The sequence below is a fragment of the Sediminibacillus massiliensis genome (assembly GCF_900156915.1).
In the GTDB taxonomy this organism is placed as follows: domain Bacteria; phylum Bacillota; class Bacilli; order Bacillales; family Amphibacillaceae; genus Sediminibacillus_A; species Sediminibacillus_A massiliensis.
The window spans coordinates 3341048-3398718 of the sequence record NZ_LT732535.1 but is presented as its reverse complement, the minus strand read 5'-3'; the positions used below and the strand labels follow the sequence as shown (position 1 = coordinate 3398718).

The 57671-nt window shown below is 41.0% G+C and carries 54 protein-coding genes, 1 pseudogene and 1 riboswitch (2 of these 56 running past the window's edge); of the genes and pseudogenes, 17 read left to right on the top strand and 38 right to left on the bottom strand.

Annotated elements, in window-relative coordinates:
* Positions 1 to 825 carry the 5' portion of a dimethylarginine dimethylaminohydrolase family protein gene (locus CZ434_RS17625; protein ID WP_095742933.1) on the bottom strand. It extends 48 nt beyond the left edge of the window, so 825 of the gene's 873 nt are visible here — the first part of the coding sequence; its start codon is at positions 823 to 825; the stop codon falls past the left edge of the window.
* A gap of 275 nt (positions 826 to 1100) precedes the next feature.
* Between CZ434_RS17625 and CZ434_RS22550 the strand changes: the two are divergent.
* A pseudogene (locus CZ434_RS22550) lies at positions 1101 to 1466 on the top strand (glucose starvation-inducible protein B); the annotation flags it as partial.
* Between the two features lie 268 nt (positions 1467 to 1734).
* On the opposite strand, the gene CZ434_RS17615 reads toward CZ434_RS22550, so the two are convergent.
* The 4 genes from CZ434_RS17615 to mbcS all read right to left on the bottom strand — a co-directional run bounded on the left by CZ434_RS17615 (position 1735) and on the right by mbcS (position 7365).
* Positions 1735 to 2610 carry a ComEC/Rec2 family competence protein gene (locus CZ434_RS17615; RefSeq protein ID WP_077624339.1) on the bottom strand — a complete coding sequence of 292 codons (876 nt, stop codon included), beginning with the start codon at positions 2608 to 2610 and terminating at the stop codon, positions 1735 to 1737.
* 132 nt (positions 2611 to 2742) lie between these two features.
* Positions 2743 to 4881, bottom strand: coding sequence for an ATP-dependent Clp protease ATP-binding subunit (locus CZ434_RS17610; protein WP_077624338.1), 2139 nt, complete (start codon positions 4879 to 4881; stop codon positions 2743 to 2745).
* A gap of 582 nt (positions 4882 to 5463) precedes the next feature.
* A complete protein-coding gene (locus CZ434_RS22295; protein ID WP_179107310.1) occupies positions 5464 to 5616 on the bottom strand; it encodes a hypothetical protein in 153 nt (50 codons plus the stop codon).
* 162 nt (positions 5617 to 5778) lie between these two features.
* Positions 5779 to 7365, bottom strand: a complete 1587-nt coding sequence (gene mbcS / locus CZ434_RS17605) for an acyl-CoA synthetase MbcS (protein WP_077624337.1) — start codon at positions 7363 to 7365, stop codon at positions 5779 to 5781.
* 319 nt (positions 7366 to 7684) lie between these two features.
* Between mbcS and CZ434_RS17600 the strand changes: the two genes are divergently transcribed.
* A complete protein-coding gene (locus tag CZ434_RS17600) occupies positions 7685 to 8092 on the top strand; it encodes a hypothetical protein (protein ID WP_077624336.1) in 408 nt (135 codons plus the stop codon).
* A 110-nt stretch (positions 8093 to 8202) separates the two neighbouring features.
* On the top strand, positions 8203 to 9591 hold the full coding sequence (locus tag CZ434_RS17595; RefSeq protein WP_077624335.1) for a tetratricopeptide repeat protein: 1389 nt from the start codon (positions 8203 to 8205) through the stop codon (positions 9589 to 9591).
* Here CZ434_RS17595 and CZ434_RS17590 read toward each other — a convergent pair whose 3' ends face one another.
* From CZ434_RS17590 to CZ434_RS17565, 7 genes are all read right to left on the bottom strand, one after another.
* Positions 9592 to 10458, bottom strand: a complete 867-nt coding sequence (locus tag CZ434_RS17590; RefSeq protein ID WP_077624334.1) for a DNA-3-methyladenine glycosylase family protein — start codon at positions 10456 to 10458, stop codon at positions 9592 to 9594.
* A gap of 105 nt (positions 10459 to 10563) precedes the next feature.
* A complete protein-coding gene (gene pdaA / locus CZ434_RS17585) occupies positions 10564 to 11355 on the bottom strand; it encodes a delta-lactam-biosynthetic de-N-acetylase (RefSeq protein ID WP_077624333.1) in 792 nt (263 codons plus the stop codon).
* A gap of 129 nt (positions 11356 to 11484) precedes the next feature.
* Positions 11485 to 12792: a Na+/H+ antiporter family protein gene (locus CZ434_RS17580; protein ID WP_077624332.1), complete on the bottom strand. Its 1308-nt coding sequence runs from the start codon at positions 12790 to 12792 to the stop codon at positions 11485 to 11487.
* A gap of 116 nt (positions 12793 to 12908) precedes the next feature.
* Complete coding sequence (locus tag CZ434_RS22290; protein ID WP_179107309.1) at positions 12909 to 13058, bottom strand: SE1561 family protein; 150 nt, start codon at positions 13056 to 13058, stop codon at positions 12909 to 12911.
* Between the two features lie 158 nt (positions 13059 to 13216).
* Positions 13217 to 14023, bottom strand: a complete 807-nt coding sequence (locus CZ434_RS17575) for a YfkD famly protein (protein WP_077624331.1) — start codon at positions 14021 to 14023, stop codon at positions 13217 to 13219.
* A gap of 84 nt (positions 14024 to 14107) precedes the next feature.
* On the bottom strand, positions 14108 to 14719 hold the full coding sequence (locus tag CZ434_RS17570) for a YczE/YyaS/YitT family protein (RefSeq protein ID WP_077624330.1): 612 nt from the start codon (positions 14717 to 14719) through the stop codon (positions 14108 to 14110).
* Between the two features lie 142 nt (positions 14720 to 14861).
* Positions 14862 to 15251 (bottom strand): OsmC family protein, encoded by a 390-nt coding sequence (locus CZ434_RS17565; protein ID WP_077624329.1) that lies wholly within the window; start codon positions 15249 to 15251, stop codon positions 14862 to 14864.
* 617 nt (positions 15252 to 15868) lie between these two features.
* Here CZ434_RS17565 and CZ434_RS17560 point away from each other — a divergent pair.
* Positions 15869 to 17035, top strand: a complete 1167-nt coding sequence (locus CZ434_RS17560; protein ID WP_077625241.1) for an MFS transporter — start codon at positions 15869 to 15871, stop codon at positions 17033 to 17035.
* A 160-nt stretch (positions 17036 to 17195) separates the two neighbouring features.
* On the opposite strand, the gene CZ434_RS17555 is transcribed toward CZ434_RS17560, so the two are convergent.
* The 5 genes from CZ434_RS17555 to CZ434_RS17535 all read right to left on the bottom strand — a co-directional run bounded on the left by CZ434_RS17555 (position 17196) and on the right by CZ434_RS17535 (position 20670).
* Positions 17196 to 17885: an amino acid ABC transporter permease gene (locus CZ434_RS17555; RefSeq protein WP_077624328.1), complete on the bottom strand. Its 690-nt coding sequence runs from the start codon at positions 17883 to 17885 to the stop codon at positions 17196 to 17198.
* 9 nt (positions 17886 to 17894) lie between these two features.
* Positions 17895 to 18779, bottom strand: coding sequence for a transporter substrate-binding domain-containing protein (locus CZ434_RS17550; protein ID WP_077624327.1), 885 nt, complete (start codon positions 18777 to 18779; stop codon positions 17895 to 17897).
* A 210-nt stretch (positions 18780 to 18989) separates the two neighbouring features.
* The gene (locus CZ434_RS17545) at positions 18990 to 19808 is read right to left on the bottom strand and encodes a YihY/virulence factor BrkB family protein (protein ID WP_077624326.1); all 819 of its coding nucleotides are present in this window, start codon (positions 19806 to 19808) and stop codon (positions 18990 to 18992) included.
* 83 nt (positions 19809 to 19891) lie between these two features.
* Positions 19892 to 20182: a hypothetical protein gene (locus CZ434_RS17540; RefSeq protein WP_077624325.1), complete on the bottom strand. Its 291-nt coding sequence runs from the start codon at positions 20180 to 20182 to the stop codon at positions 19892 to 19894.
* A gap of 17 nt (positions 20183 to 20199) precedes the next feature.
* Complete coding sequence (locus tag CZ434_RS17535; RefSeq protein WP_077624324.1) at positions 20200 to 20670, bottom strand: low molecular weight protein-tyrosine-phosphatase; 471 nt, start codon at positions 20668 to 20670, stop codon at positions 20200 to 20202.
* Between the two features lie 203 nt (positions 20671 to 20873).
* Here CZ434_RS17535 and CZ434_RS17530 point away from each other — a divergent pair, with 203 nt between their 5' ends.
* Complete coding sequence (locus tag CZ434_RS17530; protein ID WP_077624323.1) at positions 20874 to 22250, top strand: alanine/glycine:cation symporter family protein; 1377 nt, start codon at positions 20874 to 20876, stop codon at positions 22248 to 22250.
* A gap of 71 nt (positions 22251 to 22321) precedes the next feature.
* Here CZ434_RS17530 and CZ434_RS17525 read toward each other — a convergent pair whose 3' ends face one another.
* The 4 genes from CZ434_RS17525 to CZ434_RS17510 all read right to left on the bottom strand — a co-directional run bounded on the left by CZ434_RS17525 (position 22322) and on the right by CZ434_RS17510 (position 25984).
* Complete coding sequence (locus CZ434_RS17525) at positions 22322 to 22987, bottom strand: SOS response-associated peptidase (protein WP_077624322.1); 666 nt, start codon at positions 22985 to 22987, stop codon at positions 22322 to 22324.
* Between the two features lie 118 nt (positions 22988 to 23105).
* Complete coding sequence (locus tag CZ434_RS17520) at positions 23106 to 23480, bottom strand: DnaJ family domain-containing protein (protein ID WP_077624321.1); 375 nt, start codon at positions 23478 to 23480, stop codon at positions 23106 to 23108.
* A 786-nt stretch (positions 23481 to 24266) separates the two neighbouring features.
* Positions 24267 to 25013 (bottom strand): CAP domain-containing protein, encoded by a 747-nt coding sequence (locus CZ434_RS17515; protein ID WP_077624320.1) that lies wholly within the window; start codon positions 25011 to 25013, stop codon positions 24267 to 24269.
* A 341-nt stretch (positions 25014 to 25354) separates the two neighbouring features.
* Positions 25355 to 25984: an MOSC domain-containing protein gene (locus tag CZ434_RS17510; protein WP_245831080.1), complete on the bottom strand. Its 630-nt coding sequence runs from the start codon at positions 25982 to 25984 to the stop codon at positions 25355 to 25357.
* A gap of 309 nt (positions 25985 to 26293) precedes the next feature.
* On the opposite strand from CZ434_RS17510, the gene CZ434_RS17505 reads away from it, so the two are divergent.
* From CZ434_RS17505 to CZ434_RS17490, 4 genes are all read left to right on the top strand, one after another.
* A complete protein-coding gene (locus tag CZ434_RS17505) occupies positions 26294 to 26425 on the top strand; it encodes a YflJ family protein (protein ID WP_077624318.1) in 132 nt (43 codons plus the stop codon).
* Positions 26426 to 26623: 198 nt separating this feature from the next.
* Positions 26624 to 27631 (top strand): rod-share determining protein MreBH, encoded by a 1008-nt coding sequence (mreBH, locus tag CZ434_RS17500; RefSeq protein WP_077624317.1) that lies wholly within the window; start codon positions 26624 to 26626, stop codon positions 27629 to 27631.
* Between the two features lie 98 nt (positions 27632 to 27729).
* Entirely contained in the window at positions 27730 to 28092 is a 363-nt protein-coding gene (locus tag CZ434_RS17495) for a DUF1428 family protein (protein WP_084778746.1), read from the top strand.
* A gap of 223 nt (positions 28093 to 28315) precedes the next feature.
* Positions 28316 to 29785 (top strand): UDP-N-acetylmuramoyl-L-alanyl-D-glutamate--2,6-diaminopimelate ligase, encoded by a 1470-nt coding sequence (locus tag CZ434_RS17490; protein ID WP_077624315.1) that lies wholly within the window; start codon positions 28316 to 28318, stop codon positions 29783 to 29785.
* Between the two features lie 45 nt (positions 29786 to 29830).
* Here CZ434_RS17490 and CZ434_RS17485 read toward each other — a convergent pair whose 3' ends face one another.
* Positions 29831 to 30040 carry a YdbC family protein gene (locus CZ434_RS17485; protein WP_077624314.1) on the bottom strand — a complete coding sequence of 70 codons (210 nt, stop codon included), beginning with the start codon at positions 30038 to 30040 and terminating at the stop codon, positions 29831 to 29833.
* Between the two features lie 79 nt (positions 30041 to 30119).
* On the opposite strand from CZ434_RS17485, the gene CZ434_RS17480 reads away from it, so the two are divergent.
* Positions 30120 to 30347, top strand: coding sequence for a DUF2164 domain-containing protein (locus tag CZ434_RS17480; protein WP_077624313.1), 228 nt, complete (start codon positions 30120 to 30122; stop codon positions 30345 to 30347).
* On the opposite strand, the gene CZ434_RS17475 is transcribed toward CZ434_RS17480, so the two are convergent.
* Positions 30338 to 30853 (bottom strand): GNAT family N-acetyltransferase, encoded by a 516-nt coding sequence (locus tag CZ434_RS17475; protein ID WP_077624312.1) that lies wholly within the window; start codon positions 30851 to 30853, stop codon positions 30338 to 30340. The two genes, CZ434_RS17480 and CZ434_RS17475, sit on opposite strands and share 10 nt — an antisense overlap.
* 39 nt (positions 30854 to 30892) lie before the next feature.
* Positions 30893 to 31414 carry a hypothetical protein gene (locus tag CZ434_RS17470; protein ID WP_077624311.1) on the bottom strand — a complete coding sequence of 174 codons (522 nt, stop codon included), beginning with the start codon at positions 31412 to 31414 and terminating at the stop codon, positions 30893 to 30895.
* A gap of 598 nt (positions 31415 to 32012) precedes the next feature.
* Between CZ434_RS17470 and CZ434_RS22745 the strand changes: the two genes are divergently transcribed.
* Positions 32013 to 32216, top strand: a complete 204-nt coding sequence (locus CZ434_RS22745; RefSeq protein WP_077625240.1) for a DNA-binding anti-repressor SinI — start codon at positions 32013 to 32015, stop codon at positions 32214 to 32216.
* 93 nt (positions 32217 to 32309) lie between these two features.
* On the opposite strand, the gene CZ434_RS17460 is transcribed toward CZ434_RS22745, so the two are convergent.
* Together CZ434_RS17460 and sda are read right to left on the bottom strand one after the other, a co-directional pair.
* Positions 32310 to 33059, bottom strand: a complete 750-nt coding sequence (locus CZ434_RS17460; protein ID WP_425442070.1) for a Cof-type HAD-IIB family hydrolase — start codon at positions 33057 to 33059, stop codon at positions 32310 to 32312.
* Positions 33060 to 33673: 614 nt separating this feature from the next.
* Entirely contained in the window at positions 33674 to 33808 is a 135-nt protein-coding gene (gene sda, locus CZ434_RS17455; protein WP_143262143.1) for a sporulation histidine kinase inhibitor Sda, read from the bottom strand.
* A 231-nt stretch (positions 33809 to 34039) separates the two neighbouring features.
* Between sda and CZ434_RS17450 the strand changes: the two genes are divergently transcribed.
* The gene (locus CZ434_RS17450; RefSeq protein ID WP_077624308.1) at positions 34040 to 34399 is read left to right on the top strand and encodes a helix-turn-helix domain-containing protein; all 360 of its coding nucleotides are present in this window, start codon (positions 34040 to 34042) and stop codon (positions 34397 to 34399) included.
* 508 nt (positions 34400 to 34907) lie between these two features.
* Complete coding sequence (locus CZ434_RS17445; RefSeq protein WP_077624307.1) at positions 34908 to 37952, top strand: efflux RND transporter permease subunit; 3045 nt, start codon at positions 34908 to 34910, stop codon at positions 37950 to 37952.
* A 494-nt stretch (positions 37953 to 38446) separates the two neighbouring features.
* Here the strand turns inward: CZ434_RS17445 and ppc are convergent, their stop codons facing one another.
* From ppc to CZ434_RS17425, 3 genes are all read right to left on the bottom strand, one after another.
* Positions 38447 to 41173, bottom strand: coding sequence for a phosphoenolpyruvate carboxylase (gene ppc / locus CZ434_RS17435; RefSeq protein WP_425442099.1), 2727 nt, complete (start codon positions 41171 to 41173; stop codon positions 38447 to 38449).
* A gap of 221 nt (positions 41174 to 41394) precedes the next feature.
* A complete protein-coding gene (locus CZ434_RS17430) occupies positions 41395 to 42702 on the bottom strand; it encodes a nucleobase:cation symporter-2 family protein (protein WP_077624304.1) in 1308 nt (435 codons plus the stop codon).
* 31 nt (positions 42703 to 42733) lie between these two features.
* Positions 42734 to 43318, bottom strand: coding sequence for a xanthine phosphoribosyltransferase (locus CZ434_RS17425; RefSeq protein WP_077624303.1), 585 nt, complete (start codon positions 43316 to 43318; stop codon positions 42734 to 42736).
* A 125-nt stretch (positions 43319 to 43443) separates the two neighbouring features.
* A riboswitch (purine riboswitch) is annotated at positions 43444 to 43545 on the bottom strand.
* A gap of 293 nt (positions 43546 to 43838) precedes the next feature.
* On the opposite strand from CZ434_RS17425, the gene CZ434_RS17420 reads away from it, so the two are divergent.
* The 3 genes from CZ434_RS17420 (at position 43839) to CZ434_RS17410 (ending at position 47594) form a co-directional block, all read left to right on the top strand.
* Positions 43839 to 45530 (top strand): DUF6044 family protein, encoded by a 1692-nt coding sequence (locus CZ434_RS17420; RefSeq protein ID WP_245831015.1) that lies wholly within the window; start codon positions 43839 to 43841, stop codon positions 45528 to 45530.
* A 20-nt stretch (positions 45531 to 45550) separates the two neighbouring features.
* Entirely contained in the window at positions 45551 to 46585 is a 1035-nt protein-coding gene (locus CZ434_RS17415) for a glycosyltransferase family 2 protein (RefSeq protein WP_077624301.1), read from the top strand.
* A gap of 163 nt (positions 46586 to 46748) precedes the next feature.
* Positions 46749 to 47594, top strand: coding sequence for an STAS domain-containing protein (locus tag CZ434_RS17410; RefSeq protein WP_077624300.1), 846 nt, complete (start codon positions 46749 to 46751; stop codon positions 47592 to 47594).
* Between the two features lie 41 nt (positions 47595 to 47635).
* Here CZ434_RS17410 and CZ434_RS17405 read toward each other — a convergent pair whose 3' ends face one another.
* Together CZ434_RS17405 and CZ434_RS17400 are read right to left on the bottom strand one after the other, a co-directional pair.
* A complete protein-coding gene (locus CZ434_RS17405) occupies positions 47636 to 49123 on the bottom strand; it encodes a zf-HC2 domain-containing protein (RefSeq protein WP_179107307.1) in 1488 nt (495 codons plus the stop codon).
* A gap of 149 nt (positions 49124 to 49272) precedes the next feature.
* Positions 49273 to 50718, bottom strand: coding sequence for a carbon starvation CstA family protein (locus CZ434_RS17400; protein WP_077624298.1), 1446 nt, complete (start codon positions 50716 to 50718; stop codon positions 49273 to 49275).
* 244 nt (positions 50719 to 50962) lie between these two features.
* Here CZ434_RS17400 and CZ434_RS17395 point away from each other — a divergent pair, with 244 nt between their 5' ends.
* Positions 50963 to 51649, top strand: coding sequence for a serine/threonine protein kinase (locus tag CZ434_RS17395; protein WP_077624297.1), 687 nt, complete (start codon positions 50963 to 50965; stop codon positions 51647 to 51649).
* 46 nt (positions 51650 to 51695) lie between these two features.
* On the opposite strand, the gene galU is transcribed toward CZ434_RS17395, so the two are convergent.
* The 7 genes from galU to CZ434_RS17360 form a co-directional block, all read right to left on the bottom strand.
* On the bottom strand, positions 51696 to 52583 hold the full coding sequence (gene galU, locus CZ434_RS17390) for a UTP--glucose-1-phosphate uridylyltransferase GalU (RefSeq protein WP_077624296.1): 888 nt from the start codon (positions 52581 to 52583) through the stop codon (positions 51696 to 51698).
* Positions 52584 to 52698: 115 nt separating this feature from the next.
* On the bottom strand, positions 52699 to 54288 hold the full coding sequence (locus CZ434_RS17385; RefSeq protein WP_077624295.1) for an alpha,alpha-trehalose-phosphate synthase (UDP-forming): 1590 nt from the start codon (positions 54286 to 54288) through the stop codon (positions 52699 to 52701).
* 339 nt (positions 54289 to 54627) lie between these two features.
* The gene (locus tag CZ434_RS17380; RefSeq protein ID WP_077624294.1) at positions 54628 to 54858 is read right to left on the bottom strand and encodes an excisionase family DNA-binding protein; all 231 of its coding nucleotides are present in this window, start codon (positions 54856 to 54858) and stop codon (positions 54628 to 54630) included.
* Between the two features lie 27 nt (positions 54859 to 54885).
* Positions 54886 to 56157 (bottom strand): hypothetical protein, encoded by a 1272-nt coding sequence (locus CZ434_RS17375; RefSeq protein ID WP_245831014.1) that lies wholly within the window; start codon positions 56155 to 56157, stop codon positions 54886 to 54888.
* Between the two features lie 137 nt (positions 56158 to 56294).
* A complete protein-coding gene (locus tag CZ434_RS17370; protein ID WP_077624293.1) occupies positions 56295 to 56843 on the bottom strand; it encodes a cupin domain-containing protein in 549 nt (182 codons plus the stop codon).
* 124 nt (positions 56844 to 56967) lie between these two features.
* Positions 56968 to 57543 (bottom strand): hypothetical protein, encoded by a 576-nt coding sequence (locus CZ434_RS17365; RefSeq protein WP_077624292.1) that lies wholly within the window; start codon positions 57541 to 57543, stop codon positions 56968 to 56970.
* Between the two features lie 31 nt (positions 57544 to 57574).
* A protein-coding gene (locus tag CZ434_RS17360; RefSeq protein ID WP_077624291.1) for a hypothetical protein crosses the window boundary here: on the bottom strand, positions 57575 to 57671 show its final stretch. The gene runs 245 nt beyond the window's last position; only the last 97 of its 342 coding nucleotides appear in the window; its start codon lies beyond the right edge, outside the window — the gene reads right to left on this strand; it ends in the stop codon at positions 57575 to 57577.

Sequence of the window (57671 nt, the reverse complement as noted above, 5' to 3'; positions counted from 1 at the left end):
GAAAGATCCTCCAGATTTTATAATCTCAGAGAAATCGACTTCAATCACACTAAAGCCTCTTTCCCGCATTTTTTCATTGACTGTCTGGTTTTGTGGCAGACTTAACACTTTATTGCCGCCCACAGACAGCACATTTGTTCCAAGTGTGAATTGTTCTTTTTCGGATACTTCTATTACTTCGTATTGTTTTCTTAAAAACCGATAATCTTCTTTCGTAAATGCTTCTGGATATATAACAGCATTACTATTTCCGATAATATTAAGAGCGCAATCTAAATGTAGAATATCTGGCGACAGGGATAGAGGAATAACTTCATGCTCCGGAAACAATTCAGCCAATATTTCGATTGAATCCCTTGAGGTGCGTTCACTGACCCCTACGAAAATCCTGCCATTCTCCAAAATGACATCTCCGCCTTCTATCGGAGCTGTAAACGGATTTAAATAAGATATCCCCAATTGTTGCAGTTTGCTTTTCAAGACATCCAATTCTCCTTGTCGGATTTGGCTGCCCATGTGGGAAATCAAGAACTTGTCATCGATACAAAAACCGATATCCCGTGTGAAAACTTGTTCATTCAATCTGGGATCGACCGGAAGTGTGATCACTTCTATACCATTTTTCTGTAAAACTTCAACAAAGTTTTGATGCTGTTTCTTTGCTTTTTCCACATCAATGTTTTCATCAAGATAATGCCGCTGTGTTTCATTGATGATTTCTCTAATTTCCATATAGAGAGGTGGACAAACAATCACTTTTTCCAATTTGTTATATTCGTTTTGACTCCTGGTAGTTTCTACTTGTTGTGTCGGCTTCAAAACCATAAGGATTACCTCCATCTTTGGTTTTACATGCTTTTACAGTAGAGATATTCCCTTCTGATAATAACAAAAAACAAACAGAAAGAAGTCCGTGCCGTCATATTTTCTAACTAATATAAGTGAAATGAATGGATAAAACCCGACAAATCAGGTTTTCTGCTTTGTAATATATGTAAGAAACAGAATGGATATGAACAAAAAAATGAGAGGAGAAGTTTAAAGTATTGCGTATGTGGAATTTAAAGAAGTGTAAACAAACAACAAGGAGGAAAGATAACATGGCAAACAACAAAAAACGCAACAACAAAATGAGCTTAGAGGAAGCAGGTCAGAAAGGCGGGAACGCTGTAAGCAACAAATACGACAAAGAACATTTCCAGGAAATCGGTCAAAAAGGCGGTAACGCTGTAAGCGACAAATACGACAAAGACCACTTCCAAGAAATTGGTAAAAAAGGCGGTAACACTGTTAGCGACAAATACGACAAAGAACATTTCCAGGAAATCGGTCAAAAAGGCGGTAACACCGTAAGCGACAAATATGACAAAGAGCATTTCCAGGAAATCGGTCAAAAAGGCGGTAACGCTGTAAGCGACAAATACGACAAAGACCACTTCCAAGAAATTGGTAAAAAAGGCGGTAACACTGTTAGCGACAAATACGGCCAAGATCACTTCCAGGAAATCGGTCAAAAAGGCGGTAACACTGTTAGCGACAAATATGACAAAGAGCATTTCCAAGAAATTGGTAAAAAAGGCGGAAATACTACTAGCGACAAATATGACCAAGAATTCTATGAGGAAATCGGTCAAAAAGGCGGTAATAGTAGATCCAGAAACAATAATAACAAATAAGAACAGGATGTTTCAACCATTTGGCAAGAACTGGTCAAAATTTTTTGGCCAGTTCTTTTTATTTATGGGCTTTTCTCGTAATAACTCTGTCCATGCCGGAAACCTTCACATCATACTCTTCTCCATTTGTATAAATGGATATATCACCGGCTTTTGCAGTAGAGTATATGTTTGTGCCTAGCAATTGAAGATTTTCGACTACATTATCGACAGGGTGTCCATATGTGTTATTTATACTGTACGACAAGATAGCAGTCTCTGGATGAATTTCTCTCAGGAACTCAAAAGAAGTACTTGTTTCCGAGCCATGATGGCCTACTTTCAATATCTCTGCTTTCAGATTCCCCTTTTCGATAAAATCACTCTCCTGCTTCTTCTCCACATCAGCCATCAATAAAAAATCTACTTCTTTATAATGAAGAGAAAGGGCGAGCGACGAAGCATTGTTTGATTTAAAACCTGATGGTGAATTAAGAACCGTGATATCGAGCGATGGATCCAAGGGGATATTATCAGAGGGCTTCACTAGTTTTACAGGGATGTCATTTTTTCTTATTCTATCCAAGTATTCAAAATATGTAGCGGTCGTGTATATCTTCCCGCTGTCTATCAGTTCCTTCACTTTAAAGGTGTCTAGCACTTGGATTAAACCACCGATGTGATCAATATCCGGGTGAGTAGAGATCACCAGGTCCAGCTCTTTTATGCCTTTTTCCATCAAAAAGGTAACAACTTTATCGCCAGCAGACGGAGGCCCTCCGTCAATCAACACTTTTCTTCCGTTTGGCGTTTCGATGAAAATGCTGTCCCCTTGACCTACATTAATAAAGTGAACCTTTAGTTGCTGACCATCAAATTCCGCATTCAAAAAATAAGGGAAAGAAATAATTGAACAGAAAACAACCAGACTAATAACTAGACGCCTTCTCCTCATTAGACCTTCCCCCTTTTAATAATTGATAAGGGTATTTTTTGATCCATTGAACACTTTTATACCAACGGGGCAGCGAAATATCAGACAAAAAAATAAACACCTCCATGTTTTCCACGGAGGTGTTTATCTTTACTAAGCTTGCGTAACGATTATTTCATTGTTAGAGAGTTCTACTTTCAGGGAGGTAACGTTCTCCCCATCTAGAACAAGGTCAGTTATGCCATCTTCCACTTTTTCCTGAATGACCCGGCGTAGTGGACGAGCACCGAACCGTGGATCATAACCTTTATCAGCGAGATATCTTTTCGCTTCTTCGGTAACAGTGATGGTAAGACCTTCCTCTTTTAATGTTGCTTCCAGTTCACCGATCATCAAATCGACAATTTGAACAAGATGATCTTCGCTCAGTTCATTAAATGGAATAATCGCATCGAAACGATTCAAGAATTCCGGCTTGAAGTAAGCACTTAATGTTTCAAGGGTAGATACAGCTTCATTCTTGCCGTTATTGAAGCCTACAGTAATTTGCTTATCCCCAGTACCGGCATTGCTTGTCATAATAATGACTGTTTCTTTAAAGCTAACAGTCCGGCCATGGCTGTCTGTCAAGTGGCCATCTTCCATGATTTGCAGGAACATATTTTGTACATCAGGATGCGCTTTTTCGATTTCGTCCAGCAAAATCAAACTGTAAGGGTTACGGCGCACACGTTCTGTCAGTTGTCCTGCTTCTTCATGTCCAACATAGCCAGGAGGTGAACCAATAATTTTAGAAACAGAATGTTTCTCCATATATTCACTCATATCTAGACGGATGAGAGACTCTTTGGTTCCAAACAATTCTTCGGCAAGGGCTTTTGTCAGCTCTGTCTTACCAACACCTGTCGGCCCTACAAATAGGAAAGAACCGATTGGACGAGTTTTGGCTTTCAATCCCGCCCGACTGCGTCGCACGGCTTTGGCCACTTTTTCAACCGCCTTATCCTGACCTATCACTTTTTCAGATAAGTTGTCAGCAAGATGTTTCATTTTTGCCTGTTCGTCTGATTGTATTTTACGGACAGGAATACCTGTTTTTTCTTCAATGATCAATTGGATGTCTTCCACTGTTACCTCGGCCTTAGGCGCTTCGTTTGCTTCTTCCAATTGTTTTTCCAATTTTATTTCTTGATGTCTTAGGTTGGCAGCACGTTCATAGTCTTCTTTTTCAGCTGCCTCCTGCTTCTCTCTCCCAATTTCATCTAAACGAGTCTGGATGGCATCTTTGTCTGTTTCAGAGTGGATCAAGTTCAATCGGGATCCAGATTCATCCATCAAGTCAATTGCTTTGTCGGGTAAGAAGCGGTCTTGCAAGTATCTTTGAGACAAAGTAACAGCGGCACGGATCGCTTCTTCTGAGTAACTTACTTGGTGATATGCCTCATAGTTTTCTTTAAGACCTTGTAAGATTTGAATGGCTTCATCTATTGTCGGTTCTTTTACAATAATTGGCTGGAAACGTCTTTCAAGAGCTGCATCCTTCTCGATTTGACGATATTCCTTTAAAGTAGTAGCACCAACTAATTGCAGTTCACCCCTTGCAAGAGCAGGTTTAAGGATATTCCCAGCATCCATTTGTGAGCTTTCTGCAGTTCCTGCACCGACTAACTGATGAACTTCGTCTACAAACAGAATGACGTTCTTTCTATTCTGCAGTTCAGAGACTAATTTTTTCATTCGTTCTTCGAATTGGCCTCTTATACCTGTATTTGCCACTAAGGATGCGACATCCAACAGATATATTTCTTTATTCATTAATTTAGTCGGTACATTTCCCTCAGCAATTTTCAAAGCAAGTCCCTCTGCGATTGCTGTTTTACCGACACCTGGTTCCCCGATGAGTACCGGGTTGTTCTTGTTCCTTCTATTTAATGTCTCAATCACACGTTTTACTTCTTTTTCACGGCCGATGACCGGATCAATCAATCCAGCCTTGGCAGCATGCGATAGGTTTCTGCCAAGCTCGTCCAACAAACCGCCGCCTTTTCCGCCAGCTGATTGTTGTTGCTTAGTGTTACTTGATTGTTGGAATCCGGATTCAAACGGAGATCCGCCTCCAAAGAAGTTATTGAAATCCATTCCACCCTGGTTGAAGAATCCAGACGGGTTTTTGGCATTATTTTTTATTTCATTAAAACACTCATTACATAGGTTCATTTGTTGTGTTTGATCATTAAATCGAAGGTTAACGTTTATTTTCGCTTCACGAATTCCACAATTTTGACATTGCATATTCGTTTCCTCCTTCTATTTTAAAAGATAAGTAAGTTGGTCTTTGACTTTGACTTTGACTTTCTTTGACCTTAACTACATTATAGTTTGACTTTCTTTGACTTTCAACCCCTAAATTAGAATTTTTATCAATTAGTAAAAAAATATATGATGTTTTTAATTCGATAAATGTTCCTTACCATTTGTTTTTAAAGGTTAATCTGCATTTTATTCCACTAATGAGATTTTGTCTAAGATTTTGTTTTTCTCAATTATGAATTTGATCATATAAAAAAAACGCAACCTATTCAGGATATGCGCCATGCTCGTTAGTGGTATTCAAATAGTCAAAAATATATTGTATTTACACAATAACCATAAACTGCGACATAACTTCAGTGTGGCTTCCTATCATCCTTTTCGGATTGAGTGGTAGTCCAACGCTGCGGAAAGCGAAGTGTTCTGCCGCAGCGAGTACATAAGCTTAACTAAAATCAGAACAAGAATAAGCTTCAAAAAATAGAATTGTCACTTTGTCGAAGTTTATCTTATATATGCATAAAAAAAGGAACCATCCTGAAATGGTTCTTTTGGTAAAAACTATTAATCTATAGAATAATTACTGTCTTCGCTGCTATTTGTCTCAGCTTTTGGACTTTCTTCTTCCAGAAGGTCTGGTCCGATTACTTTAAACGGGATCAGTATGAGAACAGCAGCAACGATCAAGGCCCAGCCAAACTCTTTCAGCAGCTTCATTACTTCTCCCCCTGCCGTTTGTTTATTACATCCATAATAACACAAACTTATTAGAAGAAAAATACACTCTGAAAATCTTGAGACGATAACTTCCTATGACGGAATGGCTCAATGAAAAACTGCCGAGCACAAACCCGGCAGCTTGAATGTTAATTCAGTCTCTTACTGATTTTGGTATTTTGCTTTTTCTGCTTCTCTTAGTTCGATTCTGCGGATTTTGCCAGAAGATGTCTTTGGCAGTTCTTCTACAAATTCGATACGCCTTGGGTATTTATATGGTGCAGTCCACTGTTTCACATGGTTTTGAAGTTCTTTTACAAGCCCTTCTTCCTTCTCGTCCATGCCAGGCTGCAGAACGACAAATGCTTTAACCACATTTCCTCTGACTTCATCCGGGCTGGCCACGACTGCACATTCCTTAACCGCTTTGTGCTTGATAAGAGCATCTTCCACTTCGAACGGTCCTATCGTGTATCCTGAACTCACAATAATATCGTCGTTTCTGCCTTCGAACCAGAAATATCCTTCTTCATCCATGGAAGCCTGGTCTCCGGTAATAAAGTAGTTTCCACGTTGTGCTTTCTTTGTTCTTTCCGGGTCCTTATAATACTCTTTAAACAAAGCCGGAGTATCCAACGGTATCGCAATATCTCCAACCTGTCCAACTGCCACTTGCTCGGCATTTTCATTGATCAGCACCACTTCATTACCAGGTGTCGGTTTCCCCATTGAGCCTGCCTTCACTTTCATTCCTTTCAGAAAACCTAACAGAAGCGTACTCTCTGTTTGGCCATATCCGTCACGTACAGTAATATTGAAATAATTCTCAAAAGTATCTATCACTTCTCTGTTTAACGGTTCCCCCGCAGAGACTGCGCTATGAAGACTTGATAACGAATATTGATCCAAGTTATCAAGCTTGGCCATTAACCGATATTCGGTCGGTGTGCAGCAAAGTACATTTACTTTATGCTTATCAAGCAGCTGCAAGTATTTCTCAGCAGCAAACTTCCCATCATAAACTAATCCAGTAGCACCTGTTCCAAGTACAGAAAGCAACGGACTCCAAACCCATTTTTGCCAGCCAGGTGCTGCGGTAGCCCATACGACATCACCTTCATTGATAGCAAGCCAATTATCGGCAGCTGTTCTTAAGTGGGCAAATCCCCAGCCATGGGTATGGACAACCCCTTTCGGATTTCCTGTAGTGCCTGAGGTGTAAGGTAAAAATGCGACATCATCCTTGGAAGTCGGGGTCATATCCAGTTGCTCTGGGGCACTCTCTTTCAAAGAGTCGAGGTCTTTCCAACCGGCAACCTCCTTGCCAACCGAAAATTTCAGAAGATCGTCATATTCTTCGAGATTTTTGTATTGATCCACAAAAGGATAGTAACTGACCACACCTGAAACTTCGCCATGGGTCACACGATACTGTAGATCTTTGGTGCGGAGCATTTCAGAGCTCGGAATAATGATAATGCCCGTCTTCAAAGCGGCTATGTAGATTTCATACGCTTCAATCAACCTCGGCATCATGATTAAAATTTTGTCTCCTTTTTTCAAGCCATGTTTCCGGAAGACATTACCGATCTTATTAGCGTTCTGCATTAATTCTTTATACGTCATTTCTTTTTCGATGCCATCGTTGTTTTCCCATATCAATGCCCTCTTAGAAGGATCTTCCGCATATTTTTCTATTTCCATTGCGATATTATAGCTCTCCGGGGCAATCAAATCTTCTCTTTTCACGATATCATCCCTTAATTTCAATTATTTAGTATCAGATACTAATTTCTAGTCATTATATCAAAGTATTAAACGGAAAGAAAAGAAGAACAACTTCATTCCTACTAAATAGCTATAATCCCCTTTTCGCCTCAAAAAAATACAAATTTAAAAAGGAAGAGAACTCGGAGTTAAAATCCTTACAAAATTTTAGGTTTGAATGTCTAATACAGCGTGAATGTAGAAAGGAAAATTCAATTAAAAATAGGCCCAATTACCGATTCGCACGAAAGCGATTTCCTGTTAAAATTGGTCCAAATTCTGGAAGGATGTGGGATATAAAATGAAAAAACTTCTGCTGTCTGTCCTGCTGCTATTGCTCACTGTGTTCACAGCCGCCTGCTCCACGACTCAATCTGAAGAAAAAGAAGGAAACAGCTCGGATGGCTTGCACAACAAAGCCTTTCCAGATGCTTTAGCCGTTTTGGCCGAAGACGAGGATGCCGATATTCTCCAAGTAAATAAACGAGTTTACAAGGCAAATATCGGAAATCTTGAAAGCCTGGAATTAACAAAGGAAAATTTGATTGGGACAATAGAAGCGACGTTTCAGGAAGGGAAAGAATTTACAGATAATATGGCAACGAAACTCCCTATTGGCGCAGAAGTATATTCAACCACTGAAAATGGTGTATTGATTGCTGAATATGAAGGTGAGACGGTAAGATACCGTGCCCTCTTGGACGAATAAGAAGGAAGAGTCAGAGGCAGTTCGCTGGTGAACTGCCTCTTCTTATATCATTGACTACCATGCTGCCAAGCTTCTGTGATATGATAAATAAAAACTAGGAGGAATGAACAATGTCTGGTGAATCCTGTATTTTATCGCTCAATAACAAGAGAAGCGTCGTACTTATCCCCAGGAATATGGCTGTGTATCGCTCATTCAAAATCATTGAAACAACCGATGAAGAGGACAATACATACTACTTATACTTTTATAAACAGGAGTTTATAAATGGAGTTCATGCAAACCAAGTTAAACGTCATTCGTTCCTCCATAGCGCCTTTACTCAAGGGTTCACTTTTTCCGGCAGTCATCCGCTTACAACCAAAGTGTTTTCCCGGTCAGCACATTACCGGACTCAACGCTTTAATTCCTTACATAAAAACCTTTCATCCAAATATTCGCCCATTGAATCCACCTATATTTTAGTATCATTCGATTCTTTCATCCCCAAGGGCCAACTTTCCAAACTCCTTAAGAAGCAATATTATCAATACCGCCGGAACGGCCAGCTCCTGAATGCATTCAAAATTCTACACATTTATAAGGATTTTTCACCTGAAGACTCTTTTGTAAAAGATATGATCAACCATCTCGATTTTCAGAAATACCGTGATAAATACAGTCAACTGGAAAACCTCTACAAAATAGACAGCATACAATTTGAGAAAAAGTGCTTCTCCCACCTTCACGATTCCCATTCTCTTTCCACCCTTCTCGGTTTTCTAAAAAAAGAAGAACGGTGGATGGACGAACTTGCCTTAAGGACAGCTTTGCTTGCAGAGAATAAGTCCGCTTCCCATGAACAAGCAATCCGAAACTTAATCCGAGAACATACCGACTCTACAGAGCAATCCATCTTTCTCAGGTATTTGGCTGAGTACCGGACAACTTCCAATGAGCTTTGTGTAGAGATTTTAGATGAATTGCTGCATCACCGCCGTTATGAGGAGACTATCCAATTGCTGCTAAGCCGTGAGATAGTCCCAGAAGTCCGCCAATACGAACAAGTAACAGAGAGCTTTCTCCAAGCTGATTCAAACATTTATCCACCCCATTACCATACACTTAGTGCACGGTTGCTCGAACTATTTTCATCGGATAAAAAGTCCCTTGAAAGAATAGCCCTGCGCTGCATTTCCTCTTTCTTTGATAAAAAGAACCTGAATGAAATTGCGGAATGGCTCACTCCATTTAACAAAGCAGGCGTCTATCTCCCTATTCAACAAAAATTGAACAAAATGAAAATGTATCAGGAAGATCCTGATCAGCAATTTGCACTCGGGGAGCTGTACCTGTATTTTGATCAAACAGAGAGATCGATTGATTGCTTTAAATGGGAAATGGAACTTCATCCAGATGACCCGAAGCCAGTCCAAGTTTTGTCAAAGGTCTACCTAAAACTTGGAAATAAAGAGGAGGCAGCGGCTTACCAGCAATTATTATTACAGATGAAGAAATGATCACTCAATGGACCGCCATAGTGTCATGGAGGCATAACTTTGATACGGTGTCCATGTTTCAGACATTTCTTCAATCTCCTGGATGGATGGTTTTCTGCCAAGCTCAAAATAAAATTTCATGGCATTTTGAATGCCTATATCTGCTTTAGGAAGCAAATTGGATCGTCCAAGTCCAAACAACAGCCAATTTTCAGCAGTCCAGCGACCAATCCCCCGGAGTTTGATCAAGGTATCGATTACTTCCTGGTCAGAAGCTGTGGCAAGTTGTTCCAAATCCAGTTCACCATTGACTATTTTCCGGGATGTATCAATGACATATTCTGCTTTCCTTTGACTGAACTGCAGCTCTCTAAGATCTTCGTAAGATAGGCGGGCAACGGTTTCCGGCCGTGGATAAAACCAGACTTGTTCATGCTGCCCGCCGTATTTTTGCACAAAACGGGCATCAAGGGTGTGAGCGAACTTCATATTTAATTGCTGATGGATGATTCCTTTAATCAATGAAAAATATAATCCGTGGTCTTTGACAATGGGGGTTCCTGGATGGGCGAAGAACAGCTTTTCCAAATTGGTGCCGATAAAGTGTTCGTTTATTGAAGTAAAGTCGACATCCCACTGCAGGACATTACCGACTTCTGAAATCAATGCGTCCCTTGCAGCTATGCTGTCAGAGCTTATCGCAAACTTCGGTTCTTGAATTGATCCTTTCCCATGTACCTTTACGACATGTTTTTCATCCGCTATCTCTACAGGGATCCAGATTGTACGCTGTTCCATATCCAACCGTTTTAAAGGCTCCATTGTTGACCTGTTCAATATATAGTCAAAATCATAAATAGATGTGAGCTCTATTTTCTCTGTCCACATGGATTCATCCTCCTTTACTCTCTAATTTTCATCATACCAGACGATCATTGATTATACGAAGACATAAAAAAACGCAGCTAATTAGCTGCGCGGTCATTCAACATCTTAAAAACCGAGAATAGGACGCGGAATTTTATCTTTCATCACAAGTTCGTCTAAACTTTTGAAAGAATACCCTTGTTTCTTCAAATCTACAATTAGATGTTCTAATGCTTCTGCATTATCTTCTGACACTGTATGCAAAAGAATTACAGCACCTGGATGAATCTGATTGACCACTTGCTGATAGGCAGACTTCCAGCCTTTCTGATTGTCCGTATGCCAATCGACAAATGCAATCGACCAAAACATGTGGATATAGCCAAGTTCATTTGCCCAGTTGATGCTTTCTTTCGTAAAAGTTCCTCTCGGAGGCCGTACATATTGCATCGTCTTTTGCGGAGTAATTTCTGCAACGGCCTTTTCCAAGCTCTCCAATTCTTTTCTCATTCCCTGCTTCGATAATGTCGTAAAATCAGGGTGATAATAGGAATGGTTTCCGACAATATGCCCATCCTTTACCATGCGCTTGACCAATTCGGGACTGCTTTCCACATAATGACCGGTAACAAAGAAAGTCGCCGGCACATCCTCTTTTTTCAGTACATCAAGAATCTTTCCTGTATAGCCTTTTTCATAGCCGTTATCAAATGTTAAGTAAACGACTTTATCACCGGACTTATCAAGATAATATCCGCCGTTTTCTTCAAGGATTTGCCCGTACATTCCTACTTCCGGCGGTTGGTGCTCCGTACTCTTTTTAAATCCCCATCCATATCCTGCTGCAGAAGGTGTCCAAGAAGGGGCTGTTAGTAAAACAACTATAACTGACATACAGATAAACAATTGAGTCTTCATCTTTATCTCCTGACTTTTTTTGTTTATCTTTTGTCGGGCTGGGTGATTTATACCGCTCAAGCGCACGCTAAATAATGGTTCTCCTGTAAAAAAAATTGCCGGTACTGATCACATTACCGGCATTGGGTGCTATAAAATGATTGCTGCAATCCAGCCAAACAAGAATAGCGGAATATTATAGTGGATAAATGTCGGGACGCAAGTGTCCCAAATATGGTGGTGTCTGCCATCGGCGTTCAATCCCGAGGTGGGTCCAAGGGTACTGTCTGAAGCAGGAGAACCTGCGTCACCAAGTGCTCCGGCAGTACCTATCAAAGCCGCAATTGCCATTGGCGAAAATCCGGCAGCAACACAAATCGGTACATAAAGGGCTGCAAGAATGGGGATTGTTCCGAACGAAGAACCTATACCCATGGTGACAAGCAAACCGACTAACAGTAAGACAAAAGCAATTACCGCCTGGTTATCCCCCAACACGTCGGATGAAAATTCGACAAGACTGCTTACTGAACCAGTCTCTTGCAGGATATGGCCAAAACCAGATGCGACCAACATCACAAAAGCGATTGTTCCCATCATGGAAATACCCTCACTGACAACTCTGTCCCCTCTTTTGAACGGTACGACAAAGAACAAGAACATCAGAATCAAACCTGTCAATGCACCTATAATTAAGTTATCAGTAACAAGTTGGACAACAAGGGCTGCTACGATGGCAACCAACGTCAAAAAATGCTGCATAGTGAAAGATGTTGTTGTCTGTTCTGTTTCGGCAGTAACTTCTGTAGCCTCATCAAGCTGGATTGGCTCTCTGCCTTTCCGATAACTGAAGAATACTGCTACCAACAATCCGACAATCATACCGGAACCCGGAATAAGCATCGATAAAGCTACCTCGGAGACAGTGATGTCTGCCCCATTTTGTGTCATCCCGTTAACGATGGTCTGATGAAAGATCAGCCCGAACCCCAGCGGAATCATTAGATACGGGGCTTTTAAACCAAATGTCAATGCAGTTGCCACCCCACGCCGGTCAACCTTCATTTCATCAAACAACTTCAGCAATGGAGGGATGAGTATTGGAATAAAAGCAATATGCACAGGGATTGCGTTCTGGGATAGAGAAGCAATACCGGCGATTGCCAACAGCATGATTGTTTTCTTTCCAGTTAATACCTTGATAAGATAATTTACTAATAAGTTCGTTATACCCGTGTAACTGATTGATACCGCGAAGGCACCTAATAAAATATAACTTAATGCGGTACTGGATTGTCCACCCATCCCGGCTACAAGCATTTCGACTGTATCACTAAGGCTCATTCCGGACATGAGACCTGCGGTAATAGATGCAATGATAATCGCAATAATTACATTCACACGCAACAAGCTTAAAATGGTCATTACCAATACGGAAATAATAACAGCAAAAGCCATTTCGCACGCTCCTTCTTGATGATTGATCAATAATCTCTTTAACTCTCTACCACTTTACCATAGTAAAGTATGAATCAAAAAAAATCAACCGGCAAAATAGCCGGATGTCTATTTTGTTAACGCAATTTTTCTTCCATTGACTCCAGTATATGGATAAGCTGATCGATATCCTCCACCGATGTTTCTTCCGGATCCATGTTATCAAGTCTTGTCATGAAGCCTTCCAATTGCTGTTTCAGCTGTGCGATTCTCTCTTCATTTGCCATGTTTATAACCCCTTTTAAATTTAAATGCCATTACATACTAAAGGAAATGGGCAGGAATGTCCAACCGTGCTCTCTCCTGCTTATTGTTTACCGGGATATTTTTTTCATGTAGGAATACCAACAAAAAAGCATCCGTTTGGCCGAATGCTTTTTCTCTGTTATTTCAATTGGAAAGAGAAAGAAACATGATCTTGGATTGGGATCCAGGCTCCCACTCCTTGTTTGGTCACATTCTTCACTACAATCCGTTTGTTCGAGCCTTTAAGTTCCAGATAAACTTCCCCGAAAGTAACCTGGCCCTTTTCGTTTACAGCAGGTGCATATGCCGTTAAGTTGCCGATTTTCTTAACAGGTATACCATAAGAATTCTCTTTTTTGGTTCCTTCCCCGAATACAGTATGAAACGATAACGGCAGGTTCGTATGTTTCTTAGCTTTTAACAGCATCATTCTTTTTACTTGGTCGGCATTATTTATTTTTGCGGTAAGTGCCCCTTTGACATGCTTTTCTTCTTCTTGGTTGTAACTCATGTTCTTCTGGTTATTACCACCTAAATTGTTCAATTGATTTACATTTATCTTTTGAAACTCCCAATTCAAATTAGTTTCTTGCGATTCGTAATTAAGCGGCCAATGCCCCATATAAATCAGTCCACGGTAACCAATCGCAAGAGGAGACGGCTTTAAAGTAGTTTCATTCAAAAGCTTGATTAATTCCGGATTCTCAATGTTGATTTTCGACTCCTCGACAAGCTCCTTCACCAAATCACTCGGTTCTAGTACAGCTTCATCTCTTGAAGAATTAGGATAAGTGTTTTCTTTGGATATATTCAAGACATGGTTGGGAACTTCCACTTTATCTTTATCCGATTTATGTTCAGCTTCCTCTGCCTGTAGTGTTTGAAACGGCATGAACACCGCCAGGACGGCAAGGAAAACTATCCAGGCTATTTTTTTGTTATACATTGTGCCCCAATCCTTTCGGGTTTTTGCTTAGTATTTTCGGAGCACACGTTTGTTATTCAACAAAAAGGCGGAATTTCGGTCTGATTACATAAAAGAATTCATGAGCCGTTGTGCTTTTGGCTCGAAAAACTGAATGGAAGGACCTATAAACAGCAGAATCATAATAGTCCCTATTCCTATCGGGCCACCAAGCAAAAGCGCCAATAAAAGTGCAAGGCATTCTGTCAGTGTCTTTGCTGTTGCAATGGTGAAGCTCCAACGCTTCTGCAATGCAACCATCAAACCGTCGACTGGGTTCAAGGATAACTTTGGCTGCAGGTACATCGATACCCCAAAACCGATGATCAAAATCCCGCCGATCAGCATGGCTGCTTTAACCCAGAAAATATCACTGGTCCAGCCATCCATGATCATGATCAACCAAAAGTCGATCATAAGTCCAATAGTAAAAATGGTAACTAACGCCAGGTAATCAGGTCTCTCTCTTGCGATTAGCGCATTTATTGCAATCAAAAGAAGCCCGATGATAATGACCCAGTTCCCAACTGTAAGCCCGGTAAGAGAAGATAATGCGACATTGACGGCATCCCAGGCTCCGATTCCCAGATCAGCGGTTATTGTGAGACTGATACCGAACGATAATACAATCAAGCCTGCTAAAAAGAACAAGATTCTCACTTTTATCTGCTTATTCATGATTCTTCTCCTTTAATTCCCTTAAATATAAGTGCATAAAAAAGGACACTTATCCGTATCGAGATAAGGCCCTTTTTATTTTAACACTATCGTCTCTCGGCTGAAATCCCTTTCGTCGATATTCACACACATGCTTTACTATTCAGTCCAAATCAATATAATCGAGGCTCTCTTCGATATCGATACTATTTTCCACGGAGCGGATCATGGAACAGTTTTTTCTGGAGATTGCCAAATTCTTTTCCAGTTTAGCCCGATCCAGCTGTTTGCCTTTAACTATATAACGGAGGTGAATTCTGTCAATTCGGTTGGCTTCTTCTGGATTTCGTTCTACTTCTGCGGATATATGCCATTCTTCCACGTTTAACTTTTGCTTTTCCAGGATCTTGCGAAAGACAGAGGCACTACACCCTGCTATGGAGGCGACCATCAATTGGTACGGCCGGAATCCATAATCTTCATTCCCGGAAATATTCAATTGGCCATATGGAAACGAAGTACACACACCCTGTTCCTTCAAATAAAAATCCACAACACCCCTCCTCAAAATATAAATAAAACCTATTTCCATTATTTTTCCCTGTCTGGCAATATTTTAACTACATTTTTGTATAAAACTCCTCTTTCATTTCAGTTACCAATCCAACACACACCAGAATTTCAAATCCAGAGTAGAGAGGAACTAGGACATAGTAAAAGTTCATTCTCGGGAGACTTCCTCTCTTTCTGATTAAAATGAGTGGTATGCCACTCGCTGGTAAAGATTTCTCCATCTCTGTTAGAGAACATATTAGACACATTGCAGGATCACTTCTCACCTAATCAGAAAAACTATACCAAGCTGCGGAAAAATGCGAGACTCCAGTGGGAAAGGAACAGTCTGAAGACCCCGCAGGGCGCTTTTCCCGAGGAGGCTAAAGCGTTCCCCACGGAAAGCGAGTGTTTTTCCGCAGCGCTGGATTACCACTCAATACGAAAAGGATGGGAGGAAGTCCCGTTAAGTGAAGTTAGTTATGTCGTAGATTATATATTTTGTGCAATAACAGGGATTCGATGGTGCAAGTAATTGTATAAAGATTGACCTTTCCATGGAAGAAGATTACATTGAATAGATGTGAAGAAAAAATAGATGAAGAGGGGGATGGAATCTTGGCTAATCACAGAACTCGCTTTATTATATTAATTGCTCTCGTAACCATCTCGGGTTTCTCTCAAGGGATGCTACTTCCTCTTTTAGCAATTATATTGGAACAAAACGGCGTCCCCTCATCGGTGAACGGACTCCATGCAACTGGGTTGTACATAGGAGTACTCATAGCATCACCGTTCATGGAAAAACCGATGCAGAAACTGGGATACAAACCGATCATTCTCGCAGGAGGCATGCTTGTCTTTGTCAGCCTGTTCTTTTTCCCGCTATGGCAAACTTTATGGTTTTGGTTTATCCTTCGCATTCTTGTCGGCATTGGAGACCACATGCTTCATTTCGGGACGCAAACTTGGATAACCTCCACCTCTGCTCCTGAACGTCGCGGCAGGAACATTGCTTACTATGGGTTATTTTTCAGTCTTGGCTTTTCGTTCGGTCCGATGATGACCAGGTTGTTGGCGGTGAATGAGAGCTTGCCGTTTATCGTATCAGCCAGCCTTTGCTTCCTTGTCTGGATATCGATGTTTTTTGTGCGGAATGACTGGCCGCAGGCTGAAGAAGAGGGAGCATCTGTTGCAAGGTCTTCCTTTGGACGATTTATTCAAACATGGAAGTTGGCATGGGTAGCATTACTGCCTCCCTTTAGTTATGGCTTTCTGGAAGCCACGCTGAATGGAATATTCCCTGTCTATGGCTTGAGAATCGGCCATGAAATAGATACATTGTCTCTTATCATTCCTTGCTTTGCCGCTAGCAGTCTGATTACGCAAATACCTCTTGGCATACTAAGTGATAAAATCGGCCGCAAAAAACTTTTGATGGCGGTTATGTCGTTGGGTAGCATTACCTTTCTTATAGCAGCCCTTACCGAAAGGTCGACAGTATGGTTGTTTATCACATTTACTCTGGCCGGAATGCTCGTAGGTTCCGTCTATTCGCTTGGTATTTCTTATTTGACAGATATATTACCGAAAACCTTGCTGCCAGCAGGGAATATTATGTGCGGAATCGCTTTTAGTTTGGGAAGCATCTCCGGACCTTACTTAGGCGGGGTATTTATCGATTTATTCCCAGACACTTCTTTCTTTTATGTGATCATGGGCATGTTGTTCGTTGTCTTCATCGCGATTACTGCTAATAAAACCGCAAAAGGAGCAACTGCCTGAAAACAGGGAATGGTTAAGAACTTTTGCCAACTCTTAACCGTTTCCTGTTTCTTCTTTTCCTCTTTACCGAAATCCTTCCAAAGCGCCGTTACCAGACATCCCATAGCAAAAAAAGCTTGTACTGATCAGTAATCAATACAAGCTTTTTAGTAAGTGAAAACTATTTTATAAACTTGTTGTATCTTTTTTCCAAACGATCCTGCACAAAAGAGATAACGCCACAGAGCGGCCAGTAAATAAAGGCAACCAGTACGTACATGGTCATCGTATCAAAGGTTCTCCCTCCAGCTATCTGCGCTTTTTGAAACAGTTCCGGTACAGTAATTACTGCAGCAAGCGATGTCGCCTTGACAATATCAAGAAAAATATTAGTCAACGGTGGAATTGCAATTCTTGTAGCCTGGGGAAGAATAATTCTTCGCAGTGTCTGCCAGTAGCTGAACCCCAGCGCATGTGCGGACTCCCATTGACCTTTAGGGATACTATTGATCGCCGATCGGTTGACTTCGGCAATATAAGCAGCGCTGTTCAATCCAAAACCAAGCACCGCCGCTACATATGCCGTCATTTCTATGCCTACGACAGGCAGCCCAAAATAAAGAATGAATAAAAAAACCAAAATCGGGGTGCCTCTCATAAACGATATATAGACGCGAGAAGGCCATCTCAACAGCTTCTTATCCGATCCACGCCCTAAAGCCAAAAACAAACCCAAAACGAGACCTAAAGCCATGCCTGCAAAAGAGACTGCAACCGTCATCGGTAAACCGCCGAGAATAAATGGCAGATTTTCCAAAGCCAATTCTACATCAAACAGGCCGCCAAAGTTGAAGCCATTAAAATTGATCATATCAATCCCTTACAAATCCAAGCCTTCGATCTCTTGGATTTCTCCTTCAGGTTTTTTGGACGCGTCTTCGTTATAAAACTTCTCGGCCAATTCTGTCAGCGTTCCATCATCCCGCATTTCCTGCAACGTCTCATTGATTTTCTCTGTTAAGACATCAGCCCCGTCCGGCATGACGACTGCCTGTTCCGTTGGATGGAACTTTAAATCCGGATGAAGGTGAATGTCAAACTCAGGGAATGCTGCAACACCGAATTTAGAAAGGTAGTAATCATTGACAATAACATCTGTACGACCATTATGGACATCACGCAAATAAGCTTCATTTGGGGCATTTCCGTATGTCTTTGTTTCAGCACCAAAATGTTCTGCTATCTGGCTGTAAATTGTTGTCGCACCGCCACCGTTTACCTTGCCTTCTAAATCTTCCAGACTTTCAATTCCAGAGTTATCTTCTTTCCTTACAACCATTGTCGAGTAAGAATATTTATATGGCTCACTGAAATTGAATTTTTCTTTCCTTTTGTCAGTTGCTTCAATATCATTGACTGCAACATCGATCCTTCCGCTATTGATTGCCGGAAGCATACTGTCTATTCCCATGATTTCAAAAGAAATATCAAGATCAAGGCGCTTGGCAATTTCCCTCATGACTTCCACGTCATAACCAGTTAGAGCATCGGCATTTTCTTCTTCGCCTTCGTAATAAGAAGCGGCAACCAAAGTACCTGACGTCGCTGCTACAATTTCCCCTTCTTCTTGAATTTCGGCCCACTTAGAATCCGAAGTGTCCTCGCTGGCATTATCTTGCTCATTACCATTATCGGAATTGCTTCCGCATGCACTTAATGAAACTACTGCTATCAGTAATACTAATAAAAATCCTAGCTTTTTCAATTCATTCCCACCTTTGTGTATATTATATAAAATACTTAATAAAAGATAACAGCAAAAAACGATTAAATCAACATTTTAAGATACTGTTACTATATAATAAAAATACTGTATTAAAACTTCGCATTACGCAGTGGTCTTCCATTAAAAAACCGGCCCCTCCATACATGGATAGCCAGTTTTAGTTGAATTATACTTTCTTTTTTATCCACATTAACCTCGCCGTCTTTTTGCCACCAATGCGTTAATTTCTCCACCAGCAATGATGATGATCCCCGATAAGTAGAACCAGATCATCAAGATTATCACACCGCCAAGGCTTCCGTATGTAGCAGAATAATTTCCCATGGTATTCACATAAAAAGAAAAAGCGAGTGATACAAGCTGCCATCCGATTGTGGCTACAGCCGCCCCGATAGCCGCATCTTTAAAATATATCCGCTTATTTGGTGCAAGCCGGTAGAGTACAACGAGGACAATAAAAAAGACGATGAAAGATACTACCCAGCGAAGCGTATTCCAAAGTTCCAGAAAATCTTCAGAAAGATTTATAAAGGAGAAAAGATAAACACCTATTGCCTTACCGAAAATAGGCAGGAGAAAAGCGACAGAAATCACGATAATCATCGCAATGGTCAGGACAATGGCAATGAGCCTGGATACAATAAATGAGCGGTTCTCTTCTACATTGTAAGCCGCATTCAACGCCCTCATAATCGAGTTGATACCGTTTGATGCCGACCAAAGTGTTGCCAGGATGGTGATAGAAAGGATTCCGCCATTTCTCTCATTTGTAAGCTGGGTGACATTTTCTGTAATTAAATCCATTGTTTCTGCAGGCGCATAGGAAGTCACGAATCTTAGTATATCTTCCTCCGTTAAAGGTAAATATCCGATTAATGCCACAAAAAACAATAAAAAAGGGAACAACGACAAAAGAAAAAAATAAGCAAGTTGAGCTGCGAGGCCGAACACATCATCATCCAGCATTCGTACAATCAAGTCTTTTACAAAATAAAAGATGAAACGCAAAGCAGCCTCTCCTCCTTCATTTTGTTATAAAGCGGGAAACAAGTCTTCCGGAAGAAGCTGCTGCCAACACTTCCCTGAAGTTATCATTCCCTATGTTCATCAGTGCTGCTTACTTTTTCAATTGTTTGCTGAATGTCCGACAGCATTTCAACGACACTGTCAGCTCCGGTAAATAAATTGCTGGCTAACTGTTCATAGCATGACCGGACTCCTTGAATAACATCTGACGGGTTCTTCAAATAATAATTGGTTCTGTCACCAGCCTTTTTCAGATTTCTCGAAACCTCTACCCTGGTGCTTTTATCAGCTAGTGAAATAAGTCCACCCACTGTTGCTCCGATTATTATCCCTTTCAACAATTTCGATTCGCTCATCCTTACCACTCCTTATTTTATAATTGATGTGAGAGCTTTATTCGTTCCAAAAGACCCTTACAACCCTGCTCGATAAGTTGGAACACGTGATTAAAGTTGTTGGAAAAGTACGGGTCGGGAATGTTGGTTTCTTCTGCATCTTTTACGAAATCCATCATTTTGGCCACAACCATTTTATCATCGGCTTCACGGATTATACGGAGGTCCTCCATATTATTTTCATCCATCGCGATAATATAATTAAAGTTGTCCCAGTCCTCCTCCACTATCTTCCTAGCTGTTATCCCTTCGTAAGAAATGGAAACCTGATCAAGCTGTTTTCTAGTCCCTTCATGAGGAAGTTCACCAATATGCCAGTGGCCTATCCCGGCAGAATCGATGGCAATTTTGTTCTCCAGCCCCTGTTTCTTCACCATGTCCCGGAATATCGCTTCAGCCATCGGTGATCTGCACAAATTCCCCAAACATACAAAAAGCACTTTGATCATTTTGATCACCGCCATATTTAAGTATATTTCGCCCGGTTTCTCAAGCGTTTATTGTTTATGTTCCCTCTTATTATGAAATAAACTCGGTCATTTGAAAAGAATCAAGCAATATGATTGCGCTTACCGACAAGTTACACTTGACATTTTATTTAAATTTTCGGAAAATTTAATCATGGGGTTAGTATATATAAAGGGGGAATAACATGGGAGAAGAAAGTAAGTTAATGGATTTAATCGGAACAATCAGCGGGTATGTATGGGGCGCACCACTGCTTATCTTACTGGTGGGAACAGGTATTTACTTGACTATACGACTTGGTTTCCTGCAAATAAGGACATTGCCTTACGCCTTGAAACTAGCTTTTAGTCCGGAAAAACAGGATAAAAAATCCAAGGGAGATATCAGTCATTACCAGGCGCTGACTACTGCAATGGCGGCCACTATAGGGACCGGGAATATCGCCGGTGTAGCGACAGCTGTAGTACTGGGAGGTCCCGGAGCAGTATTCTGGATGTGGATCACGGCATTGTTTGGAATGGCTACGAAGTATGCAGAAGCGATATTGGCTGTCAAATACCGGGTCACCGACAGTAACGGCCAAATGTCAGGCGGTCCGATGTATTACCTTGAAAAAGGATTGAATGCAAAATGGCTCGGAATACTATTCGCCATATTCGGTTCCTTCGCAGCCTTCGGTATCGGTAACATGGTCCAATCCAACTCTGTTTCAGACGTTTTGGAAACTTCTTTCAATGTTCCGACATGGGTGACTGGGATTATACTTACTGTTTTGGTTGGAATGGTTATTATCGGCGGCATTAAAAGTATCGGTAAAGTCACTTCTTTCTTCGTCCCGATTATGGCTGCCTTTTATGTTCTAGGTGGACTTATCATCATTATTATGAATTTGGATCTTGTTCCTTCTGCTTTGGGCACAATCTTCAGTGATGCATTTACAGGGAGTGCAATCGGTGGAGGCATACTTGGTACCGTTATCCGTTATGGTGTAGCCCGCGGGGTCTTTTCAAACGAAGCAGGTCTCGGGTCTGCCCCAATTGCTGCAGCTGCAGCAAAGACGGATTATCCCGGAAGACAGGCACTGGTCTCCATGACCCAAGTATTTATCGATACGATAATCGTCTGTACAATCACCGGACTGACAATCGTTATGGCCGGACAGTATACAGGCGGGTTGGATGGAGCAGACCTCACTTCTGAATCATTCGGAATATTTCTTGGCAATACCGGCACATATATTGTGGCCATCGGCATTATTTTCTTTGCTTTCTCCACCCTTGTGGGCTGGTCTTACTATGGAGAAAAATGTTTCGGGTACTTATTCAGTGAAAAGGCGATTCCCTTTTACCGGATTGTTTTTGTTCTCTTCGTTTTCGTCGGTTCAGTAGCTGCATTGGATATCGTCTGGGGTGTAGCGGATATTATGAACGGCTTAATGGCATTCCCGAACCTGATCGGCCTACTCGGTTTATCAGGAGTCGTAGCTGCCGAAACGAAGCGTTTCTTAAATATTGCAAAAGAAGAAAAAAGACAAGAAAAACAAAAAACATACAGTGCATAACTTTTTAAATTTGCTGTCGAGAAACTCTCGACAGCTTTTTTTGGGGCGTGATGAAGCGGAATGATATCATGTTATGCAAGCGGCCTGATGCAATGATCTCCTTCGTTTTGGGCGGAGTTGACGTAGTCACTTACGTCATAGGCATCAAGCTGTTCGATTGGTACGTTACTGATAAAACCGTGCGCTTGTTCGGGATCCATTCTAACAGGTGCCAACCACTCATCTTCCGCCTCTTTCGGGAGAATGACCGGCATCCTGTCATGAATAGGCTGCATGAATTCATTAGCTTTTCTGGTTAGAATGGTGCACGTGTATAACTTCTTCCCATTATGTTCCCACTTGTCCCACAATCCTGCAAAAGCAAAAAGTTTCCTGTTTTGCAGGGAAATTCTTTTAGGTTGCTTGCCGTTTTCATTTCTTTGCCACTCATAAAAGCTATCAGCAACAATCAAACAACGTCTTCTTGAAAGCAAGGATTTAAAACTCGGCTTTTCATGAGCTGTTTCACTTCTGGCATTGATCATCTTATAACCTATTTTGGGATCCTTCGACCATGAAGGCACAAGCCCCCATTTCAGAAAACCCGCCCTTTTGGAATTACCGTCATGGATAACAGCAAGGATGTCCTGTCCCGGGGCGATATTGTATCGTGTTTCGTACCCTGGTATTTCCTGATCCAGTTCGTACTCTTGCAGGATTTCCAGTTCACTGGCATGAAGTGTAAAACGTCCGCACATACTAACTCCTCCTGTCCTTTCAGACTAATTTGTCGGTTAAAGTTATCCATATTATACAAATAGGAAGGTGGGACCACAAACAAAAAAAAACAGTCCTCACCTGTCTGGCCGGACTGTTTTAGATACCGAATCTTTTATGGATTTTACTGGAATATTTTTGATATGCGTTCGATTTCTTGAGATTTCTCTTTTCTAGCGCTATTCTCAGCTGAATTTCTTTTTCTGTCAGCTGTTTTTTATAACTTTCTTTTTGTTCCGGGTCTTTGCAGGATGCAATCATGTCTTCCAGTGTAATGAGTTCCTTCTTCAGTCGAACTTCTTCTGGAAGATAACCGGAATTTTTCATCATCAAATAACTCGTCCGCATATCTTCAGGAATTGCGGATAGATCCTCTAACTCCAATCGCTTCCCTTCCCCCGGAAGGTTATCAAACTCTCCATCTTTAATGGCCTGACGAATTCTCTCTTCGGCCATCCTGCTGGCAAAGTCCATATGAAATCACCTCTCCATTTGCTCACATTTTAGTGATAGTGTAATCAAAAGCTATATTTCAACTATATTACTGGTTCACAAAACCCATATTATGCGACATAACTTTAAAGTGACTTCCTCCCATCCTTTTCTGATTGAGTGGCAGTCCAGCGCTGCGGAAAAATACTCGCTTTCCGCGGGGAACGCTTCAGCCTCCTCGGGCAAAGCGCCCTGCGGGGTCTTCAGACTGTTCCTTTCCCACAGGACTTTGAAAAGGCCTCGATGAATTTACACCGCACGCAGAAAATCGAACTTTATTTTCAAGGAGTCTCGCATTTTTCCGCAGCTCGGTATAGTTTTTGATTAGTGAGAAAAAATCCTAAAATGTGTCTAACATGGGCACTCGAGTCGCATTCAATGCGGATTTTGCTAGAAATCATCCGCTTCTTAGGATTGTTTTTAGTTAATTGTTAGGGAATTGGAGAATGCGTATTCCTGACCTCAAATTTAAGAAAATTACTAACAGCGAAAGGTCTTCGGTGGGACGAGTAATCGCAGTCCCAAAGGCAGCAAGGATGTTAATTCAAGTAGTCCCCTGGCTGAGGCCGTGCCCAAGGAAAGCGAAGTGTTCTGGCGCAGCGAGGCCATACCAGCCATTTATAATCAGAACGAGAGGAAGTCTCTTTAGAGTGAATTTTCACTATGTCACAGTTTGCCTCAACTGAAAAGTTTCATCCAACAAAAATATAAAGAAAAAATTAATCAAAAAGAACAGCCCTTTTTATATAGGACTGTTCTTATTATAACTTATTTTCCGATGAATTGTTGTGTCCAAACGTTGCCTTGTTCAACATATCCTACTCCGATATGAGTGAAATCAGCGTTAAGGATGTTTTTGCGGTGGCCTTCACTGTTCATCCATGCTTCTACTACTTCTTCAGGGGAACGTTGGCCTTTGGCAATGTTCTCACCAGCTGTGTTGTAGCTGATACCGAACTGCTTCATCATATCAAAAGGAGAACCATAAGTCGGGCTGTTATGAGAAAAGTATCCATTTTCAGCCATGTCGGAAGATTTTTCTCGTGCTACCTTGCTTAGCTCATTATCTATTTTCAATGGAGAAAGCCCGTTCTTCGCTCTTTCTTCATTGGTTAGTTCGACTACTTCTTGTTCGAACTGATTTAGCTGTTGGTCTTGTCCATTATCTTCAGATGCTTGTTGATCCTTTTCTACCGTTTGCTGTTGCTCCGCTTGTTGTTGTGGTTGCTCTTCTGCTTGCTTTTGCGGTTGTTGTGTTGGTTGTTGCTCTGGCTTCTCTGCTTTATCTTGTTGTTGTGTTTCTTGAGTTTGTTGTTGTTTCCACTGAATCTTATAGTTACTGAAGTATTTATCTAGATAGTTTTGAATATCCTGTTGTGAAAAGTTCCCATTAGTAGAGTAGTAGACTTTCGTATTAACTTGATAGTTGCTTTGTGCATCCACATTGGTTGCGAAAGTTCCGCCGAATAATAGTGCAGCAGAAAATACTGTAGCAAATCCTATTTTTTTGAACATATTTTTGCACCTCTCCTGTTAAATTTTTTCTTGTGTTCTTGCTTGCACAATCATCATAGCATGGCTTTGCTGTAATATTTTTGTCTGGTTTTTCCATTTACAAGTGAATCCTTGTTTGTTCTAAAGAGGTATAACATAAATCAAAAGCTCAGCAGCCTTTATCTATTAACGTATCAAGCTATCCTTTTAATCTCATAAAAGCAATTAAAAAAAGCCACCTTTTTACTAAAGTGGCTGATAGCATATGGGACAATTGGATAATATTTCAATGTATTCAGGGTTGACATACCTCTGAAAGGCCAAAAAATATTACAATTTCTATTCAATGAGTAAAGGATTTGTTACTTCTGGGACATAATTTTCCGTCTTTTTTTGATGATTGATTGCGACAGCGAGTTGGCTAAAGCTTCCGCCTCAAGGATCCTGTCCATCCCTTCAATTCCATGTTTTCGGTGGTACAATACTTCATATATATAGGAAATGCTCACTTTGAACGAGTCCTGTTCGACTAGCTCCAATGTATCTGAATGATGGACATGTCCCTCTTCTAATACTCTGAAGTAATAACCGGAAAAGCCAGTCTCTGTTACTGCTGCGGGTATTTCTTTTATTTGGTGAACTTCCGCAATTTTGTAACAAGGTTTTCTCGGCTGGGAAACTTGAATAGTAGCACCACCAAGTTTATAAACGTCGCCTATGTAAGTTTCTTTCTCTGTCAATCCGTCCACCGTTATGTTTTCGCCAAATGAAGGAATGGCAAATTTTCTATTATATGTATTTTCCCAATAGGAATAGTGATTTAAAGCATATCCCAGGACGGCTTTATCTTCTCCCCCATGGTTTTTTAAATCTGCTTGTCCATCTCCCTCAAATCCTGTAGAACTTAAGTAAGAAGTTTCCTCAATGGGGGATTTTATAAATCCGCTATACAATTCTTTTCCATTAATGAGATGTTTGTCCGGTTTTCCCACATTCAAAGAAGCAATCTTGTATTCGATAAGACCTCCACCTTTCTTTTTATCAAAAAATCACAAGCAACATATTTATTAATCATTATATATAAAAGTCCTTAACAAATAAAAGATAAATATGGATGTAACTTCCAATATTAATTTTAAAAATTTTTTTGTGGTCCTTTTCTGCCACTTTTATAAATGTTACAATTGCCTCGAAAATTATCAAGGTTCCTATGCCTTGAAAAAAAACGGGCGTGGACTTTTTCTTTCTAGAAGAAAAAATTCACGTTTTTCTATGTAAAGAAAAGGGAAAGGATGATAGGGATGCACGTAGGAAGTAAAGGTTGGTATGTTGAAGAATTAAAAAATCTAGGTGTTCGCCGCTTGGAAGGACGCAAATTGGAGCGTTATAAAAAGCACATACTTGCAAACCTATTAGCTGAAAAGCAAAATTAAGCTTTTTATAAGCAGACTTAAGGTAAAAGCGGGAACAATGTTTCCTGCTTTTTTTACTATTGTCTCTTCTTGTCATGGTTATGTCTGCGGGGGCTATTAAGAGCCTTCCTGTATTTGCCATCCTATCACCCCCAGAAAACGTGTTACATTGGAGAAAGGCTATATAATGAAAAAAATGTCATCAATGGAGGAAAAAATATGTTTTCTAACGCAGAAATCGGAATTGATTTAGGAACTGCTAATATATTGGTATATACGAAGTCAAAAGGAATTGTATTGAATGAACCGTCTGTAGTCGCTATTGATATGGATTCCAAGAGTGTGGTAGCCGTTGGTGCGGAAGCAAAGGAAATGGTCGGTAAAACCCCACAAAACATCATCCCGATCCGCCCCTTGAAAGATGGAGTCATTGCTGATTATGATGTTACCGCTCAAATGCTGAAAGAAATACTGAAAAAGGTCAGTAAAAAAGCCGGGCTGTCGATGAGAAAACCAACAGTAGTCGTTTGTACTCCTTCCGGAAGCACATCAGTTGAACGAAGGGCGATTCATAATGCAGTAAAGAGCTATGGTGCAAAAGAGGTACATCTTATCGAAGAACCTGTCGCTGCTGCCATTGGTTCTGATTTACCTGTCGATGAACCAATAGCAAATGTTATTGTAGATATCGGCGGAGGAACGAGTGAAGTAGGCATCATCTCATTTGGCGGAATTGTTTCCTGTCGTTCAGTCCGAACAGGTGGAGACAAGATGGATGACGAAATCATCCAGTATATCCGCAAGCAATATAATATCCTGATCGGCGAGAGAACAGCTGAAAACATCAAAATGGAAATCGGTGTCGCTTTAATCGACCACGAAGAAATGACAATGGATATTCGTGGACGGGATATGGTAACAGGACTTCCGCGTACCATTAATGTTACTTCAACAGAAATTCAGGGTGCAATCAAAGAATCTCTAGAAGCCATATTGGAAACCATCCGCACAACTTTGGAAAACTGTCCTCCAGAATTAAGTGGCGATATTGTGGACCATGGTGTTACACTTACAGGCGGCGGCGCCCTGTTAAAAGGAATGCAGGAATGGCTTGCCAATGAAATTTCTGTCCCTGTCCACCTAGCGCCAAACCCACTTGAATCAGTGGCAATCGGAACAGGTCGTGCTCTAAAAATGATCAATAAATTGCAAAAAGCTGCAAAGTAATCCAGGGAGGGATTTGGTACTTCTTTCTAAGAAGGCCGCTCTCCCTCTTCACCTTCTTCTCTGTTTTACATATAGTGATTCAGAGGAGGGAGATTCTTTTGTTCACAGTTTTACAATTTTATCGAATAAAAAGGGTCCAAACTGCGAGGTTTCTGGAACTAAGTGATAAAATCGCTCAAGCTAATATGTCTCATGGAGCAATTGAGCACCGGATTTATCAACCATATCGATTAGAATCAGCTACGAAAAAAGAGCAGGAAAACAATATATTCTTCTTGGACTTGAAGCAGGATGAGGAAATTTTGTTTGGGCAGATGGTCTATCGGAACAAATCCCACCACGATGAAGTTCTTTTAAAAATGGACCAGGATGAAACCATTCAGCTCTTACTGGAGGAGACTGCAAAACTTGTTGATTCTTCCAACACCTACATTGCCACTTTCCAAAGTGCAGACATCTAAAAATAAAAACTACAGCCCATTCCCCATTGATTATTCGTGGAGAATTTTTCTTTTTCAGGAAAGATTCCAACTCATCTGGGAACAAGTGATGAGATTAGAGACGCTGACTCCAGGGTATAAAAAGGATACCGCAGCTACCACAGCCAACCTTTTTCTTTTTCGATTACAACTACATATATTGGACAAATTATTAAAGATATGAAGAAATGAGAGGTTGCAATAGATGAACACAGCTGAACTACTTTCCATCTTAAAAATAAAACAAATATACGGTGAGCTTCCACCTCAGGTCCAGGCTATCCACAATGATTCCCGTAAAGCGGAGAAAGATTGCCTATTCATATGTACTCGCGGGTTTACTGTCGATGGCCACGATTTTCATAAAGAGGCTGAAAAGAAAGGTGCAACTGTAATCGTTGCTGAAAAAAAGCTCGATGTAGACCTTACGAATACAGCTTTAGTCATTGTTCGTGATTCCATTAAGGCGATGGCATTGCTTGCCAATAAATTTTACGGTTTTCCATCCCAGCAAATGAATGTATTCGGTGTTACGGGGACCAACGGAAAAACAACGGTAACCACTCTTATTCACTCCATGCTTCGAAAGCAAGGGGAAAAGTCTGCTCTTTCCGGAACGATCGGCCTGGAATTGGAAGACGAACATTTCCCAAGCAATAACACGACATGTGACGCACTCACAAACCAAAAAATGATGAAGATGGCTTTGGACAAAGGAATCAACAATATGACAATGGAAGTTTCCTCCCACGGCCTTGTACAGGGACGATTATCAGGTGTGGAGTTTGATGTTGTCGCTTTTACGAACTTATCCCATGACCATCTAGACTTTCATGACACCATGGAACAGTATGGATTTGCAAAAGGACTGTTGTTCGCACAATTGGGACAAGATCTACGTAAAGAAAAATATGCAATCATCAACCAGGATGACCCCTGGTATTCAACCTATGTCTTTTCAACCGGTTTTGAAACGATATCTTACAGCCTTCATGCTGACTCAGCTTTTAAAGCAATCGATATTTCCTATCAGCCCGACCGGACAATATTCACCCTCTTATCGCCTGAAGGGACATATGAGGTGACCATGAATCTGCTTGGAGAATTCAATGTCTATAACGCTCTTGCAGCCATTGCTTCCTTATATGCTCATGGTTATCATATACCGGAATTGTTAGAGACTCTGCAAAGCCTTCCACCAGTGAATGGCCGCATGGAAAAGGTTGACATCAATGCCCCTGTTACCATGTATATCGATTATGCCCATACTCCGGATGCCATCGAAAAGGCAATCCTGTCAGTGTTGCCTTTTAAAGAGAACCGGCTGATTTTCTTAGTGGGGACAGGCGGTGACAGAGATGCACGCAAAAGGCCTGATATGGCTGAAAAGGCATCTGTCGCAGATTATGTGGTTTTGACTATTAACGATCCGAGATATGAGGATTCGCTATCCATCCTGCACGATATGGAAAAAGGGATGAAACATAACAACTATGCTGCAATAGCAGATAGAAAAGAGGCAATCAAACATGCCATAGAGATAAGCGAAGCTGGAGACATTATCATCTTTGCCGGCAAAGGCCAGGAAGATTATCAAATAATCGAAAACACAAAGCACCCACATAGCGACAAGCAAGTCGTTCAAGAACATTGTTTAATAAAGTTCGGAAATTAACATACCAAAAGGACAGCCTCAAACCACAAGGCTGTCCTTTCTTCATTAATCCAGCAATTTCTTCAGTTTTTCTACTTCCTCTTTTGACAATGTAACTCCTTTTCCCATCTTTTCATGGTCAGGTGCCCAGTCTCTTATGTCATACTTGGCTTCCCTGCCGTTCCAGCTCACCAAATTCAATTCTTTCGTCCATCCTTTTGGCGACTCGGACAAAACACCCAAATTTTCCACGATTTCATATTTCAAATCCGCCATCGAATTCTCACCTTCCCATGTATTATTATCCATATCTGTTATAATTAGCATAAGTCATTGAATGAAAAGGAGCAAGATTATGAAACCTGATTTTCAATTGAAACAAGAACGGAAAGAGGAAATGATCGGTAAGATAAAAGAGTACTTTGAAAAGGAAAGAGACGAAGAATTAGGTGAACTAGCGGCAGGACTTTTCCTCGATTTCATTACCGAAGAACTTGGCCCTGTTTTTTACAATATCGGGGTTGAAGATTCACATGCTTTTATCCATGCTAAGCTGGAAGATATCTTTGAAATTCAAAAGTGACGCTTATCTTCAATCTTGTATAAGGATAATTTTTTATCCCATTTTTCTATGACCCTGTCGAACGCCATGCCGACTCTGTTTGCCACTTTAATGGAGGCTTCATTTCCCGGATCGATAAGAGATATGATCTGATGGCATTTTACCTGCTTGAAGCCATAGTCCACACAGGCTTTAGCAGCTTCTGTTGCAAAGCCTTTCCCCCACGCCGTCCGTACAAACAAGTACCCAACCTCCAATTCCATTTTACCTTCGACCATTTGGGGGACAAGTCCGCACATCCCGACAAATGAGTTATCGGGGAGCTTCTCGACGACCCAAAGTCCTACACCATACTTCATATAATTTCCTCTTGTCCAATCGATCCACTCTTTGGTCTCCTCCGAGTCTTTGAGGGACGGATAATACCTCATCGCCTCTGGATCCGAGAAAATTTTTTGCAAATTATCCAAATCCTCCGGCTGCATTGTTCTGAGTCTCAATCGTTCTGTCTTGATGACTTCCTTCATAACTAATCCCCCTCGCATGGTGATCGTAAAAAAACAGAATCAGTGCCCGTTTAGCATAGAGTATGTATTGTTGGTCTCATCAGAATAATAATCGATATCGCTCACTTGGTAAAATGGAAAGCCATTTGCAAGTATTTCCTCTTTACTGTGTGTATGAACAGCTATTAATTCCTCATCTGTCAGAAGACCTTTTTCCTGAAGCAAGAGAATGAGCTTTTTATTGGTCAACTCCAGTTCAGATACCGATTGACGCAAGTTCTCTGTAGCTGGTATCGCATTCCTTTGTCCGGTGTAATCCTGTTCGATTAATGTCGCCCTTACTTTTACATAGTCGTCATGTTCTGAGTAAACGATCTTCCCAAATCTCATCACTTTGATAAAGCTATTCAGGATGACATCGAAATAACCTTTACTCTTGGCGATGTTCAGTCTTAAGTCTGTCAGCTGATGGTATTCTTCTTTCGTAAGTTTTGCATGGAAGGTAATTTGGCTTTGAGCGTGATTTTCGTGAAGACTATAAGGTTCCAAGCGGACGCCATTGATAATTAACTTTTCAGCCATGATACCTCTCCTTTCTCTGTCTATTCTCGCATCAAATCGTTCTTGATTTAAGTATAGTATAAGTCGCTAAATTTGTCGGCTCTCCCGATTGATGTAGGAATTATTGAAAAGCTCATGCCAGAGCAGCTTCGTCTTCGTTATATTCGTTTTGTAAACGAAACAGGGGCGCCTCTCTTCTCTCGATAAGCCGATTTCCATTTATTCGAAAGGTAATCATTGCCGGGAAGATCTCGCTGTTCATCCGGGTCGCGGGTTTTTTGCCACGTGAGATTCTGTTTACAAAACGGGCAAAACCAACACCCTTTCTTTCCACAGCTGTATGATGGCTGTCCGCAAGCAGTACAGGATTTTCTGTACATTTTAAGCCCCCATCCTTGTATTTTAATTATGTTCATTAAAACGAACGTTCGCCGTACAAGAAACGAATCAACTTATAAATAAAGATTCCAACAAAATATCTTTTATTCTATTTTAAACCTATTCTTTTTCCAATTTTGAAATTCGTCCGCTTTTTCTCAATTAAGAACGTTTTTCGTTTGTTTTCTCCTTCTCTCTCTAGATTGCTTTCAATTTTGTATTTTTTTAGAAACGATTTGTACTGTATAATGAACAAAATAACTCCTGGAATTTTTCATATCGGATATTTGAATGGGAGGCGAATACGATTTCTTATAAAGAGAAAGACATCATTGATCAAGAGTGGGCTGCCTTAATCCTTGAAGCAAAGAAATTAGGAATCAACCCAACCGAAATACGCCTGTTTCTCGAGAGAGGAAGAGCAGAACAAAATGACCCAAACTAAAAAAGAGCGCTTATGCGCTCTTTTATGGCTGTTATCTATAGGCAGGGCGTAACTCTGTTTCCACCCCCGCCAAAGGGAATATTTTCGTGGAGATTATTTGCCGAGAATCCAGTGGTTGATTGCTTTGGCAACTCCATCCTCTTCATTTGTGCTTGTCACCCATCTTGCTGCTTCTTTCACTTCTTCTTGTGCATTACCCATCGCTATTCCAAGCCCGGCTTCCTGAATCATTTTGATATCATTGAGACTGTCGCCGACTGTCATAACTTCATTTAAGGTGATATCCAAATAACCGCAGATTTTTTCCAGGGCTCTTGCTTTATTAATACCGACAGCGTTAATTTCGATGTTCATAGGATGTGAATTGCTCAATTCAAGAAGCTCATCCTCTTCAAGCTCTTTTAAAATCCGTTCTTTCACTTCGATATCGTCAATATCAATGCCAACTTTCAACCATTCATGTTCATCGAGCTTTTCAGGGAATTCACCTCTGAACACCTGCTCGGTCGAAGCCATCCAGGCCGAAGTGCCGTATCTTTCATTTAAATCGACCAACTTCTGTATGGTTTCTATATGCAGTGACTGACGGGTAACTAACTCTCCGGTAGATGTCCACACTTCGCTGCCATTCACCGTAATCAAATAAGAGTTTAGTCCGAGAGATTTCGCGTATTCCTGACAAGACAAACGATGTCTTCCAGTAGATAACACAACTTCTACGCCTTGTTCTCTTGCTTCTGTGATAGCAATCCGGTTAGCTTCTGAAATTTCTTCTTTTGAGTTTAACAGTGTACCATCCATATCTAGGGCTATTAGTTTTATATTCGCTTTATTCGTCACCAAAACAACTCCTTATAATGAAAAAATACCCTTTCTCATTATAATATAACTTATTTGGGCTGTCAGTTTTCCTTACTTGCTTCTTTTAAAGTTTATCCGTTCGAAGAAAAACCCCAGGTTTAAAAATATGGCGACAGGGAATTGTATGAATGTGATAATGATAAATCAAAACTAACACATAAGCTTGACAAACCATCTGGTATATAGTAGAATTAGTAATCGACTTCGCCTAAGAAGTGACTTGAATAGAATGGAAAAGTAAAAAATATTACTGGCATTCTACTGAGGTTTTGTAAAACTTATTCACACTGGATCGGCTTCGGAGCCGTAAGGATGTAAGAGAGGTAGGGCTTACATTGTTTAGGTTGGTAAAACGACCAGGTGGAACAGAAACCGCGGCAATATTAAAAAAAATAAATGTTTTTACTTGTTTAACACAAGTTGCTTATAGTGTTCAGTAAAGCGCCCTTGAAACAGGGCGCTTTTCCTTTGATATCAAATTAACGGCCGCATCGACTCTGATGATTTATGTAAGCAGATGGAGGAAAAAGTCTGAAGGTGTTATTTTTAGAAGAAGTTTTCTCAATAAGCAGAGTAAGCTTTCCAATCGATAGTGTCTAGTATTCCGGTATTTCCATACCACGGTAAACCATCGCATTTTCCAACAATGCAATAAAATCGTCTTCCAAATTCAATTCCAAAGCTTTTATGTAAGCATCTAGCAGCTTTTCATCCGATAAATTCTCAAACATATTCCTCACCCCTTCATTTAACATTCTGTATAGTTTCTAAAAGGAAGAACAAATATTGCACCGAGCAAGCAACCTTCTATTTTGTTGTGATTCCAACTTTATAATAATAATAAAACATAAGAATAATAGTACTATAATACTTTTAGTATTTCAATCTTCAACAAACGATATCGATAGTATCTTCGGTTATTCGTCAATAAACGATATGCTTTTTAACAGAGGTGAATAAAAATGTCCCCACATGGAATTTCCAAATCAGTAGGAGAGCGACTACGGACGATCAGAAAAAGCAACGGGCTGAGCCAGGAAAAACTCGCCCACTTATCTAATTTACATCCAACGTATATTGGCCAGCTTGAAAGAGGAGAAAAAAATCCTACGATTGATACCATAGAAAAAGTTTCAGATGCTTTAGGGATAACTCTCGGTGAATTATTCTGGTTCGATGGGGCAGTCAACAAACAGCAGTGGAACACTATTCTGACCTTTAAATATTATTTAGAGCAAGTTGATAAGGACGACTATGCTACGATCTTGTCCGTGATTAGAAAGTTAGTAGAATGGAAGTATAACAATAATCATTATTCATAAGGATTCGCACAGATCCTCCGTTTTGCTTGGGTCATATGACCATATATCCCATTTTCACGGAAGACTTACTATCAACTATTATACAAACCATATAGGGGCTAGTCCATTGCAAACTAGCCTCTTTCCTTTAATTTACTAATTTACGAAAAGACCTAAAATCACTTTATCAGAGCTAAACGTCTGGTGAGATCCCCGACTCGCAGTTTGGGTTATTACTGGTTGTTTTGGTAGAAAAGTAATTGTAGTAAATATCTAATATCTATGAAAAGGAAAAAATCAGCCTCAAGACCTATCCAAAATAAGCCTCCCGCTCATTATGATTCCTCCTTCCCAGGGATAAAATGAAAACGGTTAATCGAATAGGACCCTGGAAGCAATTCCGCCGAAAATACATAATGTATGAACTTTCAATTCAAAACATTTTTTCACTGGTCTTTTCTCCCTATATACAGATTATATTAATCTTTGGGCGGTCCTCGCTTTCAAATATTATCCCAGGAGGTTTTAAATGAAGCTTTTAAGATTTATTCTTAATCGAAAGATACTTGTAGGGCTTATTGCAGTATTAGTCGTAATGGTGGGTGGATATGCAGTCCTCAAACTTGATAAGGAATTGTTCCCGCCCATGGATTTGGGAGGTGCTTATACGGAAATAAATGCCGGTGACATGTCCGCCATCGAAGTCGAGCGTTCGATCACATCTCCCTTGGAGAGAACCCTGCTGGGCATGGACGGAATTGAGAGCGTGTCTTCTACTTCTACAATTGGCAGGAGTTCATTCTCTATGACATTTGAAGAGGGAACCGGAGATGACTTTTTTGAAAAAGTAGATGCAGCCATTAATTCAGCAACTGCTGAAATGCCAGAAGTAATCGATGTTGAATCAGGAGAAATAGGAACAAATCAGGCCTACGAATTTTTCATGGATGTTTCCGGTGGCAGTATGGAGGAAATGACCGACTTCGCCAAGGATGTATTACAACCTCGGCTGGAAGAGCTACCCGAAGTGCGGGATGTATCATTAGCCGGTACACAGGAAAACGAAGTCTCCATTAAACTTGACCGTGATAAGCTGGCCGAATCCGGTTTGGATATAAACCAAGTAGTCGGAGCGATCCAAGAGGCTAACAGCGAATCAACGCTTGGCCAGTTGACAGGCGAAGACTCTTCCCCTACTCTGCGTTGGAACTCTAAGTTGGAAAGTGTGGAAGAGGTAAAGAATATTGAAATTCCAACTGCTGAAGGATTACTTACCCTGGAGGACTTTTCTTCTGTTACTTTAGATTCGGTTGAAAGCTCCTCCTTTGTCTGGAAAAATGGAACAAAGGACTTCATCTTCGTTCAAGTTGGACGCATGGCTGATGTAACTCAACTTGAAATGGCTGCTGCTATACGTTCAGAAATAGAGAAAATTAGAAATGAAGGGTTAGTAGACGGCTTTAAACTTACAGAAATGGTCGCCCAAGCTGATTATGTCCAAGATTCAATCGATGGTGTCACTGGCAATATACTGATTGGTGCCGCAATTGCAATTGCCATTCTTCTTCTGTTCCTGCGAAGTGTCAGAGCCACTATCATTATTGGTGTGTCTATACCGACCTCGGTATTATTGACCTTTGCAGCTATGTGGTTGTTCGATTATAGTTTCAACATACTGACGTTGATCGGACTTGGACTGGGAATTGGAATGATGGTGGATTCCTCCATCGTCATATTAGAATCGATCTACCGGAAAAAGGAACAAGGACACGCCAATCTCGAAGCTGTCTTAACAGGAACACAGGAAGTCGCCACTGCTGTTTTCGCTTCCATGTTGACAACGATTGTCGTTTTCCTACCGATCGGTATGGTCGGAGGGGAATTAGGTCAATTTATGATCATTCTCTCCTTTGTGGTAACCTTCACACTTATAAGTTCAGTGGTTGTATCGTTCACCCTTATTCCTTCTCTGGCAGAAAAATTCCTGACCTTGAGAAAGCAGAAAAAGCGTGATAAAGAAGGACCAATCACTAAGTTATATACACCTGTCGTATCCTGGATTGTAAAGAAGAAGAGATACAGTTTAGCCGTAATTGCCATCTTTTTCGCCATGTTTGCCGGCTCCTTGTTCCTCGTTACAAAAATACCGATGACCATCATGCCTGATGTATTCAACCGTTATTCTGAATTAATGGTAGATGTCGAGACAGGTGTTTCACCAGAAGAAAAAGAGGTTGTAGAAAAAATCAACACAACCCTTCTTTCCATAAAAGACGTAGAAACGAACTACGTTATGGACAATGGCAGCATGTTTTATACCATTATCAATATGAACAAAGAGGAAGAAATCACTCGTGAACAGAAAGACATAAATGAAGAGATTATGAGTTCCCTAAGAGCCTTGGAAGATGACACACCTTTGTTGAATGTCCAGAGTGCCATGTCAGGCGGTGGCGGGTATCCAATCCAAGTCAACATTAAAGGAGAAGACTTCCAGGAGTTGGAAACACTAGCCAACGGTTTTAAAAAAGATTTAGGAAAAATCGAAGGAATTGTCGGGGTGACAAGTTCTATCGAAAGAACTTCGCCGGAAGAAGTTGTCGTCCTCAATGAACAGCAAATAGAAAAAGACGGATTATCGAAGTCACTAATAAAACAACAAATGGAGCAGGCTTTTGCCCAAATTCCTGCTGGTGAAATAACAGTAGATGATGAAACGGTTCCTCTTTCCGTGACCTGGGATGAACAAACGAATTCTAAAAGTGATTTGTTGGACCTTTCCATTTTTACTGCAGAAGGTAAGGAAAAAACACTAGCCGCCTTCGCCTCACTGAATACAATCGAAACACCTAATGAGATTACCCACGATGACGGCGAAAGATATCTATCTATTTCAGCAGACATAGAAGGAAGGGATTTAGGGACGATCAATCGGGAGGTTCAGCGATTGATCGAGAACTATGAGACGCCGGACGGCTATAGTCTTTCAACTGCAGGAGACTTGGAGCAACAGCAAGAATTGATTATGGATATGGTTGTGGTTTTCGGGATAGCCATTTTCCTTGTTTACCTGGTTATGGCAGTACAATTCAATCACCTCGGCCATCCATTCATCGTCATGTCCGTTATCCCCATGACAATTGTAGGGGTAATCATAGGACTATTTCTTACACAGCGTGAACTGAGCGCGCTGTCTGCGATGGGCGTGGTAATGCTGATCGGAATCGTCCTTAATAACGCCATTCTTCTCATCGATCGCACAAAACAGATGAGAAGCCAAGGACTACCGGTTGACATTGCTTTAATCAAAGCAGGAAAGGACCGAATCAGACCAATCTTCATGACTACGTTAACAACGGTGGGAGGAATGCTCCCATTGGCACTTGCATCGGGAACGTCCGGAAACTACCAGGCTCCAATGGCAACGGTCATCATTTCCGGGTTACTGTTTGCAACCTTTATTACACTCTTGTTGATACCAGCTGTGTACTGTTTGTTTACTAGGAGGAAAAACCATTCCACTAGTAGAACACGGAATAAGCTGTCAGAAGATCAAGAAGAAGCCGCTATCTAAAAAAACCCCTTATCGGCTGCATAATGCAGTCGGTAAGGGGTTTCTTAGATGTAAGCTGTTTTCTAAAAGATCGTTGTTGCTGGATGTCTATAAAATGCCACATAACTGGCACATGGTTTTCTTCCATTCTGATTAAGTCGAGTGCTATACAACCGCTACGGCAGAACACTTCGCTTTCCGCGGGCACGGCCTCAGCTTCCTCAGAAGCAAAGTTCTCGCTTCTTCCGGGATCTTCGGACTCGCGCTGTTCCCACATGAGTCTGCGTGTTCTAGCAGCGAAACATCGCACGCAGAAAATCGAATTGTATTTTCAAGGAGGCTGAGGTGCCGCCCCCGGAAAGGGAGTGTTTTTCTGCAGCGCCGGGTTAGCATTCAACTTAAATCAGAACGAGAGGAAGTCTCACTGAAGTGAATTTTCACTAGTTCGTATTTCCCCTCAAATATGACATTAAAATGCAACAATTCTTATGAAATGAGCCTAGATTTGTTATCAATCAACCAGTATTACGGAGACCAGCCGCAATTCCACTGATAGTCAACAATGCTTCGGTTAACAATTCTTCATCAGGCTCTTCCTGTTGACGTAATTCTTTGATTAAATTTACCTGAAGAACGTTCAATGGATCAACATAAGGATTCCTTCTGTGGACAGATTCCTGGATGTTCGGTGTGTTATCAAGCAATTTTTTATTGCCTGTTATTTTCAACAGAATATTTTTGGTCAACTCATATTCTTCCATAATATCCCCGAATATACGTGTAGCAATTTCCTGGTCATTGACAAGTGCAGCATACTCTTTAGCAGTATGAATATCCGCCTTCATCAATGCCATTTGCAAATTATCAATTGTCGAATGGAAGAATGGCCAGTTTTCATACATATCCTGCAATTGTCTTACATTCTCTTCACTCTTTGAAGCATAATCGTTCAAGCCCGAGCCGGCGGCATACCAGGCAGGAAGGAGCTGGCGGCTTTGCGTCCAGGCAAATACCCAAGGAATGGCGCGAAGATCTTCGAAACGGTTTCTATTTTTACGGCTCATAGGTCTGGAGCCGATATTAAGAGCTCCCAATTCGTTCAATGGTGTTGCCTCTTTAAAGTAAGTCAGGAAATCTTCATCGCCAAACACGAGGGATTGATACTTTTTCAAAGAGACATCCGAAATTTTTTCCATTGCTTCTCCCCAGGCTTCCTCTCTTGAGTAATGAGGACTGTTCCCAAGCTTGTTGTCGACCGTGGCTTCAAACAATGTCGAAGTTGCCTGCTCCAAGCTTCGATAAGCAATATCTTCTAGTAAGTAACGGGAAGACAAAACTTCTCCCTGTTCGGTGATTTTCACACCGTCACCTAACGTCTCAGGTGGCTGGGACATAATGCTTCTGTTTAGCGGTCCTCCTCCTCTACCGAGTGAGCCGCCACGGCCATGGAAAAATTTCAAACGGAGATTGTATTTTTTGGCAACTGAATGTATCTCCTGCTGGGCTTTGTACAGCTTCCAGTTGGCTGTCAAAGTACCACCGTCTTTACTGCCATCTGAGTAACCAAGCATAATTTCCTGCCTGTCACCATGCTGACTTAAATGACTCCTGTATTCTTCCATCTCGAACAAGGTTTCCATGATTTTAGGCCCTGCAATCAAATCATCAACCGTTTCCAATAGTGGTGCAACGTTTAAATTCGAATCTACCGTGCCATCTGCATGCAGGCGGTAAATCCCTGCTTCTTTCGCAAGAACCAATACTTCCAGCAGATCACTGGCTGACCGAGTCATGCTGATAAGATAAACGGTTATCGATTCTTTTCCGAATTCTTCATGTGCATTCTTGATCATCTGGAACACATTCAGCATTTCCTGTGTTTCTTTCGAATAATCTTCATTCAACAATAATAACGGACGCGGATCTTTTAATACTTGACCTAAAATCTCCATTTTCTCTTCTTCAGAAAGGGAAGAGTAGTCTTCCGCAATATTCACTTTCCGAAGCACCTCTGTAATCGCTGCTTCATGTTCCCCGCTGTGGTTTCTGATATCGAGCGTCGCTAAATGGAATCCGAATAACTTCACTTGGCGGATAAGCTTGGTCAAGCCTTTCCATTCTTTATCGGCAGGACTATGACCTTGTACGCTTCGATGGATCAATCGTAGATCTTCCAGTAATTCCTCTGCCGCTTGATAGCCGATTTCCGACTTACCAACTTGCTCAAGACGCGCCAGAATAACAGCGAATTTGCGTCTGTACACTTCTGTTTCGACTGCCCATTTCTGATTCTTATTCAGATACTTCGTTTCATCCTCTTCCACGGATTTAATTAATTCATCGCTGATTGATACCCTATTCGCGGAATGGCTGAACCGTTTCATCAACTTCACAACAACTTCCTTGTATTTCTTCAATGCAAGTCCACGCTGTCTGTGCAATGTTTCCCACGTTACATCAGGAGTAACATTCGGGTTTCCGTCACGGTCGCCACCGATCCAGGAACCAAAATGGAGAAAATTCGGAACTTTTATATTATCAGCAAACTTTTCTTTCAGTTGTTCTTCCAATTCCTGATGAATTTCCGGCAGTACATCAAAGAAAGTCTGTTCAAAGTAATATAAACCATTCTTCACTTCATCCATTACTGTCGGCTTGCGGTGTCTCAATTCATCCGTCTGCCATAAGATAGTAATTTCATTGGCAAGTCCCTCTTCCAGCTCCTTCCTTTCCTTTTTCGTAAGGATTGGCTGATCCAATTGCTTGAGGATATTTGCTATTTGCTTTTGAATTTCTAAAACTGAATGCTTAGTCGATTCTGTGGGATGTGCAGTAATAATTAATTCCAACGACAAAGCATCTAAGACCTTTTGTATGGATTCTTCATTTACATGTTTGTCTTTAAGTGAACTAACCGCACTTTCTATGGATCCAGGCTGTGAAACTTCTTCTTCTTGAAGCTGGTACTCACGGCGTCTGCGGATTCTGTGATTTTGTTCTGCGGCATTAATTAAGTGGAAGTAAACAGAGAACGCACGAATTACCTGTTGGCGAACCGGTTGTTCAAGATTAGCGATTTCTTCTTTTAACTCTTTATATTTTTGCTCATCGAATTCTTTGCGAAGAGCTTTTGTTGTTACACGTATTTTTTCTACCGTGTTTAATAATTCAGGCCCTCCATGATGCAAGAGAATTTCTCCCAATATATTCCCCAATAACTTTACATCACGGCGTAATGGCATGCTGCTGTCCTGTAACTTTTCTAATGTTTGCAAAGTGTCACCTTCCCCGTATTTCAAGTTAGTTAAAATGTCTGATATTTCTATTCTATAATGAAACCAAGAAAATATCATGGAAAAAGTGGTGACCTATCGATAAATGATATCAATACTCCAGCATATATTCTCAATATGATATTTAAAAAAGCAGGCACCCTTATAAGATGCCTGCTTTTGAATTTTTTTTAAGAAGCCTTTCTTTCTTTCCAAATCTGCTTGGTGGATTGACTTTCTGGAATGACATTAAATAGGATGTTCAACAGGATGGCTGTAAAACTTCCGGCTACAATGCCGCTTTCCGTCAAAATCCTTATACTTTCAGGTAGTTGTGCAAAAATCTCCGGCACAACAGTAACTCCTAGTCCCATCCCGACTGAACAAGCGATGATCAAGAGGTTTCCCTGTTGTTCGAAATCTACCCTGCTCAACATTTTGATTCCATAAGCGACTACCATACCGAACATAGCTACTGATGCACCACCCAATACAGCAGTCGGCACCAGGGTAGTGATCGCGGCGATTTTAGGGAGAAACCCTAATACGACCAAAATAAATCCTGCTGCATAAATAGCTTTTTTCGTTTTCACACCCGTCAACTGAACAAGTCCTACATTCTGAGAGTACGCTGTATATGGGAATGCATTAAAAACGCCTCCAAGGACAATTGCTAATCCCTCAGCACGGTAACCTTTCGAAAGTTGCTGTTCATCAATTTTGCGATTCGTGATATCGCCGAGGGCAAGGTACACCCCTGTTGATTCAATCAAACTCACAATCGCCACAAGGATCATCGTCAAAATTGCCGAAATCTCAAAAGTCGGCATTCCGAAATAAAATGGCTGAATGCTGTGGAACCAAGAAGCTTCAGCTACTTCCGAGAAGTCGACCATACCCAATAATGATGCAGCAACTGTACCTGCAACCAAACCAAGCAGGACAGAAACAGCCCTAATGAAACCTTTGGTGAATTTATTCAATAATAATATAAAGACAAGAACTCCAAATGAAAGAAGAAGATTGCTTGGGTTTCCGAAGTCTGCATTGCCTTCTCCGCCGGCCATATCCTTGATGGCAACCGGAATCAAAGTTAATCCAATAATGGTGATAACCGACCCAGTCACAACAGGAGGGAAAAACTTCACTAACTTACTGAAGTACTTTGCTATGATTACCACAAAAATACCTGAAACCAGGATTGATCCATAAATGGCTGACACACCGTGCTGACTGCCGATTGCAATCATTGGACCTACGGCTGTAAAAGTACACCCGAGCACTACCGGTAGACCGATTCCGAAAAATCTGTTCTGCCAGACTTGCAGCAATGTAGCAATCCCGCAGGCAAGTAGATCAATCGAGACCAAGTAAGTAAGCTGTTCAAAACTCAAATTCAGCGCGCCTCCGACGATTAACGGCACTAGTACGGCCCCAGCATACATCGCCAAGACATGTTGGAAGCCAATGGATAATGTTTTCATTGCATCTTGTTTCATTTCTCTTCCTCCCCGAAGTATTTTCTAGTTGTTAAACTGTCTGCTCTTCCAGAAATTCCACCTTTTTTTCCTGCAGGGATTTCACCCTTGCCAAAGATTCAAGGTGGTAACCTTTTGAACGGATTTTATCTGCACCCGGCTGGAAAGACTTTTCGATCAAAATACCAATTCCACTCACATTCGCACCGGCCAACTCCACAATTTCGGCAAGCCCTATTGCTGCCTGTCCATTCGCAAGAAAGTCATCGATGATCAAAACATTGTCTCCCTCATGCAAATATTTCTTGGAAACGGTGATTTCATTTGTCTCTTTCTTTGTAAAAGAATAAACTTCGGCGGTATATAAATCATTGGTCAAAGTAAGGGACTTTCGTTTTCTCGCAAAAATGGACGGTACTCCTAGCTCTAGAGCTGTCATGATTGCAGGGGCGATACCTGAAGACTCTATTGTCAGTACTTTTGTTATATTTTTCGATTGAAACAGTCTAGCAAATTCTTCTCCTATTTCTTTCATTAATACCGGATCCATTTGATGATTGATGAATGAATCTACTTTAAGTACGTTGTCGTTTAAGACAATTCCTTCCTGCCTGATTTTCTCCTGTAATAATTCCATGATGGCCCTCGCTCCTTCTATAAAAATGTCCAATAAAAAATGCCCAAGAAAAAAAGCTATACTACGAGAGTAAGCTTTTCTTCTTGAGCACGAAATAAATACCCCAAAAGGGCACAATATACTCAATAAGCTGTATGCTTACTCGTAGTCAGATCATTTACGGTAATCTGGTAGAAACTCGCAGGCCATATCCCTGCTATTATACGAGTCATTTATTCGTTCAATATATTGCATTATAACCGATACTTCGACAATTGAAAATGGCAAATGGCAAAAAAGTCATTTCTTTTTTATCTTTTCTGAAAGATAGAAAAAGTCTCTCTAAGGTGAATTTTCGCTAGTTCGCAGTTTCTCTCAACTCTGAAACGCATCACTTGCTAAGCAATCATATTTCGATAACTTTAAGGATATTTTAATAGTGAATAAAAGTAAGTTGAATACTTTCCTCCCCAGCCTCGCATAATAACGTGGTCCTCATTTTTTTATTCTTTCAAAACAATTAATGGATGTGTTTATACATATGAGTAATTTGCCTGATAAGAAGAAAGAAAGATTTTATCTCGTTATCGCGGCCTGCTTGATGGCTGTTTATTTGGCGCCTTTGTATGTTTTGGGACAAGATGCACACATCCGCGTTCACGATAACCTTGATTCTAATATCGCCTGGTATCAAGTATTGCGGAACAGCGGGGAATTGTTCGGCGAAATCGGCTCAGTTATCCCACAGGTAATTAACGGACTGCCACGTAACGCGTTCGGGACCGAATACAGTCTGATTGTACTGCTCCATGCAGTATTTCCATCTATGACTGCATACGCTTTGAGTCAGACGATAACAAGAATAGCAGCCTTTGTAGGCATGTACTTACTTTTAAAAACACATTTCATTAAGTCCAAAGAAACCGCCCTGATAAGGATTGGAGTATCTCTCGCTTTTGCCTTTACACCTTTTTGGCCGTCAGGGATGTTGAGCACGCTTGGTCATCCGCTGGCACTCTGGGCCTTTTTGAACATTCGGGCTAAAGGTGCTTCTTGGAAAGAATGGCTTACGCTTGCATTGATACCCCTTTACGCAAGTATTGTTCTAGGCTTTTTCTTCTTCCTTGCAGCTGTCGGTTGTTTATGGCTGTATGACTTGATCGTGAAAAAAAGGTGGAACTGGACGTTTTTGGCAAGTATCGCTTTTATGGCCGGAGTATTCTTTCTTGTAGACTACCGGCTTGTCTTCTCTTTACTAGCTGAACAGGAGCCAAGTCACCGTGTGGAATTCATCTCTTCCCGCCACGACTTAGCTCACTCCTTCCGCCTTTCTTTAAAAAATTTTCTGTTTGGTCATACACATGTAATGACTGTTCACACTGTCGTTATTCTACCTGTTTTGTTTCTGACCTTAGCTGTGGTTCTCTTCAAAAAGAAGGACAAGCTGGATAAGACTTTTTTGTTCTTGCTTGTACTTAACTATGGCTTGTCTCTCTGGTATGCGCTTTGGTTCAACAAGCTGTGGATTCCTTTGAAGGAAAACATCGAATTACTTAACACCTTTAACTTTGCCCGGTTTCATTTTCTGAGACCGCTTGTGATTTATCTGAACTTTGCCACAGCCTGTATGATTCTATGGCAAACAGGCAGGAAAAAATGGAAGATATTCGTCCGGATTGCAGTTATTGCCCAATTACTCGTACTGGTTCCATTTAATGAGGAAATCCATTATGGTGTACATCATAAAACGCCCTCTTTTCGGGAATTTTACGCTGTGGAACAATTTGAGCAAATCCAGGATTATATCGGCCTTCCAAAGGATCAGTACAGAGTAGCCAGCATCGGCCTCCATCCAGCAATAGCTCAATATAATGGGTTCTATACTTTAGATACTTACAATAATCTTTATCCTATTACATATAAATATGAATTTAGAAAAATAATAGCTAAAGAATTGGAGAAAAACAAATCGCTCAAGAGGTACTTCGACGAATGGGGCAGCCGTTGCTACCTGTTTGTTGATGAGCTCGGCAAGAAGTACGATTATGAGAAAACAACCAATAAAAAGATAAAAAATCTTGAACTTAACATCGAAGCTTTCAAAAACTTAGGGGGACGGTATATTTTTTCATCTGTCCCGATTTTGAACGCAGCTGAAACCGATTTAAAACTGCTGAAAGTATTCGAGCATTCCGAATCAGCTTGGAAAATTCATTTATATCAAGCAATTTAAGCATTATAGGAGGACCAAGATTGAGTAAACTTCATCCCGTACTGACTATCGTAGTCCCATGTTTTAATGAACAGGAAGTCCTCGGAGAGACAACCAGGCAATTGACCGAAACACTTCAACAACTAATGACCGATCATTTGATTTCTTCAAAAAGCTCCATTCTATTAGTCGACGATGGCAGTAAGGATCAGACTTGGAATATGATTGTCAAAGCCACGATTAACCATCGTTCGGTGGCTGGACTGAAACTTGCCCGTAATGTCGGACACCAATCTGCCTTATATGCAGGGCTTGAGAAAGCTAAAGACAGATCGGACTGTGTGATTTCCATTGATGCAGATCTTCAAGATGATGTCTCTGCCATCCGTACATTTGTGGCAAAATACCTGGATGGATATGATATCGTTTATGGCGTTCGGTCTGACCGACAAACCGACACTGCATTCAAACGGACAACAGCACAAGCTTTCTATCGTTCCATGCAGAAAATCGGAATCAACCTCGTGTATAACCATGCTGATTTCAGGCTGATGAGTAAGCGTGCGCTTGAGGAGTTATGCAAATATAAGGAAACGAACTTATTTTTGAGAGGGATCGTGCCGCTTTTAGGATTTAAATCGACTGAAGTAGCCTATACCCGAAAAGAACGGCATGCGGGCAATACCAAATATCCATTGAAGAGGATGCTGTCTTTTGCCTTTGACGGGGTAACTTCTTTCAGCATTGCACCAATTCGTTTCATCAGTTTTTTAGGAATGCTGTTATTCATGTGCGGGGTCGTAACTGGCGGGTATGCGTTAATGCAAAAACTTACCGGGAATGCAAACGCCGGCTGGACATCCCTGATGGTATCCATTTGGTTTATCGGCGGACTGCAATTAATCGGCATCGGCATTATCGGAGAGTATATCGGCAGAGTCTTCCTCGAAGTGAAAGGCCGACCTAAATATGCTGTCGACATCGATTTATATACGAATAACGATTTACTGGAAAAACATTCCTCCCAGCGTGATTTCCAGCCAATTAAGGAACAAAAGCGATTGCAAAGGGAATGATAGAAGCCGGATTCTCAACTGGAACGGGACTTTATCTGGATCGGTCCCTGCAAATATTTCCAATGAAATTTATAGTATATGACTTGGCTGAAAGGAAAAAATGACATATCCTATAACTAGCAATTCATATAGGAATTTATCATTATCTCAAGGAGTATCATTTATGAAGGATGAATTAGAATACATAGGCAAAAAAATAGTAGAAAATAGTATGAAACTGGCCAAGAACCTGGAAGAGTCCTTTGAGGAGAGTTATACAAAGAAATTGCAAGAGTCAGGAATGCCGTTAACTAAACGGGAGCACAGCCGAACCGAACTTCTTAGTTACTTTGGTGAAGCACTCTATTCGGATCATGAAGAAATGTTGGAAAAGGTTGCCGATTGGAGTGAAAAGACTGCCAAGCTTACGATTGATTACGAAATCCCATTAAGTGATGCATTAAGGGCCTTATCGTTTTACAGGGCTGTAATTTGGGATGTATTCACAGAAGAGTTGGAACAAAGGCAGTTTGCACCGATCACCATGCTTGATGTATCGAAAATTATCGACCCGCTTATCGACAAAGCAATCGGTGTCTTTGGAGAAATGTATGAGAATGATAATATTCAAAAGATGAAAATCGCCTATACTGCCTTGGAAGAACTTTCTGTCCCCGTTGTACCTATCGCAGAAGGGATTGCTGTCCTCCCAATTGTCGGGGAGATTGATACCCATCGGGCTAAATTAATTATGGATAATGCCCTTCATGCCGGTAATAACTTCGACTTGGACCATTTAATTTTGGATGTCTCCGGAGTTCCAATTATCGACACAATGGTTTCTGATCAAATATTCCAAATACTGAATGCCTTGAACCTTACTGGTATAGAAGCAATTATAACTGGTATTCGTCCAGAACTTGCTCAAACGATCGGCAATCTAGGCCTTAATTATAAGGATGTTAAAACAAGAGCTAACATGCACCAGGCATTAATCGAACTGGGTTTTAAAAAAGTAGATAGGAATTAACCAAAAGAGGATGGCCTGTCGCCATCCTCTTTTGGTGTCCGTTAAAATTCCAAGTTGATTGTCTCGTTTGGAAATACAGATTTTTGATAACTGTATATCTTTATCGCTATTGGCCTGATCTCCCCATTTGTACCTCGCGATTCCAAAGTGGCTTTTGCCTCAGTCTGATAATAATGGGCATTTTCCACACCGGAGGGATATTCATTGTAGTTATCCATTTCATACACTTCGCCGTTCGGTTTGACGAATACTCCTTTTTCCTCCAACATCATTCCCGTGTTCTCCGGCTCACTGATCACTTCAAAATGAAGCCGGTCAAATTCCCTGTGCCTATTCCATTCGGTTTTAATGGTGAGCTGTGTCTTTTCATTAATTTCATTGATTTCCACTTCAAAATCGCTATCCAAAAAAGTAAATGTTTGCGGCAGCCCTCTATCCGGATCAAGTGGGTACTCTTTATCTGATACTATATGAGTCTCGATGCGCTCTACTTTAACATCCAAAGAATCGGGAGGGTCATAATACATCGATTGAAACGGGGAATTCTGAATCATCCAGTTTGATTGTCTGTTCGGAAAATTGCCAGGATACATCGATGTATAGTCAGGTTTGTATGTCATCTCATTGCTTGCAAGCGCCCCAAAACTAACATAGGAGACCTGACTGTCCATATCATCCATTCGAAGACCATACTGCAGGAGGGTCATCGTTGGAGCTATCCTTATTTTGCTGATTTTCACTTCGTGGCCGTCCAGCTCCGTCTCCATATTTATTTCTTTATCGATAATCTCTTGTTTTTCGATTGGAATCTCAAAAGACCAATTACCCTCCACCCGTTTCCTGTCTTCCATAGGAGCCATTAACATTTGTTCTTCCATATTAGCCGGTTCAATCTCTGTAAGTCTATTGATCTCTAATTCTATCGTCGCTTTCTCTTCTTTTATTGGAAGCAGTCCAATTCTTCCTCTGAACCTGCTTTCCGGCTGCTCATCAGCAGGAACAAGGCCGGTAATCTGTTCCCCATAGCCCTGCGTAATATCGAAAGTACCCGTCTCGGCAGTTATGGTCGGGCGATGAGAATCTTCCACAGATAATAAACGGTCTCCCTCCAAATCTTCTACTTCATAATATACATATGTTTGGATATCGTCTGCCACTACGTGAGTAATTGTCACTTTTATCCCATTGTCTTCTTTTTCCAAGTTTAAGGCATTACCAATTCCGAACCTTTTTATCTCTTTCAGATTTTCATTGTCCGCAACGCTCACGCCATTCCACCATGTCAAAGCTCTATCTGTTAAACCGCTTAAGTAAGCCGCTCCGATGAGCAGTATTAACACAATGACGACAGAAGCCCATCCCCTTAATGATAAACCCTTTAATATAGAAGCCGGCCTCCGTCTTGAAGAATACATTTGACTGCATTCCGGGCATCCAAGCAGGTGCTGCTCAAGACGTTGTTCCTCCTCTTCCGTAAGGTTCCCTTTTATATAGTCTGGCATTTTGTCTTTACATTGCTGACAGTTCATCATCCACCTCATGTCTCACTTTATACTTCTTTATTAATCGATTCGACAACAATACCTAAATTCCTTTTCCCCCTTCCAAATATTTACTAATTTTTCATGGAAAAGCTGGAGAACCTTATCGATTCCCCAGCTTGTATATGTGTATGAGGTCACCCAGCCTTCGTGGACAATGCTTGATCTCGTCTGACCGAATAACGTCTAACCAATTTCCCACAGAACCAGGCAGCAACGACAAGCCAAATCACTGATCCGATAATCATCGAAGTGGAGTAGGGAAGATTAAATCCTTCTGGTGCGTAAAAGATATACGTGCTTACCACTGCTGTCATAAATAACGCCGGGATACTGCAGATCCAATGGAATTTCCCGGATTGCAGCAAATACATCGCACCCGTCCATAACATAACAGTAGCCACTACTTGATTGGACCATCCAACATATCGCCAAAGAAAACTATAGTCCATTTGAGTCAACAAAAAGGTGGGAAGAGCAACCGGAATAACCAACAACGCCGGAGACCATTTACCCTTAAAGTCCTTTTTACGTACTTGGCCAATCAGATCCGCAAGCATCATCCTGGATGAGCGAAGAGCTGTATCACCAGTAGTTACAGGGAGAATAATAACCCCTAATACGGCAAGAATTCCACCTAATGTGCCAAGGGTTGTTTGACTGATTTCATTGACAACCCCTGCAGGTCCACCTGCGTTCAGGGCTTCCTGCAAGGCACCTGTACTTCCAAAGAAAGCCATACCGGCCGCCGCCCAGATCAATGTGATGACACCTTCTGCAACCATCGCACCGTAAAAGACCTTCCGTCCTTCGCTCTCTTTTTTCAGGGTTCTTGCCAGTATCGGACTCTGCGTACTGTGAAATCCGGAAATGGCTCCACATGAAATGGTAACCATCAATAATGGCCATAAAGGCAGGTTGTCTGGGTGAAGATTGCCAAATGTTAAGTTAGGTACAGGGTGTTCAAAAGAAAACATCCCTATCCCGATTGCCACCGCCATAAATATCAATATTCCACCAAATACCGGATAGACCTTCCCGATCACTTTGTTCACGGGCAGTACAGCCGCTATTAGAAAGTATGCGAAAATAATCAATAAACAAGCCATAAAGCTCAACGGCGTAACTTCTGCCATCAGCTGTGCGGGACCGGCTGTGAATGCCGCCGCCACCAAAATCATTAAGGCAATTGATAGTAAGTTGATCAAGGACTGGGCGGGCTTGCCCAAATATCTACCTACGATTGAAGGGTATTGTGCTCCATTGTGGCGAAGCGACAACATTCCCGAAAAATAATCATGCACAGCACCTGCGAAAATAGTACCGACTACTATCCAGATGAAAGCCACCGGACCATAAAGAGCTCCCATAATGGCACCAAAAATCGGACCTAGCCCAGCGATATTCAACAGTTGAATTAAGCTCGCTTTCCACCAGCTCATCGGCATATAATCAAAGCCATCTTTCCTGGCATATGCTGGTGTCTTGTTCTGATCGTCTATGCCAAAAATTCGTTCAACCACCTTCGCATATATAAAGTATCCTGATAATAACAACATGATGGATGCAACAAATGTAACCATCGCTGAGCCTCCTTTCAAAATTGAGTGTAAAATGTATTTTATAACGGTTTTTGTCAAAAAACAACATATTTTCTGAAAGTTTTTATTTTTCATTTTAATTAATCGTTTTCAATAAATATAATTTTACTATTGGGAAAGTATCTTATACTATTTAATTAAGCAGTAGTCATAAGCGAATTTGTCATTGATGTGAACAGCTGTTTTCTTGTCTAATGTCTACAATACCAGCCAAAGGATGTTGAGGATGGATAAAAGTCGGAATTGGGAAGCTGCGATAGAAGGTATGAGTCAAATCGTGATTCATGCCAACCCACACAATGAGCCTGTAACTATTGAAGGGTCTTCAGACGGTTGGATATGTATCGGAGTGGGGACAGATGCAGCTGTCTTTCGAAGTATAGATTTTCCGGATTTAGCGTTTAAATTATATGCAGAAGAGAAAATAGCCAAGAAAGAAATAGAACAGAATGTGTACAAGCAGTTAGGTGAGAATCGATTTTTCCCGAAATTTCATGGTGCTGGAGACAGATTTCTTGTACTGAACTACGAAGAAGGGACGACACTGTATGACTGTCTGTTACAGGGAATTCCGATTCCACCCCAAGTTATAGAGGATGTCGAGGCAGCCAGGGACTTTATCAAATCAAGAGATTTAAATCCGCGGGATATTCATTTAAAAAACATTCTTCTACAAGGCGGTCATGCCAAAATATTGGATGTATCGGAATATGTCAATCCGGGCAATGATTTTAGATGGGAATATCTTAAACGCGGGTATGAAGAGTACTATCAATATATCGAGGGAAGGCCGATTCCTTTTTGGCTGATGAATATGACCAGGAAATGGTACAACCAAACGAGCGAGCAGCAATTCGTGTTCGAAGACTTTATGAGAAAGATCACCAAACTTACGATATTCTGGCGCTCTTGAGATAATGAAAAAGCAGAGATACGGAATCTCTGCTTTTGTAACGTTATTATAAAGTTTCTTTCGCGTTTTCTTCATCCAGCGCTTTTTTCAAGAATTCGATTAATTGATCTTTCATGTCTGGATCCTGTAACGCCATTTCGATGGTGCTTTGAATAAAGCCATATTTTTCCCCAACGTCAAATCTTTTCCCTTCAAAGTTATAAGCGTACACTTTTTGGATTTGATTTAGATGTTGGATAGCATCGGTCAATTGGATTTCTCCACCTGCACCCTTTTCCTGGTTTTCAAGGTAATCAAAGATTTCCGGTGTAAGAATATATCTTCCCATGATAGCAAGATTAGACGGCGCAGTACCTTTTTCAGGCTTCTCTACAAAGCTGGAAACTTCATACATACGGCCATCTTCCTTGGATGGATCAATAATACCATATCGGTGGGTTTGATCTTCTGGTACAGACTGTACACCAATTACGGACGAAGATGTACGGTCATACGTATCCATTAACTGGCGGAGACAAGGTGTTTCGGATTGGACAATATCATCACCTAGCAAGACAGCAAACGGTTCATTGCCGATGAACTTTCTTGCACTCCATACAGCATGTCCAAGCCCTTGAGGCTCTTTCTGTCTGATATAGTGAATATCGACATCACCAGTTTCCTTAACCTTTTCAAGCAGATCATATTTTTCTTTTCTGCGAAGGTTTTCTTCCAATTCAAAAGCATGATCAAAGTGGTCTTCGATTGCTCTTTTACCTTTACCTGTAACGATGATAATGTCTTCTATTCCAGAAGCGATTGCTTCCTCCACAATGTATTGAATAGTCGGTTTATCAACGATTGGCAGCATTTCTTTCGGCATTGCTTTCGTAGCCGGTAAAAACCTTGTACCCAAACCGGCAGCTGGAATGATTGCTTTTTTGATTTTACTCAACTTTCTCTCTCCCTTGCATATTTTTTTCTAACCATCTATTCCCCATTATCCGAAGGGAAAAACACCCCCTGCTCTTTTGGCAGGGAGCTCTCTTTTAATTTAGCATATTTATTGATCAGTCTATACCTAAAGCTGACAAAATGTCGGTTGCCCAGCGGTCCACGTCATATGTCATGACCCGCTCACGCATTGCTTTCATACGCTTATTTTGTTCTTCCTGAGAAGCATTCCATGCATTCATCACGACCTCTTTCATGCCATCGATATCATGCGGGTTGCATAACCATGCTTCTTTCAATTCCTGAGCAGCGCCTGCAAATTCACTTAATACAAGATTACCATCCGAATGAATTCTGGAAGCTACATACTCTTTACAAACGAGGTTCATCCCGTCCCGGATCGGAGTGACCATCATTAAGTCGGCCATCCGGAACAAGGCAGCCAATTCTTCACGGTTCAGAGAACGGGGGATATAATCCACGGCAGGTCGTCCGAATCGACCGAACTCCCCATTGATTCCACCGACTTCTCTCTCCACTTCTTCCCGCAGCCTGGCGTAACTTTCGACCCTTTCCCTTGATGGCGGAGCCACTTGAACTAATAATACCTCTTCAGGGTCAATCATGCCATCGGCAAGTAATTCTCGATACACTTTCAGCCTCCGGTCGATCCCTTTTGTATAATCAAGTCTGTCTACCCCCAATAGGATCCGGCGGTTGCCGCCTATTTCGGATAAATACTTGTGCATCCGCTTCTCAACTTTGGAAGAACGGGCAATCTCGTCGTATTCTTTACTATTTATAGAAATAGGATAATCATCAACTAAGACTTTACGCCCGTCTTCCGCTTTAACCATGTTGTCTTCTGTCGAAAGTCCTAAAAAGGCTTCTGTTAAATCCAGAAAGTTGCGGGCAGCGCCTTGGACTTGGAAACCAACCAGGTCTGCACCCAGCAGACCTTCAAGAATGCTTTGGCGCCATGGCAATTGAGCAAATAGCTCTTTAGGAGGGAATGGGATATGAAGGAAAAACCCTATCCTTAAATCCGGGCGAAGTTCCCGAAGCATCTTCGGAACAAGTTGCAGTTGATAATCCTGAACGAACACTGTACCACCTTCTGCCGCCTCGGCTGCAGCAGCATCGGCAAATCGTTGGTTCACTTCTACATAGCGGTCCCACCATTTGCGGTCATAAGTAGGTGTCACAATGGCATCATGATAAAGCGGCCATAAGGTAGAATTGGAGAATCCCTCATAATAGTCCTCCACATCTTCTGCTGTCAATTCTACAGGAACAATATTCATTCCGTCTTCTTTAAACGGTGCGGGCGGTTTCTCCGTTCCACCGGCCCAACCGATCCAGGCACCTTCCCGTTTTTGCAGCATAGGCTGTAATGCTGTTACAAGCCCACCCGGTGAGCGTCTCCAAGTAACAGTCCCATCCGCTTCCACCTTGCTGTCTACCGGTAGACGGTTAGCTAGTACAATAAAGGTTGAACCTTTTTTTTCTTGTTTTTTATTTTCTTTTTTAGTAAATTGGACATTCAATTGTTTTTTGCTGTGTTTATTGACGCTTTCTTTCTCTAGAAAAGCAGTACTATTATAAGTATCTGTATCATATATGGTATTATCGGAACTATATGACTGCTTTTTTATCGCGGATGAACCGTCAAATAACTCACCTGTCTCCTTCTCTCTCTTATTCATCTGTCCATCCTCCTCATTATTTCAAAATTAAATCATATCAATAACTGATAATAGGCATATACCCTAGTGAATTTGCTGGTAAACTAATTTCATGGTCATTTCATGCAAATGGTAATATTTAACTACGGTGTTAAAAAACAATGGGGTTTTGGAGAGAAATTGGAGTATTTCTGGCGGGATTATTATTAATAACTCAAGCATCTTATTGTAGGAATTTAACAGTTAACAATCAGTATAAATCAAAAAACTGAATAGTTGAATATTTGTGACAGATTTTCTTACAATCGAGTTTGGAAGTCCATATAAAATGAAGGGGATCGATACCCCCTTCATTTTATATTAGTCCTCATCCTTTACATCAATGTCCTCAGGGATCGGCTGATTATAATATTCTGCCTGGGCACTTTTATAATTTTCCAACTGTTCAAAATGTGTCTGGAACTGTTCCTTGTAAATAAGATACTGAGCTCCATCATGGATAAACCTTATGCGTCTTTGAAGAATCAATGTTTCTATTTTATTGACTGGGAGATCCAAATATTCTGCGGTCTCATCAATGGTCATATACATCTTGTCTCCTCCTTTCCAGTCAGTGCTTCACAGATCGTTCAGAGCAATTACTTCACCAGTAGATGCATCTACACTATAGTGGCAATCTAACAACCCACATAAGACATACTTTTTCTGCTCCTGATCATATACGTAATAGGGCTCCAATTCGAGTAAACCTTTTAATTTTCCATATGCCTGCTCTTTGCTTATTTCGATTTTATCAGGTAATTCAAATCCCTCATATATCTTGAACATCTCCCGGTTATCCATATAATTGATCGCCTGGAAGTTTCTATCAATCATGATGAGGAGCTTCGATTTAAATACAAGGCAATCATCCCCATCCTTTGTTAAAATGGCTTGTATGTACCCTCTTTCGCGGTGAAGAGTTTCTACAAACCATCTACCGGACTCATTCGGATATTCCTGACTCATCATCTTTTTCACAGCTTCCATACATTGCTCCTGTTCCTGTTCAGTAATCGGAAAGGAATCTGGTGATGGCTCGGAAGAAAATGCCTGCGCTGTTGAGATGCTTTCAAGCCAATTGATTTCCTTTCTAATAAACGGCTGTCTGACTGGGTTGTCCCAATATAAAACTTCATCTATTTTCACATAAGCACTCACGTCCGCTAAAACATCAAAAAGGATGAGAGCCATAGTGTGATTGGTAATAAACACCTCATCCATTGCATACACAGCGAACAGTTTCTTTCGTTCATGGGAAGGAAACCGAACCAACTTAAACTGATTATGTGCAAGATGCATCAATTCATTACGAGTCAGTGTAAATGTTTCTTTTCTTACCAGTTCCACAGAAGGGAAATAACCATGCACAGCAAAAAAGGTGAGTTTTCCTTCCTTATTGAATTTTATTTCGATTATTCCTCCAGGGTATACCTTAATTCCATTTATGCTTCCCTTAAAGATTAATTCCCCTTCTTCTTCTTTATCTAAATGGAACTGTTCCCCATATACAAGCCCTGTTTCTTGTTCTACCCAGCCGATTACTTCCTCCTTGTATTGACCGGAGATATGGATCCCCTCGCTGGCATAAGTTTTTCCCATGACAAAAATAACACTTGTTACTTTCCTGGTATGTATTTCTATTTCAATGACTGCTGTTCCCGGTGGGTTGGTTCCGTCCTCTCCTAGTTCCACAACATGATCAGGAAACCATTCCATATCAAGTGTATAAATTGTTTCATTCAGGTAATTAACACGGCGACAGAGCTGGCGCCTCTTTAGATAGTAATTTTTTAAACCAAACTTCTTCCGGGTAAAATCGATTAATTCCGCAATCCTTCTATCTTCCACCAACTTACCACCTCGATATCGTGTTCTTAAATCAATTATAGTGTAACAAACTTTCTCCAACGTTTTTTGAAACCCGCTAAAAAGAAAGAGACTGCCCCTCATTAAGTATATAACGTTTAGGACAGCCCTTCCCTGTGTCATTCAGCTTCCATCGCTTCCATCTTCGTTACATGCACAGTGCCTCGAGGATGTTCGGGCGGAGCATAAATGGAATAAAGCTTTAATGGTATGTTTCCAGTGTTAGTAAGGTTATGCCATGTACCGGCCGGTATCATAATAGCAAAATCATCAACGACATGCCGTTGGAAGTCCAGATTATCTCTTCTTTTTCCCATTTGCACTATACCTTGGCCTTGTTCTACTCGCAAGAACTGGTCGACATCTGGATGAATTTCCAACCCGATATCTTCTCCGGGCTGCAGACTCATCAGCGTCACTTGTAAATGTTTCCCCGTCCAGATAGCTGTACGGTAGTTGTTATTCTGCTTAGTAACCTTATTGATATCAACTACGTATGGTGCTGGCCCATAATCCTGTAACCAATGATGATTCCCATCCCATGAAGAGTAATGACTTTGCCCGGCATGATAAGGGTATGCCGGCGTCCGCGGATAATCTGTGGTTGGTCCCCCCATTGGGTGACCACAGCTCCAGAAATGCGGATGAACATAAGGAACGTAATGCATTTACCTCAGCTCCTTCTCATTCGAATAATGTATCCTATGCACAGTGGAAGCCGGGTGTCATTTTTCATTATAAGGTTTCACAAATGGTTTGTTATGTCCCTGCAAACTCCAAAACACTCTCTATTTATATGTGCGAAATAATATAGGAAAGGGTGATAACAATCATTAAGAAGGCAAACACAATCCCGATAGCAATTGCTATCACATTTGATTTCCAAGTATAGCCTTTCATGTCTAACTCCGAGGTGGAGCGATCCACCTTTCTAAAATGAAAAATAAGGCCGATATTTATCATTATTAAAAGAATGAAGGTCATGACAGATGTAAACAGCAAATCTAGATGAAAAACATTATCTGCTAAACCACGATTCCAATAAGATTGCAAAAACATTAATGCACTTAAAATCAAGTTCCAAACACACCCTGTTTTTCGGTGCTTGTACCACTCACTGCCCACTTTTTGTTTTTCGTAGATTGCTACTTTTTCATAAATAGGGAAAATTGATTTAGTAGAATCCCCCTTTATAAGTCCGATAACAGCTTGAATGAACAACAGCACCCCCAAAAAGAAGAAAAAATGAGCAAATGTTATTGTTAAAATATTTATGATTGTAAAAAAAGCTACCATTGCAATAAGCATCAGACCATTCGTAACGCCGGTTTGTTTCAATCTCATCTCATTTAACTCTTTTGGATTCAATTACATCCCTCTTTTCAAATAAATTAAGAAATCAAGATTTTTTCGCATAAAACCGAGCACTTGTAGAGGGGATGAATCTTATTTGATAATCTTCTCCAACTTCTCGCTTTAGCCTGCTTGCTAAAGCG

Bases quoted from the DNA above. Each gene is read 5' to 3' on its own strand.
- CZ434_RS17400 (WP_077624298.1), bottom strand. From the start codon at position 50,718: ATGGTTACATTTGTTGCATCCATCATGTTGTTATTATCAGGATACTTT.
- CZ434_RS17425 (WP_077624303.1), bottom strand. From the start codon at position 43,318: ATGGAATTATTACAGGAGAAAATCAGGCAGGAAGGAATTGTCTTAAAC.
- CZ434_RS17470 (WP_077624311.1), bottom strand. From the start codon at position 31,414: ATGGCTGAAAAGTTAATTATCAATGGCGTCCGCTTGGAACCTTATAGT.
- CZ434_RS17575 (WP_077624331.1), bottom strand. From the start codon at position 14,023: ATGTATAACAAAAAAATAGCCTGGATAGTTTTCCTTGCCGTCCTGGCG.
- CZ434_RS17480 (WP_077624313.1), top strand. From the start codon at position 30,120: ATGAAACCTGATTTTCAATTGAAACAAGAACGGAAAGAGGAAATGATC.
- ppc (WP_425442099.1), bottom strand. From the start codon at position 41,173: ATGCCATTACGCCGTGATGTAAAGTTATTGGGGAATATATTGGGAGAA.
- CZ434_RS17580 (WP_077624332.1), bottom strand. From the start codon at position 12,792: ATGGCTTTTGCTGTTATTATTTCCGTATTGGTAATGACCATTTTAAGC.
- CZ434_RS17410 (WP_077624300.1), top strand. From the start codon at position 46,749: ATGAAGGATGAATTAGAATACATAGGCAAAAAAATAGTAGAAAATAGT.
- CZ434_RS17615 (WP_077624339.1), bottom strand. From the start codon at position 2,610: ATGAGGAGAAGGCGTCTAGTTATTAGTCTGGTTGTTTTCTGTTCAATT.
- CZ434_RS17490 (WP_077624315.1), top strand. From the start codon at position 28,316: ATGAACACAGCTGAACTACTTTCCATCTTAAAAATAAAACAAATATAC.
- CZ434_RS17395 (WP_077624297.1), top strand. From the start codon at position 50,963: ATGGATAAAAGTCGGAATTGGGAAGCTGCGATAGAAGGTATGAGTCAA.
- CZ434_RS17595 (WP_077624335.1), top strand. From the start codon at position 8,203: ATGTCTGGTGAATCCTGTATTTTATCGCTCAATAACAAGAGAAGCGTC.
- CZ434_RS17515 (WP_077624320.1), bottom strand. From the start codon at position 25,013: ATGTTCAAAAAAATAGGATTTGCTACAGTATTTTCTGCTGCACTATTA.
- CZ434_RS17450 (WP_077624308.1), top strand. From the start codon at position 34,040: ATGTCCCCACATGGAATTTCCAAATCAGTAGGAGAGCGACTACGGACG.
- CZ434_RS17475 (WP_077624312.1), bottom strand. From the start codon at position 30,853: ATGAAGGAAGTCATCAAGACAGAACGATTGAGACTCAGAACAATGCAG.
- CZ434_RS17555 (WP_077624328.1), bottom strand. From the start codon at position 17,885: ATGATCAATTTTAATGGCTTCAACTTTGGCGGCCTGTTTGATGTAGAA.
- CZ434_RS17600 (WP_077624336.1), top strand. From the start codon at position 7,685: ATGAAAAAACTTCTGCTGTCTGTCCTGCTGCTATTGCTCACTGTGTTC.
- CZ434_RS17485 (WP_077624314.1), bottom strand. From the start codon at position 30,040: ATGGCGGATTTGAAATATGAAATCGTGGAAAATTTGGGTGTTTTGTCC.
- CZ434_RS17520 (WP_077624321.1), bottom strand. From the start codon at position 23,480: ATGGACTTTGCCAGCAGGATGGCCGAAGAGAGAATTCGTCAGGCCATT.
- CZ434_RS17430 (WP_077624304.1), bottom strand. From the start codon at position 42,702: ATGAAACAAGATGCAATGAAAACATTATCCATTGGCTTCCAACATGTC.
- CZ434_RS17610 (WP_077624338.1), bottom strand. From the start codon at position 4,881: ATGCAATGTCAAAATTGTGGAATTCGTGAAGCGAAAATAAACGTTAAC.
- CZ434_RS17540 (WP_077624325.1), bottom strand. From the start codon at position 20,182: ATGAGCGAATCGAAATTGTTGAAAGGGATAATAATCGGAGCAACAGTG.
- CZ434_RS17405 (WP_179107307.1), bottom strand. From the start codon at position 49,123: ATGAACTGTCAGCAATGTAAAGACAAAATGCCAGACTATATAAAAGGG.
- mreBH (WP_077624317.1), top strand. From the start codon at position 26,624: ATGTTTTCTAACGCAGAAATCGGAATTGATTTAGGAACTGCTAATATA.
- CZ434_RS17385 (WP_077624295.1), bottom strand. From the start codon at position 54,288: ATGAATAAGAGAGAGAAGGAGACAGGTGAGTTATTTGACGGTTCATCC.
- CZ434_RS22295 (WP_179107310.1), bottom strand. From the start codon at position 5,616: ATGAAGCTGCTGAAAGAGTTTGGCTGGGCCTTGATCGTTGCTGCTGTT.
- CZ434_RS17445 (WP_077624307.1), top strand. From the start codon at position 34,908: ATGAAGCTTTTAAGATTTATTCTTAATCGAAAGATACTTGTAGGGCTT.
- CZ434_RS17380 (WP_077624294.1), bottom strand. From the start codon at position 54,858: ATGTATATGACCATTGATGAGACCGCAGAATATTTGGATCTCCCAGTC.
- CZ434_RS17590 (WP_077624334.1), bottom strand. From the start codon at position 10,458: ATGTGGACAGAGAAAATAGAGCTCACATCTATTTATGATTTTGACTAT.
- CZ434_RS17370 (WP_077624293.1), bottom strand. From the start codon at position 56,843: ATGCATTACGTTCCTTATGTTCATCCGCATTTCTGGAGCTGTGGTCAC.
- CZ434_RS17530 (WP_077624323.1), top strand. From the start codon at position 20,874: ATGGGAGAAGAAAGTAAGTTAATGGATTTAATCGGAACAATCAGCGGG.
- CZ434_RS22290 (WP_179107309.1), bottom strand. From the start codon at position 13,058: ATGGCAAATGAAGAGAGAATCGCACAGCTGAAACAGCAATTGGAAGGC.
- sda (WP_143262143.1), bottom strand. From the start codon at position 33,808: ATGTTTGAGAATTTATCGGATGAAAAGCTGCTAGATGCTTACATAAAA.
- CZ434_RS17420 (WP_245831015.1), top strand. From the start codon at position 43,839: ATGAGTAATTTGCCTGATAAGAAGAAAGAAAGATTTTATCTCGTTATC.
- CZ434_RS17525 (WP_077624322.1), bottom strand. From the start codon at position 22,987: ATGTGCGGACGTTTTACACTTCATGCCAGTGAACTGGAAATCCTGCAA.
- CZ434_RS17535 (WP_077624324.1), bottom strand. From the start codon at position 20,670: ATGATCAAAGTGCTTTTTGTATGTTTGGGGAATTTGTGCAGATCACCG.
- CZ434_RS17570 (WP_077624330.1), bottom strand. From the start codon at position 14,719: ATGAATAAGCAGATAAAAGTGAGAATCTTGTTCTTTTTAGCAGGCTTG.
- CZ434_RS17505 (WP_077624318.1), top strand. From the start codon at position 26,294: ATGCACGTAGGAAGTAAAGGTTGGTATGTTGAAGAATTAAAAAATCTA.
- pdaA (WP_077624333.1), bottom strand. From the start codon at position 11,355: ATGAAGACTCAATTGTTTATCTGTATGTCAGTTATAGTTGTTTTACTA.